56 protein-coding genes and 1 tRNA gene (1 of these 57 running past the window's edge) are annotated in these 54,469 nt (G+C 74.3%); 24 read left to right on the forward strand and 33 right to left on the reverse strand.

What is annotated here, in order from left to right:
* Positions 1-84: 84 nt before the first annotated feature.
* The 3 genes from ACZ5GH_RS16375 to ACZ5GH_RS16385 all read right to left on the reverse strand — a co-directional run bounded on the left by ACZ5GH_RS16375 (position 85) and on the right by ACZ5GH_RS16385 (position 2,432).
* Positions 85-633, reverse strand: coding sequence for a methylated-DNA--[protein]-cysteine S-methyltransferase (locus ACZ5GH_RS16375; protein ID WP_464334573.1), 549 nt, complete (start codon positions 631-633; stop codon positions 85-87).
* A gap of 113 nt (positions 634-746) precedes the next feature.
* Positions 747-980, reverse strand: a complete 234-nt coding sequence (locus ACZ5GH_RS16380) for a hypothetical protein (RefSeq protein WP_387752839.1) — start codon at positions 978-980, stop codon at positions 747-749.
* A gap of 168 nt (positions 981-1,148) precedes the next feature.
* Positions 1,149-2,432 (reverse strand): MFS transporter, encoded by a 1,284-nt coding sequence (locus ACZ5GH_RS16385; RefSeq protein WP_464334574.1) that lies wholly within the window; start codon positions 2,430-2,432, stop codon positions 1,149-1,151.
* 226 nt (positions 2,433-2,658) lie between these two features.
* On the opposite strand from ACZ5GH_RS16385, the gene ACZ5GH_RS16390 reads away from it, so the two are divergent.
* The 6 genes from ACZ5GH_RS16390 to ACZ5GH_RS16415 all read left to right on the forward strand — a co-directional run bounded on the left by ACZ5GH_RS16390 (position 2,659) and on the right by ACZ5GH_RS16415 (position 8,027).
* On the forward strand, positions 2,659-3,450 hold the full coding sequence (locus ACZ5GH_RS16390) for a hypothetical protein (RefSeq protein WP_464334575.1): 792 nt from the start codon (positions 2,659-2,661) through the stop codon (positions 3,448-3,450).
* Between the two features lie 285 nt (positions 3,451-3,735).
* On the forward strand, positions 3,736-4,188 hold the full coding sequence (locus ACZ5GH_RS16395; protein ID WP_387752831.1) for a hypothetical protein: 453 nt from the start codon (positions 3,736-3,738) through the stop codon (positions 4,186-4,188).
* Positions 4,189-4,270: 82 nt separating this feature from the next.
* The gene (locus ACZ5GH_RS16400) at positions 4,271-5,002 is read left to right on the forward strand and encodes a class F sortase (RefSeq protein WP_464334576.1); all 732 of its coding nucleotides are present in this window, start codon (positions 4,271-4,273) and stop codon (positions 5,000-5,002) included.
* Between the two features lie 147 nt (positions 5,003-5,149).
* Entirely contained in the window at positions 5,150-6,019 is an 870-nt protein-coding gene (locus ACZ5GH_RS16405; protein WP_464334577.1) for a hypothetical protein, read from the forward strand.
* Positions 6,016-6,825, forward strand: a complete 810-nt coding sequence (locus tag ACZ5GH_RS16410; RefSeq protein ID WP_464334578.1) for a response regulator — start codon at positions 6,016-6,018, stop codon at positions 6,823-6,825. The genes ACZ5GH_RS16405 and ACZ5GH_RS16410 overlap by 4 nt, the downstream gene beginning before the upstream one ends.
* Positions 6,822-8,027 carry a sensor histidine kinase gene (locus tag ACZ5GH_RS16415; protein WP_387752821.1) on the forward strand — a complete coding sequence of 402 codons (1,206 nt, stop codon included), beginning with the start codon at positions 6,822-6,824 and terminating at the stop codon, positions 8,025-8,027. The genes ACZ5GH_RS16410 and ACZ5GH_RS16415 overlap by 4 nt, the downstream gene beginning before the upstream one ends.
* A gap of 63 nt (positions 8,028-8,090) precedes the next feature.
* Here ACZ5GH_RS16415 and ACZ5GH_RS16420 read toward each other — a convergent pair.
* Positions 8,091-8,164: transfer RNA gene (locus ACZ5GH_RS16420), tRNA-Thr, on the reverse strand.
* Between the two features lie 281 nt (positions 8,165-8,445).
* Between ACZ5GH_RS16420 and ACZ5GH_RS16425 the strand changes: the two genes are divergently transcribed.
* From ACZ5GH_RS16425 to ACZ5GH_RS16435, 3 genes are all read left to right on the forward strand, one after another.
* Positions 8,446-9,537: an ABC transporter ATP-binding protein gene (locus ACZ5GH_RS16425; protein ID WP_387752818.1), complete on the forward strand. Its 1,092-nt coding sequence runs from the start codon at positions 8,446-8,448 to the stop codon at positions 9,535-9,537.
* 163 nt (positions 9,538-9,700) lie between these two features.
* Positions 9,701-10,156, forward strand: coding sequence for a hypothetical protein (locus tag ACZ5GH_RS16430; RefSeq protein ID WP_387752815.1), 456 nt, complete (start codon positions 9,701-9,703; stop codon positions 10,154-10,156).
* A 161-nt stretch (positions 10,157-10,317) separates the two neighbouring features.
* Complete coding sequence (locus ACZ5GH_RS16435) at positions 10,318-11,121, forward strand: nucleotidyltransferase family protein (protein ID WP_387752812.1); 804 nt, start codon at positions 10,318-10,320, stop codon at positions 11,119-11,121.
* A gap of 93 nt (positions 11,122-11,214) precedes the next feature.
* On the opposite strand, the gene ACZ5GH_RS16440 is transcribed toward ACZ5GH_RS16435, so the two are convergent.
* The 7 genes from ACZ5GH_RS16440 to ACZ5GH_RS16470 form a co-directional block, all read right to left on the reverse strand.
* Positions 11,215-12,891, reverse strand: coding sequence for a DoxX family membrane protein (locus ACZ5GH_RS16440; RefSeq protein ID WP_464334579.1), 1,677 nt, complete (start codon positions 12,889-12,891; stop codon positions 11,215-11,217).
* A gap of 225 nt (positions 12,892-13,116) precedes the next feature.
* A complete protein-coding gene (gene rlmB / locus ACZ5GH_RS16445; RefSeq protein ID WP_387752807.1) occupies positions 13,117-14,109 on the reverse strand; it encodes a 23S rRNA (guanosine(2251)-2'-O)-methyltransferase RlmB in 993 nt (330 codons plus the stop codon).
* 137 nt (positions 14,110-14,246) lie between these two features.
* A complete protein-coding gene (gene cysS, locus ACZ5GH_RS16450) occupies positions 14,247-15,641 on the reverse strand; it encodes a cysteine--tRNA ligase (protein WP_387752804.1) in 1,395 nt (464 codons plus the stop codon).
* A 97-nt stretch (positions 15,642-15,738) separates the two neighbouring features.
* On the reverse strand, positions 15,739-16,131 hold the full coding sequence (locus ACZ5GH_RS16455) for a PPOX class F420-dependent oxidoreductase (RefSeq protein WP_387752802.1): 393 nt from the start codon (positions 16,129-16,131) through the stop codon (positions 15,739-15,741).
* Positions 16,132-16,274: 143 nt separating this feature from the next.
* On the reverse strand, positions 16,275-16,775 hold the full coding sequence (gene ispF / locus ACZ5GH_RS16460) for a 2-C-methyl-D-erythritol 2,4-cyclodiphosphate synthase (RefSeq protein WP_464334580.1): 501 nt from the start codon (positions 16,773-16,775) through the stop codon (positions 16,275-16,277).
* Positions 16,765-17,520: a 2-C-methyl-D-erythritol 4-phosphate cytidylyltransferase gene (gene ispD, locus ACZ5GH_RS16465; RefSeq protein ID WP_387753189.1), complete on the reverse strand. Its 756-nt coding sequence runs from the start codon at positions 17,518-17,520 to the stop codon at positions 16,765-16,767. The genes ispF and ispD overlap by 11 nt, the downstream gene beginning before the upstream one ends.
* Before the next feature lie 297 nt (positions 17,521-17,817).
* Positions 17,818-18,300 (reverse strand): CarD family transcriptional regulator, encoded by a 483-nt coding sequence (locus ACZ5GH_RS16470; protein WP_014136563.1) that lies wholly within the window; start codon positions 18,298-18,300, stop codon positions 17,818-17,820.
* 440 nt (positions 18,301-18,740) lie between these two features.
* On the opposite strand from ACZ5GH_RS16470, the gene ACZ5GH_RS16475 reads away from it, so the two are divergent.
* A complete protein-coding gene (locus ACZ5GH_RS16475) occupies positions 18,741-19,382 on the forward strand; it encodes a DUF461 domain-containing protein (RefSeq protein ID WP_387752797.1) in 642 nt (213 codons plus the stop codon).
* Between the two features lie 102 nt (positions 19,383-19,484).
* Here ACZ5GH_RS16475 and phoP read toward each other — a convergent pair whose 3' ends face one another.
* Together phoP and ACZ5GH_RS16485 are read right to left on the reverse strand one after the other, a co-directional pair.
* On the reverse strand, positions 19,485-20,180 hold the full coding sequence (gene phoP / locus ACZ5GH_RS16480) for a two-component system response regulator PhoP (protein WP_031069385.1): 696 nt from the start codon (positions 20,178-20,180) through the stop codon (positions 19,485-19,487).
* Between the two features lie 2 nt (positions 20,181-20,182).
* Positions 20,183-21,592 (reverse strand): sensor histidine kinase, encoded by a 1,410-nt coding sequence (locus ACZ5GH_RS16485; RefSeq protein ID WP_387752795.1) that lies wholly within the window; start codon positions 21,590-21,592, stop codon positions 20,183-20,185.
* 306 nt (positions 21,593-21,898) lie between these two features.
* On the opposite strand from ACZ5GH_RS16485, the gene phoU reads away from it, so the two are divergent.
* Together phoU and ACZ5GH_RS16495 are read left to right on the forward strand one after the other, a co-directional pair.
* Entirely contained in the window at positions 21,899-22,588 is a 690-nt protein-coding gene (phoU, locus tag ACZ5GH_RS16490; RefSeq protein ID WP_464334581.1) for a phosphate signaling complex protein PhoU, read from the forward strand.
* A gap of 184 nt (positions 22,589-22,772) precedes the next feature.
* Entirely contained in the window at positions 22,773-22,952 is a 180-nt protein-coding gene (locus tag ACZ5GH_RS16495; RefSeq protein ID WP_387752789.1) for a hypothetical protein, read from the forward strand.
* 74 nt (positions 22,953-23,026) lie between these two features.
* On the opposite strand, the gene ACZ5GH_RS16500 is transcribed toward ACZ5GH_RS16495, so the two are convergent.
* From ACZ5GH_RS16500 to ACZ5GH_RS16510, 3 genes are all read right to left on the reverse strand, one after another.
* Positions 23,027-23,623 carry a lytic polysaccharide monooxygenase auxiliary activity family 9 protein gene (locus ACZ5GH_RS16500; protein WP_387752786.1) on the reverse strand — a complete coding sequence of 199 codons (597 nt, stop codon included), beginning with the start codon at positions 23,621-23,623 and terminating at the stop codon, positions 23,027-23,029.
* A 410-nt stretch (positions 23,624-24,033) separates the two neighbouring features.
* A complete protein-coding gene (locus tag ACZ5GH_RS16505) occupies positions 24,034-25,269 on the reverse strand; it encodes an XRE family transcriptional regulator (RefSeq protein ID WP_464334582.1) in 1,236 nt (411 codons plus the stop codon).
* Positions 25,270-25,416: 147 nt separating this feature from the next.
* A complete protein-coding gene (locus tag ACZ5GH_RS16510) occupies positions 25,417-25,794 on the reverse strand; it encodes a GntR family transcriptional regulator (RefSeq protein ID WP_464334583.1) in 378 nt (125 codons plus the stop codon).
* Positions 25,795-25,965: 171 nt separating this feature from the next.
* Here ACZ5GH_RS16510 and ACZ5GH_RS16515 point away from each other — a divergent pair, with 171 nt between their 5' ends.
* From ACZ5GH_RS16515 to ACZ5GH_RS16530, 4 genes are all read left to right on the forward strand, one after another.
* Complete coding sequence (locus ACZ5GH_RS16515; protein WP_464334584.1) at positions 25,966-26,391, forward strand: hypothetical protein; 426 nt, start codon at positions 25,966-25,968, stop codon at positions 26,389-26,391.
* Positions 26,392-26,861: 470 nt separating this feature from the next.
* Positions 26,862-27,170 carry a helix-turn-helix domain-containing protein gene (locus ACZ5GH_RS16520; RefSeq protein WP_464334585.1) on the forward strand — a complete coding sequence of 103 codons (309 nt, stop codon included), beginning with the start codon at positions 26,862-26,864 and terminating at the stop codon, positions 27,168-27,170.
* Between the two features lie 1,202 nt (positions 27,171-28,372).
* On the forward strand, positions 28,373-28,603 hold the full coding sequence (locus ACZ5GH_RS16525; protein WP_464334586.1) for a helix-turn-helix domain-containing protein: 231 nt from the start codon (positions 28,373-28,375) through the stop codon (positions 28,601-28,603).
* Between the two features lie 208 nt (positions 28,604-28,811).
* Positions 28,812-30,050, forward strand: coding sequence for a tyrosine-type recombinase/integrase (locus tag ACZ5GH_RS16530; protein WP_464334587.1), 1,239 nt, complete (start codon positions 28,812-28,814; stop codon positions 30,048-30,050).
* An 81-nt stretch (positions 30,051-30,131) separates the two neighbouring features.
* Here ACZ5GH_RS16530 and ACZ5GH_RS16535 read toward each other — a convergent pair whose 3' ends face one another.
* On the reverse strand, positions 30,132-30,890 hold the full coding sequence (locus ACZ5GH_RS16535) for a phosphoglyceromutase (protein WP_387752783.1): 759 nt from the start codon (positions 30,888-30,890) through the stop codon (positions 30,132-30,134).
* A gap of 175 nt (positions 30,891-31,065) precedes the next feature.
* On the opposite strand from ACZ5GH_RS16535, the gene ACZ5GH_RS16540 reads away from it, so the two are divergent.
* Positions 31,066-32,367 (forward strand): MDR family MFS transporter, encoded by a 1,302-nt coding sequence (locus ACZ5GH_RS16540; protein WP_464334588.1) that lies wholly within the window; start codon positions 31,066-31,068, stop codon positions 32,365-32,367.
* A gap of 9 nt (positions 32,368-32,376) precedes the next feature.
* On the opposite strand, the gene ACZ5GH_RS16545 is transcribed toward ACZ5GH_RS16540, so the two are convergent.
* Together ACZ5GH_RS16545 and mshA are read right to left on the reverse strand one after the other, a co-directional pair.
* Positions 32,377-32,940, reverse strand: coding sequence for a type III secretion system chaperone family protein (locus ACZ5GH_RS16545; RefSeq protein ID WP_387752779.1), 564 nt, complete (start codon positions 32,938-32,940; stop codon positions 32,377-32,379).
* A gap of 54 nt (positions 32,941-32,994) precedes the next feature.
* The gene (gene mshA / locus ACZ5GH_RS16550; protein ID WP_464336837.1) at positions 32,995-34,365 is read right to left on the reverse strand and encodes a D-inositol-3-phosphate glycosyltransferase; all 1,371 of its coding nucleotides are present in this window, start codon (positions 34,363-34,365) and stop codon (positions 32,995-32,997) included.
* A 214-nt stretch (positions 34,366-34,579) separates the two neighbouring features.
* Here mshA and ACZ5GH_RS16555 point away from each other — a divergent pair, with 214 nt between their 5' ends.
* On the forward strand, positions 34,580-35,413 hold the full coding sequence (locus ACZ5GH_RS16555; protein ID WP_464334589.1) for a methyltransferase domain-containing protein: 834 nt from the start codon (positions 34,580-34,582) through the stop codon (positions 35,411-35,413).
* Positions 35,414-35,604: 191 nt separating this feature from the next.
* Here the strand turns inward: ACZ5GH_RS16555 and ACZ5GH_RS16560 are convergent, their stop codons facing one another.
* A complete protein-coding gene (locus tag ACZ5GH_RS16560; protein WP_387753184.1) occupies positions 35,605-36,165 on the reverse strand; it encodes an O-acetyl-ADP-ribose deacetylase in 561 nt (186 codons plus the stop codon).
* Positions 36,166-36,402: 237 nt separating this feature from the next.
* On the opposite strand from ACZ5GH_RS16560, the gene ACZ5GH_RS16565 reads away from it, so the two are divergent.
* On the forward strand, positions 36,403-37,899 hold the full coding sequence (locus ACZ5GH_RS16565; protein ID WP_387752774.1) for a PP2C family protein-serine/threonine phosphatase: 1,497 nt from the start codon (positions 36,403-36,405) through the stop codon (positions 37,897-37,899).
* Positions 37,900-38,046: 147 nt separating this feature from the next.
* Here the strand turns inward: ACZ5GH_RS16565 and ACZ5GH_RS16570 are convergent, their stop codons facing one another.
* The 8 genes from ACZ5GH_RS16570 to ACZ5GH_RS16605 all read right to left on the reverse strand — a co-directional run bounded on the left by ACZ5GH_RS16570 (position 38,047) and on the right by ACZ5GH_RS16605 (position 46,000).
* Positions 38,047-38,397: a DUF2516 family protein gene (locus ACZ5GH_RS16570; RefSeq protein ID WP_387752772.1), complete on the reverse strand. Its 351-nt coding sequence runs from the start codon at positions 38,395-38,397 to the stop codon at positions 38,047-38,049.
* A 117-nt stretch (positions 38,398-38,514) separates the two neighbouring features.
* Complete coding sequence (locus tag ACZ5GH_RS16575) at positions 38,515-39,030, reverse strand: hypothetical protein (RefSeq protein ID WP_387752769.1); 516 nt, start codon at positions 39,028-39,030, stop codon at positions 38,515-38,517.
* A gap of 2 nt (positions 39,031-39,032) precedes the next feature.
* Positions 39,033-39,440, reverse strand: coding sequence for a helix-turn-helix domain-containing protein (locus ACZ5GH_RS16580; RefSeq protein ID WP_387752766.1), 408 nt, complete (start codon positions 39,438-39,440; stop codon positions 39,033-39,035).
* A gap of 141 nt (positions 39,441-39,581) precedes the next feature.
* The gene (locus ACZ5GH_RS16585) at positions 39,582-40,385 is read right to left on the reverse strand and encodes an alpha/beta fold hydrolase (protein WP_464334590.1); all 804 of its coding nucleotides are present in this window, start codon (positions 40,383-40,385) and stop codon (positions 39,582-39,584) included.
* Positions 40,386-40,483: 98 nt separating this feature from the next.
* On the reverse strand, positions 40,484-41,581 hold the full coding sequence (locus tag ACZ5GH_RS16590) for a DNA polymerase III subunit beta family protein (RefSeq protein WP_464334591.1): 1,098 nt from the start codon (positions 41,579-41,581) through the stop codon (positions 40,484-40,486).
* 34 nt (positions 41,582-41,615) lie between these two features.
* On the reverse strand, positions 41,616-42,620 hold the full coding sequence (locus tag ACZ5GH_RS16595) for an RNA polymerase sigma-70 factor (protein ID WP_464334592.1): 1,005 nt from the start codon (positions 42,618-42,620) through the stop codon (positions 41,616-41,618).
* Between the two features lie 33 nt (positions 42,621-42,653).
* Positions 42,654-42,854, reverse strand: coding sequence for a hypothetical protein (locus ACZ5GH_RS16600; protein ID WP_387752758.1), 201 nt, complete (start codon positions 42,852-42,854; stop codon positions 42,654-42,656).
* Complete coding sequence (locus ACZ5GH_RS16605; protein ID WP_464334593.1) at positions 42,851-46,000, reverse strand: SNF2-related protein; 3,150 nt, start codon at positions 45,998-46,000, stop codon at positions 42,851-42,853. The genes ACZ5GH_RS16600 and ACZ5GH_RS16605 overlap by 4 nt, the downstream gene beginning before the upstream one ends.
* Positions 46,001-46,204: 204 nt before the next feature.
* Between ACZ5GH_RS16605 and ACZ5GH_RS16610 the strand changes: the two genes are divergently transcribed.
* Entirely contained in the window at positions 46,205-46,819 is a 615-nt protein-coding gene (locus tag ACZ5GH_RS16610) for a YceI family protein (RefSeq protein ID WP_464334594.1), read from the forward strand.
* A gap of 79 nt (positions 46,820-46,898) precedes the next feature.
* Here ACZ5GH_RS16610 and ACZ5GH_RS16615 read toward each other — a convergent pair whose 3' ends face one another.
* Positions 46,899-47,873 (reverse strand): LysR family transcriptional regulator, encoded by a 975-nt coding sequence (locus ACZ5GH_RS16615; protein ID WP_387752751.1) that lies wholly within the window; start codon positions 47,871-47,873, stop codon positions 46,899-46,901.
* Positions 47,874-47,987: 114 nt separating this feature from the next.
* On the opposite strand from ACZ5GH_RS16615, the gene ACZ5GH_RS16620 reads away from it, so the two are divergent.
* Positions 47,988-49,373 carry an MFS transporter gene (locus ACZ5GH_RS16620; RefSeq protein ID WP_464334595.1) on the forward strand — a complete coding sequence of 462 codons (1,386 nt, stop codon included), beginning with the start codon at positions 47,988-47,990 and terminating at the stop codon, positions 49,371-49,373.
* Positions 49,374-49,382: 9 nt separating this feature from the next.
* A complete protein-coding gene (locus ACZ5GH_RS16625) occupies positions 49,383-49,862 on the forward strand; it encodes a macro domain-containing protein (RefSeq protein WP_464334596.1) in 480 nt (159 codons plus the stop codon).
* Between the two features lie 91 nt (positions 49,863-49,953).
* Here the strand turns inward: ACZ5GH_RS16625 and ACZ5GH_RS16630 are convergent, their stop codons facing one another.
* Positions 49,954-50,526: an N-acetyltransferase family protein gene (locus ACZ5GH_RS16630; RefSeq protein ID WP_464334597.1), complete on the reverse strand. Its 573-nt coding sequence runs from the start codon at positions 50,524-50,526 to the stop codon at positions 49,954-49,956.
* Between the two features lie 180 nt (positions 50,527-50,706).
* Between ACZ5GH_RS16630 and ACZ5GH_RS16635 the strand changes: the two genes are divergently transcribed.
* A complete protein-coding gene (locus ACZ5GH_RS16635; RefSeq protein WP_401112920.1) occupies positions 50,707-51,525 on the forward strand; it encodes a TetR/AcrR family transcriptional regulator in 819 nt (272 codons plus the stop codon).
* Between the two features lie 79 nt (positions 51,526-51,604).
* Here the strand turns inward: ACZ5GH_RS16635 and ACZ5GH_RS16640 are convergent, their stop codons facing one another.
* Complete coding sequence (locus ACZ5GH_RS16640) at positions 51,605-52,885, reverse strand: GNAT family N-acetyltransferase (RefSeq protein ID WP_464334598.1); 1,281 nt, start codon at positions 52,883-52,885, stop codon at positions 51,605-51,607.
* 40 nt (positions 52,886-52,925) lie between these two features.
* Positions 52,926-53,444, reverse strand: coding sequence for a GNAT family N-acetyltransferase (locus ACZ5GH_RS16645; RefSeq protein ID WP_464334599.1), 519 nt, complete (start codon positions 53,442-53,444; stop codon positions 52,926-52,928).
* A 123-nt stretch (positions 53,445-53,567) separates the two neighbouring features.
* Here ACZ5GH_RS16645 and ACZ5GH_RS16650 point away from each other — a divergent pair, with 123 nt between their 5' ends.
* Positions 53,568-53,891: a hypothetical protein gene (locus tag ACZ5GH_RS16650; protein WP_464334600.1), complete on the forward strand. Its 324-nt coding sequence runs from the start codon at positions 53,568-53,570 to the stop codon at positions 53,889-53,891.
* An 81-nt stretch (positions 53,892-53,972) separates the two neighbouring features.
* Here ACZ5GH_RS16650 and ACZ5GH_RS16655 read toward each other — a convergent pair whose 3' ends face one another.
* On the reverse strand, positions 53,973-54,469 hold the end of the coding sequence (locus ACZ5GH_RS16655; protein ID WP_464334601.1) for a C40 family peptidase. It continues 781 nt past the right edge of the window; only the last 497 of its 1,278 coding nucleotides appear in the window; the start codon falls outside the window, past its right edge; the stop codon is at positions 53,973-53,975.

The raw sequence follows: 54,469 nt of genomic DNA on the forward strand, positions 1-54,469 counted from the left end.
CCCGCGCCACCCTCCGACACGCTCAGCGCGCCTCGCCGGCCGCCGGGCACGGCCGGCCCGTCGCCGTCGGCGGCCCCGCCGTCGCTACAGCGGGCCGTTCCAGTCCAGGGTCGGCTCCAGCACGCCCTCCAGGGTGAGCAGCCAGCGCTTCACCTCGATCCCGACCCGGCCGCCGCCGAAGCCGCCGAGCCCGTCCGCCGCCACCACCCGGTGGCAGGGCACCAGCAGGGGGACGGGGTTGGCCGCCATCATCTGCCCGACCGTGCGGGCGGCCAGGCCGGGCTCCGCGACGTCCTCGAACACCCCGCTGCGGGCGGCCAGTTCGCCGTAGGTGACGGTCCGGCCGTACGGCACCTCGCGCCAGAGGGTCCGCAGCACCGCGCGGTGCGGGCCGGAGCTCAGGCTCCAGTCGATCGGCAGGCCCAACTCGCGGGTGCGGCCCGCCAGGTAGGCGCCGATCCGCTCGGTGACGACGGCGACCTTCGACGCGTCGGTGCACGCCGGCGCCTCGCCCTCGCGCGGCCCGGTGTACCCGGCCGAGGCCACGCCGAGCGGGGTCACCGCGATGTGCATCGGCCCGCTGGGCAGCGGCGTGGGCACGGTCAGCCAGGACATCGACCAGGACTGCGGCACGCTCGGGCCCCCACCCTCCGCCGGACCGGCCGCCGGCCACCCCGGCACCCGGGGGGCGTCCCCGCCCCGCGCGCCATCGTACGGCGGGCGGCCGGCGGCACGGGCGGCTCCGGTCAGAGCTGCCCCTTCAGCGCGCGGGCGTTCGACGCGCACCAGTGCACCAGTTCGGCGCGGACCGGGGCGCGGCCCTCGCACAGCACGGCGAGCTGTTCGTCGTTGATCCGGTTGGGCCCCGGGATCTCCAGCAGGTACGCCAGTTCCGCCAGGACGGTGGCAAGCCGCTCCGCGTCCGCGTGGTCCAGGGTGACCGCGGACTCGTGGTGGCTGATGGTGAGCGAGCCGGGCATGATCGACCTCCTCCGTCACCCCCGCCCTCCACCGTACGACCGGGTCGGCCGCCCCGCCCGCCGCGGAGGCGTACGTGCGCGGGAGGGGCAGCCGGTTGCGCTCCGGGGCCGGCCGGGCGCGGTGCGCGGTGGGCCGGGGGTGCGCCCCGGAGCCGTCCGAGGGGTTGGTCAGCTGTCCGGGCCCTCCTCCCAGCGGCGGTTCCGTACCGCCGGTACGGCCAACACTACGGCCCCGGCCGCCAGTTGCCAGACAGCCCCGATCAGCAACACGGTGTCCGCGCCGAACCGGCCCGCCAGCGGACCGGCCGCCGCCAGCCCGAGCGGGCCGAGGGCGAAGGAGCCCAGCACGCCGAAGGCCGTCATCCGGCCGAGCAGTTCGACCGGCACCCACTTCTGCGTGGTGGTGCTGTAGAGCGTCCCGCAGACCGCCGAACCGACCCCGGCCACCACCGCGCCCGCGGCCACCCAGGGCAGCCCGGCCCCGGCCGCGAGCACCCCGGAGGGCACCGCCCAGGCCAGCGCCGCCACGGACGCCACCGCGAGCGGACGGGCGGGCGCGCGGCCGAGCATCAACAGGCCGCCCAGCACCGCGCCGGCGCCATACCCGCCCATCACCAGGCCCCAGGCCCGGGCGCCGCCGAGGTCCCGCTGCGCGAGCAGCGGGCCGAGCACCAGGAAGGGGGCCCACACCAGCAGGTTGAACAGGCCGGTCTGCACGGTGGTGATCCACAGCCACGGGCGGGCGGCGAACTCCGACCAGCCGGCCCGGACGTCCCGGACCATCGACTCCCCGCCGGCCGCCGCCGGCCGCGCCGGCAGCCGCAGCCCGGCCAGCGCGACCGCGCCGACGCCGTACGTCACCGCGTCGGCCAGCAGCACCGCCGCCGGGCCCCAGGCGGCGGTGACCAGGCCGGCGGTGGCGGGGCCGGCCACGGTGGACACCGAACGGGCCAGCCCCAGCAGGGTGTTGGCGTCCGCCATCAGTTCCTTGCGGCGCACCAGGTCGGGCACGATCGCGCCGAAGGCCGGCATGAACAGCCCCTCGCCGACCCCCCAGACCGCCACCAGCGCGACCATCGCCCAGACCGGCGCGTGCCCGGCCGCCAGCAGCCCGGCGAACAGCGCCTGGACCAGGCCGCGCACCACGTCCGAGCCCAGCATCACCCGGCGGCTGCCGAGCCGGTCCGCGATCACCCCGCCGGCCAGCAGCACCAGCACCACCGGGAGGATCCGGGCCGCCATCACCCACCCCAGGTCGGTGCCGCTTCCCGCGGTCCCGTCTCCCCCGGTGTCGAGCACCGCGAAGGCCACCGCGACCGGCGCCATCGAGGAGCCGACGAGGGAGGTCGTGTACCCGATGAAGAAACGGGTGAAATCGCGCTCGCCCAGCACAGCGAGACGGTCTCCCGGGCGCCTTCGGCGGGCCGGGATCCGGTCTGTGTCCACTGCCATGGGCAGCCAGTCTGGGGTTCGACGGGAGTGCGGTTCAAGGGTTTCCGGGAGAAAACCTGAGTCTTTTCGCATCAATTTCACCGAGGCTGGCGACAACCGCAGTAAATACCCCGTCGAAAGGCCTCTCACCTGCCACTTGCTAGCCGTTTACCGCGAAACGCGGGTAACATCGAGCGCCTTCGAGAATGTCGCCGGAATGCCGTTTACTGCGGAAAGAGGTCGGACCGTGGCAGAGCTCCCCCCGGTCGAGTACGCCGTCGCCGTCGAGCGCTACCTGGCCGCCTCCGGGCTCTCCGACGGCTCCCGCCGGATCTACCGGATCGCGCTGGACACCTGGGCGTGGGCACTCGCCGACCGGCCCGCCCCCACCGGCCACGAACGGCGGCGCGCCCGGCCGCCCGTCCTGCCGCTCGCCCTGCTCGACCATCCCGACGCCGCCGCGCGGCTCCGCGCCGCGGCCGCCCGGCGCGGCGCAGACACCGACCCGCGCACCCTCAACCGGGAACTCTCCACCCTGCGCGCGGCCGTGGCCTGGTGGCGGGCCAGGGGCTGGCTCGACGACGACCCGACCGCCGACCTCCGCCCCCACCGGCTGCCCGAACCCGCCGAACCCGCCCTGGACGCCGAACAGTTGCGCACCCTCTTCGCCCTCCGCGCGCCACTGCGCGAACAGACGCTCTGGCACCTGCTGCACGAGTCCGGCGCCCCGATCGAGACCGTCCTCGCCCTGGACACCGACCACCTCGACCTGCCCCGCCGCCGCACCCGTCACGGATACCCCGCCGTCCACTGGCAGTCCGGCACCGCCCGGCTGCTCCCCCTCCTCATGGCCGGCCGCGCCGCCGGCCCGCTCTTCCTCACCGACCGACGCGCCCCCGCCGGCACCCCCGCCCGCGACCGCTGCCCCCACACCGGCCACGCCCGCCTCTCCTACCGGCGCGCCGCCGAACTCTTCACCGCCCACACCCGGCCGCTCGGCCCGGACTGGACCCTCCGCCGGCTCCGGTCGGCGCGGTAGCCGCGCGGCCATCGGCCGGAGGCGTCAGCGGCTCCGCGCCGCCGTTACGCAGCCGATGGGCGGCCGTGACACGACCGGCCGAGGACCGCGACACGGCCCTCCTACCGTCGTCCACGACGCCACCGGCCGACCCCTTCGAACCGGCCGGGAGAGCGTCCACGACGAGGACGTACGCGTCCGGCGCCGACGACGGACGTCCCGCGACACCAGCACGGCGGACCCCGCGAACCGCACCGCGGAGCGGCGTCCACCACGCACCGACCGATGCAGAGGGAGACACCCCGCATGAGCCGTACCCACCGTTCGCCCGCCCGCCGCGTCCTGGCGGCCTGCGCCCTGACCGGCGCCGCGCTGCTGGCCACCGTCACCGGCGGGCAGGCCTGGGCCGACAGCGCGCCGAAGCCCGCCGCCCCCAGCGTCGCCAGCCCGAACGTCGACGCGGCGGCGAAGACCTCCGCGCCCGCACCGGCCGCCCCGAGGGCCGAGGCCCCGAAGCCCGAGGCCTCGCCCGCCGTGGCCGTTCCCAGGAACGCCGCCTCTCCCGCCCCGGCCGCGCCCGGCGGCGCCCAGCCGGCGCAGGTCCGCGAGGTGCCCAAGGGCGCCGCGCAGGCCGGTGACGGCTCCGCCGCCTCCGACGGCTCCGGCCTGATGCTCGCCGGCGGCGGCACCGTCGCGGCCGTCGGCGCCGCGGGCCTGGGCTTCGCCCTCCTGCGCCGCCGCTCCGGTGCGCGCGGCTGACACCGGTCCCGAGTCCGCCGGGCACCCCGGCGCCGCTTCCCCGTACCCGGCCAGTCGGGGAAGCGGCGCCGGGGCCGCCCCGGTGGCGGGGACCGACAGCCGCCGACGCGCCAAGGGCCGCCGGCGGGGGCGCCGACGCGCCGCCCGGCCCGGCCCGGGCCCGCTGAGCCGTACCGCCTTCGGCACCGCGGGCCTGCTCTGCCTGGTGCTCGGCACCTCGCTCGCCCTGTCCGGACGGGAGACCCCGGTGGTACGGGTCGAGACCTCCGGGCACGGCAGCGGGGGGACCGACGCCCCGGCGGCGGCCCAGGGCGCCGGGGCCACGACCGGCACCGCGCCCGCCGCACCCGCCGCTCCCAAGCCGTACCCGCCCTCGCCGCCGACCCGGCTGCTGGTCCCCTCCGTCGGGGTGGACGCCCCGGTGGCCGAACTCGGCCTGAACCCCGACGGCACCGTCGAGGTGCCGCCGGCCGACCGGGGCGACGAGGTCGGCTGGTACCGCAACGGCCCCACCCCCGGCGAGACCGGCCCCGCCGTGCTCATCGGGCACTACGACACCGCGCACGGCCCGGCGGTCTTCAAGCAGCTGCCGAAGCTCCGGCCCGGCGAGCTGATCCGGATCCGGCGCGCGGACGGCGCCACCGTGGACTTCAAGGTCCGCACCCTGCTCCAGGCCGCCAAGGACCGCTTCCCGACCGAGCAGGTGTACGGTGACACGCCCGCGCCCGCACTGCGGCTGATCACCTGCGGCGGACGGATCGGCTCGGACGGCCACTGGACGGACAACATCATCGTGCTGGCGGACCTGGCCTGACGCCGGATCCGGCGCCGACGCCGCCCCGACGGCGGGGCACGGGCCCCGCCGCGGAACCGCCGGCCGCCGTTCGCGCGACCTACCACCGGGGCGGTGACGGGAGCGACGGCCGAAACGTCGCCGCAGATCAGGAGGACGACACCGACCGTGGCAGCAACCCCGCCATCCCGCCGCCGACCCGGCGCCGTCCCGGTGGCCACCCTGGCCGGCCTGGTCGTCGTCCTCGCCCTCGCCGCCCTGGCCTTCGGCCCCGCCACCCCCGGCGAGCTGCGCGACCAGGGCCCGGCCGAGGCCGTCACCCCGCCGCCGGTGCCCCGGCCGCTCTGGCCGCAGCTGCCCGCCTCCCCGCCGCCGGCCACGCCCGCGGCCGGTGCCACCCAGGAGCCGCCGCAGCCCGTGCCGGACCTGACCGTCCCCGGGCGCGACATCACCGCGGTCGACGTCCGCACCGTCCTCGCCAAGGACCCGCTGGTGGGCCCGGAGGAGCGGCGGGCGCTCGGCACCTGCGCCGACTGCGAGGTCCGCCCCCCCGAGTTCCGCGACGTCACCGGGGACGGGCAGCCCGAGCTGATCTCCGTCGTCGTCACCCCCGGGCGGGTCGTGCTGCACGTCTACACCCTCGTCGGGGACCGCCTGCTGCCCGTCCTCCAGGTGCCGGTCCAGCCGGCGTTCAGCGCCGCGACCATCGGGCCCGACCTCTGGCTGTACGAGCCGACCAGCGCCTACGTCCAGACCAGCAGCCACTACCAGTGGGACGGGGCCAGGCTCGCCCTGAAGGAACGCCGGGACGAGGGCGTCGGCGTGCTGCCGCCCACCGGCCCGCCCACGGGCCCGGCCACCGGCCCGGACACCGGCCGGGCGGCCACCGCCACGCCCGAAGCCAGCCCGGGACCGGTGCGCCGCACCCCCGTCGCGCCGCAGCCCGCGGCCCCGGGGGCCGCCGTCCCGTCCCCGCGCGGCGCCCGGCCGTCCACCGCGCCCTCCGCCCCCGCCGTGCTCCCGGAAGCGAAGCGATGACCACCCCCGCAGGCACCGACCCCACCCGCGCCGGCGCCGCCGGCACCCCCGCCCACCCGCACATCCTCCTGGTCGAGGACGACGAGGTGATCCGCGAGGCCACCCGGATGGCCCTGGAACGCTACGGCTTCCCGGTCACCACGGCGGCCGACGGCCTGGAGGGTCTGGAGGCCTTCCACGCCGTCCGGCCCGACCTGCTCCTGCTCGACGTCATGCTGCCGCTGCTCGACGGGGTCGGCCTCTGCCGCCGGATCCGCGAGGAGAGCCAGCTGCCGATCCTGATGATGTCCGCCCGCACCGATCCGGTGGACGTGGTCTCCGGGCTGGAGGCCGGCGCCGACGACTACGTGGTCAAGCCCTTCGAGAGCGCCGTCCTGGTCGCCCGGATCCGTACCGTGCTGCGCCGCGTCCGGGTCGTCCCGGCGGCCGACACCCCGCCACCGCCGCCACCGCCGGTCGTCCCCGGGACTCCGCAGCCGCCGGAGGCCCCCGCCCCCTCCCCCGCCCCCTCCCCCGCCGTGCGCAGCTTCGACGGCCTCCAGGTGGACACCGACAGCATGGAGGTCCGGGTGGACGGCCGCCTCGTCCCGCTCACCCCCACCGAACTGCGGCTGCTGCTGGAGTTCACCGCCGCGCCCGGGATCGTGCTGGAGCGCTCCACACTGCTCGAACGCGTCTGGGACTACGAGTGGGGCGCCGACACCCGGGTCGTGGACGTCCACGTGCAGCGGCTGCGCGCCAAGATCGGCTCCGGCCGGATCGAGACCGTCCGCGGGTTCGGCTACAAGCTGCGGCGCCCGGCATGACCCTGCGCCGCCAGATCGCCACCGCCGTCGCCGCCATCGCCGTCCTGGTCGCGGTGGCCGTCGGCCTGCTGGTCCACCAGGCGATGATCCGTCAGCACGTCGACCAGGCCCGTGCCTCCGCACTCGCCGTCCTCGACTCCGCCCTGGACGACTACGGCCGCGGCGGCGCCCCGGCCGGCCGGGGCGCCGCCGTGAACGACCCGGCCCTGCCCGAGCGGCTGCGCGCCCTCGCCGCGAGCGGCCGGCACGGCTCGCTGCTCGCCGCCGACGGCAGCGGAGAGTCGATGTGGGCGGCCGGCCCGGTGCAGAACGGGGTGCTGTCCGTCCGGGTGGACTTCGCCCAGGACCGGCGGGCCATCGCGGACCTGGACCGGATCATCCTGCTCACCGTCGTCGCCGCGGTCTTCACCACCGTGCTGGCCGGCGTGCTCGTCGCCGACCGGATCAGCCGCCGGCTGCGCACCGCGGCCACCGCCGCCCGGGGCATCGCGGCCGGCGGGACGGACACCCGGATCGGCGAACTCGTCGACGGCAAGGACGAGGTGGCCGACCTCGCCGCCGCCGTCGACCTGATGTCCCGCACCCTGCACCGGCGGCTGGAGGACGAGCAGCGCTTCACCGCGGACGTCGCCCACGAGTTGCGCACCCCGCTCACCGGGCTGGTCACCGCCGCCGAACTGCTGCCGCCGGGCCGCCCCACCCAGCTCGTGCAGAACCGGGTCCAGGCGCTGCGCGGCCTGGTCGAGGACCTGCTGGAGGTGTCCCGCCTGGACGCGGACGCCGAGTCCCCCGACCTCTCCGCCGTCCCCCTGGAACGCGCGGCCCGCCGCACCGTCACCCTCACCGGCCTGGACGTCACCGTCGACGTCACCGCCGACCGGCGGGTCCGCACCGACCTGCGCCGGCTGGACCGCATCCTCGGCAACCTCCTCCTCAACGCCCACCGCCACGGCGCCGGCCCGGTCCACCTGCACGTCGACGGCCCGCGGATCACCGTCCGCGACCACGGCCCCGGCTACCCCGAGGACCTCCTGCGGCACGGCCCCCAGCGCTTCCGCACCAACGCCCCCGAACGCGGCCGCGGCCACGGCCTCGGCCTCACCATCGCCACCGGCCACGCCCGCGTCATCGGCGCCACCCTGACCTTCGCCAACCACCCCGAGGGCGGCGCCCTCGCCACCCTCACCCTCCCCCCGGACTGACCCCGGCAACGCCGAAGGGCCGACCCGACACCCGTCGGACCGGCCCTTCCCACTGCTGCGCGGAGCCCCCTGTCGGGTTCGAACCGACGACCTACGCTTTACAAGAGCGTCGCTCTGGCCAGCTGAGCTAAGGAGGCACGGTGGCCGTCCGCGAGGGATCACGGCGGCACCGGGGGGCAGTCTACCGGGCCCGGGTGGCGAGGTGGGGGGATATCCGGGGGTTGGTGGGACGGGTGGGCGTGATGGAACCGATGCCGAAATCGGGTGGGGTGGGGGCTGACAAGCGGCGGGAGCGCAGGTAGCGTCGCCGGGAGCCGGTTCGTTCAGTGGTCCAGACCACTGGTGGCCGGCGGAGTACATCGGACCCCTTTACTCGGATCGTCCGGCACGTTCCTGCCGGTGAAGGAGAGCAACGACCATGGCTTCTGTCACGTACGACAAGGCGACCCGCGTCTACCCCGGGGCGGACAAGCCCTCGGTGGACGCGCTGGACCTGGAGATCGCGGACGGCGAGTTCCTCGTGCTGGTCGGCCCCTCGGGCTGCGGCAAGTCGACCAGCCTGCGCATGCTGGCCGGCCTGGAGGACGTCAACACCGGGGCGATCCGGATCGGCGACCGCGACGTCACCCACCTGCCGCCGAAGGACCGGGACATCGCCATGGTGTTCCAGAACTACGCGCTCTACCCGCACATGACCGTCGCCGACAACATGGGCTTCGCGCTCAAGATCGCCGGCGTGAACAAGGCGGAGATCCGCACCAAGGTCGAGGAGGCCGCGAAGATCCTCGACCTCACCGCGCTGCTGGACCGCAAGCCGAAGGCGCTCTCCGGCGGTCAGCGCCAGCGCGTCGCGATGGGCCGCGCGATCGTCCGCCAGCCGCAGGTCTTCCTGATGGACGAGCCGCTGTCGAACCTGGACGCCAAGCTCCGCGTCTCGACCCGCACCCAGATCGCCGGCCTCCAGCGCCGCCTGGGCATCACCACGGTGTACGTCACCCACGACCAGACCGAGGCGCTCACCATGGGCGACCGGGTCGCGGTGCTCAAGGACGGTCTGCTCCAGCAGGTCGACACCCCGCGCACCATGTACGACAAGCCCGCCAACCTCTTCGTGGCCGGCTTCATCGGTTCGCCGGCCATGAACCTGGTCGAGGTGCCGCTGGTGGACGGCGGCGTGAAGTTCGGCGGCTCGGTCGTCAACATCTCCCGCGAGGACCTGGCCGGCGCCGGCACCGACAAGACGGTGACCGTCGGCGTGCGCCCCGAGCACTTCGAGATCGTCCCGTCGGGCGGCATCGAGGGCGTCGCGGTGACCGTCAACGTGGTCGAGGAGCTCGGCTCGGACGGCTTCGTCTACGGCACCACCCAGATCGGCGGCCAGGACCACGACCTGGTCGTGCGCGTGCCCGGCCGCCAGATTCCGGCCCGCGGCGAGACCATCCACGTCGTGCCGATCGCCAACGAGACCCACGTCTTCTCCACCAGCTCCGGCCTGCGCCTGAGCAACTGACGCAGCCTCCGCGCGACACCGGAGCCCGTCGGACCCCCGCGGTCCGGCGGGCTCCGTCCGTACACCCCCCGTCAACCCGGCAAGGGGACAAAACCGGACACCGTGTCACTCGATGGTGTAACGGAGGGCGATCCGGCCCGCACGCACCGCTACTCTCCTGAGGGTGAAGCAGCTAGTGCGCCGTATCGGCCAGACCGTCGCCCTGACCCTGCCGGTCGTCCTGGTGACCACCGGCACCCTCGCCGTGACCCGGGTCCCGTGGGCCCCGCCGACCGGGCTCGACCAGCAGGTCGTGGCGGCCTCCAGCGGCGACGGCGCCGGGATCGGGCGTTCCAACAACGCGGCCGGCGCCGCGGCCAAGGGCTCGGACGGGCTCGCCCCGCAGGAGTCGCTGCGGGTGGCGCTGCTGGACGAGCTGCGCGCGAAGAACCCCTCCGCCGCGCTGGACCTGCTGGAGCGCTCGATGCGCGAGCAGCCGTCGCTGACGCCGTACTGCACCTCGCTGGCCGGTGAGCTGGGCAAGGCGGCGGTGCGCAAGTACCAGGGCGACGTCCAGCGGGCCCGCTCCTTCGCCCGCCCGGTCTGCGACGGGTCGTTCGCGGCCGGCGTCGTCGGCTGAGGAGCCGGAGAGGCCCCGAGCCGGGCCGGGGAAGGCCGGACACGGCTGAGGAAGGCCGGAGATGGTCGGGGAGTCGGGAGTGCCACGGCCCCTGAGCGGGCCGCGGCAACGGAAGCCCCCGAGGCGGCGGACGCCTTCGTCCGCCGCCTTATTGTTCAGGCATGACCGCTGACTCCGGCCCCGCCGCCGACCTCCCGTCCGCCGCCCCGCACCCCCGGCCCCGCCCGCCGCGGCCGACCACGACGCCCGTCACCCAGGCCGTCATCCTGGCCGGCGGTCAGGGCTCCCGGCTGCGCCCCTACACGGACGACCGCCCGAAGCCGCTGGTCGAGATCCCCGGGACGGGCACGCCGATCCTCGGCCACCAGCTGGCCTGGCTGGCCGAGGAGGGCGTCACCGACGCCGTGGTCTCCTGCGGCCACCTCGCCGGCGTGCTGGAGGAGTGGCTGGACAAGGCGGACCTGCCGCTGCGGGTGCGCACGGTGGTCGAGGCGGAGCCGCTCGGACGCGGTGGCGGGCTCAAGTACGCGGCCAAGGCGCTGCCCCGCCCGGACGAGCCCTGGTACGCCACCAACGGCGACATCTGGACCCGCTTCAGCCTGCGCGAGATGGCCGCCTTCCACCACGAGCGGGACGCCGTCGCGACGCTCGCGCTGGCCCGGCCGCGGATCCCCTGGGGCGCGGTGGAGACCGACCAGTTCGGCAACGTGCTGGACTTCATCGAGGCCCCGCCCTCGCCCTTCCTGATCAACGCCGGCCTGTACGTGTTCAGCCCGGAGTTCGCCGGGCTGCTGCCGGACGTGGGCGACCACGAGCGCACCACCTTCCCCCAACTCGCCCGCGGCAAGCGGCTGGCGGGCTACCAGCTGCCGCAGGGCGTGTACTGGCGGGCCATCGACACCGCCAAGGACCTCACCGAGGCCGCCAAGGAGCTCGCCTCCGGCGCGGGCCGGGCACCCCGGTAACCGGCCCACCGGCGACCGGCCCACCGCACGCGGACGCACGTCGGCCGGGTGCTCCCCCACGGAGCACCCGGCCGATCGTCGTCCCCGGGGGCCTCAGGTCGCGGTCGGCGCCCCCGGGTGGGTGGCCCGACCGCCGGACAGGTCGGTCAGCGGCGCGCTGCCCAGCACCCCGCCGAGCAGTCCGCCGGAGGTGGGACTGGACTTGGGCGCCGATCCCGCGCCGCCGGCGGCCGGGGTGCTGCGCGACGCGGGAGCGGTGCCGCCCGAGCCGCCGGACGGCGCGGACGCGGCCGGGGAGGCGCCCGACCCGGCCTCCGCCTTGGCCGAGTGCCCCTTGCCGCTCGGCGTCGGGGTGGCCGGCTTGGCGGACGGCGTGGTGGACGGGGCGGGCGCGCTCGGCGTCGGGGTGGCCGGGCGCGGGGTGGCGGGCGGGGGCGTGGTGGACGTGCCCTTGCCGCCGGGGGCGCCCGACGGGCTGCCGGACGGCCAGACCGGGGTTCCGTAGTCGGTGGCGGGGCGGTCCGGCGCCTGGTGCGCCCGGGCACCGGTGCGGACGGCGGCGCCGAGCATCGAGCCGAGCAGCAGGGTCAGGCCGACCACGACGGTGGTGACGACGGTGCCGCGGCGCAGCACCCGGCGGCGCAGCGCCCCGGGCGCGTCCGCGCCGAACCGGCGCCAGGCCTCCAGGCTGAGCCGCCCGTCCAGCGAGGCGAACGGCGCCCCGGCGATCAGCAGCGGGCTCCACGCCGCGAGGAAGATCAGGTCCGGGGTGTCGTAGACCGGGACGGCCCGCCAGCTGACGGTGAACAGCAGCGCGGCGGAGAGCGCCATCGCCGCGCCGGCGGCGAACCGCTGCCAGAGGCCGAGGACGGTCAGCACGCCGACCACGATCTGGGTGAACGACACCACCAGTCCGGCGCCCACCGGGTGCGCCATGGCGAAGGCCAGCAGCGGTTCGGCGACCTTCCAGGGATGCAGCGAGGAGAGCCAGCGCATCATCGAGCCGCGCTCGCCGCCGTCGAAGTACACCGGGTCGCAGAGCTTGCTGAACCCGGCGTAGACCGAGAGCGAGCCGAGGACGGCGCGCAGCGGCAGCAGCACCAGGCCGAGGTCGACCCGGCGGCCCGGGTACCAGGGCTGCTTGCCCTCGGCGTCGACGGCGGAGACCTCGGGCAGCTCGCCGCTCGGGGTCCAGCCGTGCGGCTCGCCGACCGGGCCGACGCCCGCGTCGGTGGCGGTGCCGGTGCCCTCGCGGGGCTGGCGCGGCAGGGCCCGGGCACCCGCGAGGGACGGGAGCAGCTGGGTGTCCGCGTCGACCAGGCGGACGCCGCCGGCCGGGGTGCCGCCCTGGCGCACCGCCTCCAGCAGCTGGGTGGCCGCGAGGTCCCCGGGGGGTGCCTGGCCGGTCCAGGTGACGGCGGTGACCCGGCCCTTGCGACGCGGTGCGCCGCCGGCGCCGGCCCCGGCCCCGACCCCGGCCAGCACCGGGACGGTGGAGGCCGGCACGACGACCTGCGGGGTGACCAGCGGACGACGGATCAGGCCCTGGTTGGCGTACGGGTCGCCGAACGCGGCGCCGGTGGACAGCAGTCCGGCCGGGGCCTCGATCAGCGGCGCCACCGGGGCGCCGAGCCGGAGCCGGAAGCTCGCCTGGGTGCTGCTGAGCCGCGAAGGGTCCGACTCCACCTTGACGGTGTTGAGGCCGGGGCCCGCGTCTATCCCGGTGCTGCCGTCGCCGAACAGGGGGCGCCGAGGTGTTCTGGTGTCCACGCCCGTCTAACCGGGTGACCGCCGCTTTGGACACTCTCCCGGGTGGATGTCCGGCGCACCATTGAAGTGATCATGAAAAAAGCGATCGGGCCCGGTCGGGCCCGATCGCCTTTCACTCGGATTGCGGGGAATTCAGGAGATCGCCTGCGCTCCGCGTCCCGGCCGTGCTCGGCGCCCGGCCGGTCTCAGGGCACCCGGCAGAGTTCGGCCGTGCCCCTGAGAACCTCAGCGCTTGGCGCGCAGCCGAGCGGCCTCGTACAGCACGATGCCCGCCGCGACACCGGCGTTCAGCGACTCGGTCAGGCCGGACATCGGGATCCGGACCCGCATGTCGCAGGTCTCCGAGACCAGCCGGGACAGGCCCTTGCCCTCGCTGCCCGCGACGATCACCACCGGGCCGGTCAGCAGCTCCAGGTCGCCGATCTCGGCCTCGCCGTCGGCGGCCAGGCCGACCACCATCAGGCCGGCCTTCTGGTAGGCCTCCAGGGTGCGGGTCAGGTTGGTGGCCCGGGCGACGGGCAGCCGGGCCGCGGCGCCGGAGGAGGTCTTCCAGGCACCGGCGGTCATGCCGGCCGCGCGGCGCTCGGGGATGACCACGCCGTGCGCGCCGAAGGCGGCGGCGGAGCGGACCACGGCACCCAGGTTGCGCGAGTCGGTCACGCCGTCCAGCGCGATGATCAGCGCGTCCTGGCCGGCGTCGGAGGCCTCCTCCAGGAGGTCCTCGGGGTGCGCGTACTCGTACGGCGGCACCTGGAGCACCAGGCCCTGGTGGTTCATCCCGCCGGTCATCTGGTCCAGCTGGGCCCGGGGGGCCTCCATCAGCGGGATGCCGCGGTCGTTGGCGGCCTGGAAGGCGTCGCGGACGCGGTCGTCGGTGTCGATGAACTGCTGGACGTACAGCGCGTTGGCCGGCACGTCGCCCTGCAGGGCCTCGACCACCGAGTTGCGGCCGAAGACCAGCTCGGCACTGCCCGCGCCGCCGCGGCCGCCACGACCGCCGCCGCCGGCCCGGCGCATGCCGGCGCGGGCCTTGGCGTCCCGCTCGCGCTTGAGCGCGGCGTTGGCGGCGCGCTGCTTGGGGTGGCCCTTGCGCTCGGCGCCGGGCGGGGTCGGGCCCTTGCCCTGGAGGGCCTTCCGGCTGTGCCCGCCGGTACCGACAGACGCGCCCTTCTTCGATCCGGGGTTGCGGCGGTTCCTGCGCTGGCTGTTGCCGGCCATGGCTGTACTTCCTGTCTGTCCGGCATGCCCCGGCCGTCCCGGTCTGCCCGGTGGCGGCCGACGGCATGCGCTACGTCATGCGGGAGGGCCGCACCGGTCCGGTACGGCCCACCCATCACCCCGATCGTCGGATGGGGCTACTGGCTGTTGATCGTCCAGCGCGGGCCGGACGGGGTGTCCTCGATCGCCAGCCCGGCCAGGCCGAGCTGGTCGCGGATGGCATCCGCGGTGGCGAAGTCCTTGCGCTCGCGCGCCGCCTGCCGCTGGTCCAGGACCAGGCGGACCAGCGAGTCGACCACGCCGTGGAGGTCCTCGCCGCGCTCCGTCCCGGCCCAGTGCGGGTCGAGCGGGTCGAGTCCCAGTACACCGAGCATCGCACGGACCTCGGCCAGTCGCGCCACCACGCTCTCCTTGTCGTCCGCGTTCAGGGCGCTGTTGCCCTGGCGGACGGCGGTGTGCACGACGGCCAGCGCCTGCGGCACACCGAAGTCGTCGTCCATCGCCTCGGCGAAGGCCGGCGGCACCTCGGGCGCCGCGTCGACCGAGCCGCAGCGCTCGACGGCGCGCTGGACGAAGCCCTCGATCCGGCCGAAGCCGGCCTCGGCCTCGCGCAGCGACTCCTCGCTGTACTCGATCATGGAGCGGTAGTGCGGGGCGGCCAGGTAGTAGCGGAGCACGATCGGCCGCCACGCCCGGACCATCTCGGAGACCAGCACCGAGTTGCCCAGCGACTTGCTCATCTTCTCGCCGGCCATGGTGACCCAGGCGTTGTGCACCCAGAAGTTGGCGAAGTCGTCGCCGTAGGCCTTGGACTGGGCGATCTCGTTCTCGTGGTGCGGGAAGATCAGGTCCAGCCCGCCGCCGTGGATGTCGAAGGCCGTGCCCAGGTACTTGTGGGCCATCGCCGAGCACTCCAGGTGCCAGCCCGGACGGCCGCGGCCCCACGGGGTCTCCCAGCTCGGCTCGCCCGGCTTGGCGGCCTTCCACATCGCGAAGTCGCGCTGGTCCCGCTTGCCGGTCTCGCCCTCGCCCTCCGGCTGGCGCAGGTCGTCCAGCTTCTGGTTGGAGAGCGCCAGGTAGTCGGGGTACGAGCGCACGTCGAAGTAGACGTTGCCGTCGGCCGCGTAGGCGTGGCCCTCGGCGATGAGCCCCCGCATCATCTCGATCATCTCGGGGATGTGCCCGGTGGCCCGCGGTTCGACGGTCGGCCGCAGGCAGCCGAGGGCGTCGTAGCCGTCGTTGAAGGCGCGCTCGTTCTCGTAGGCGATCTGCCACCACGGCGTGCCGAGCTCGCGCTCCTTGGCGATGATCTTGTCGTCGATGTCGGTGACGTTGCGGGCGAAGGTCACCTGGTAGCCGCGGTAGGCGAACCACCGCTGCATGAGGTCGAAGTTGAGGTACGACCGGATGTGCCCGATGTGTGGCGCCGACTGGACGGTAGCGCCGCACAGGTAGATCGAGACACAACCCGGTACAAGCGGGACGAAGTCGCGTACCTGGCGGGTGCTGGTGTCGTACAGACGAATGCTCACAGCGTCAAGCGTAGTGGGCACCGGGGGGTGCCCCGCCACATTCCCCGGGACAACGGGGGCGCGGTCCCGGGGAAACGGTGCGGCGCGGGCGGGTGGATCAGATGTTGCCGACCACCTTGCGCGGGGAGATCCGCACGACCACCCGGACGTCCTCCGGCCCGTCCCAGCCGTAGTCCTTGCCCATGTACTTGTGGGACAGCTCGTCGATCAGCTCCCGCCCGCCCTCGGTGGTCAGCGTGGCCTCGCCGCGCGCCTCGAAGTACTCGTACGGGTTGTCCTTCGAGTTGATGACCAGCGACACCCGGGGGTCCCTGACCAGGTTGAGGTGCTTGCGGCGGCCCTGGACGGTGGAGAACAGGATGTCGTCGCCGTCCCGCTTGACCCAGACCACCGAAGCCTGCGGGCTCCCGTCGGGCTGGATCGTGGAGACCACGGCGAAGCTCTTGCTGTCGAGCAGATCCTTGACCTTGTCGGCGAGTTCGACACCCATCGGAAACCTCTTCTCGTCGCGGCGCGCGGCCCGAGCGGAAGCCCCGCACGGGCCCGAGTCGAACACTAGCGACTCGGGCCCCGGGGACACCCGGTGAACACCCGTCAGGCGCGGGATCTTCCGGCCCGCTCACCGCGTACGGCTCAACGCCGCTCGTACACCAGCGCGGTGGCGATCGCGGCCAGGCCCTCGGCCCGGCCGGTCAGCCCCAGCCCGTCGGTGGTGGTGCCGGAGACGGACACCGGGGCGCCGGCCGCCCCGGACAGCGCGGCCTGCGCCTCGGCCCGGCGCTTGCCGATCTTCGGCCGCACGCCGATCACCTGGACCGCGACGTTGCCGATCTCGAAGCCGGCCTCGCGGACCAGCCGGGCCGCCTCCCCGAGCAGCTTCACCCCGGACGCGCCGGCCCACTCCGGGCGGTCGGTGCCGAAGTGGGCGCCCAGGTCGCCGATCCCGGCGGCCGAGAACAGCGCGTCGCAGGCGGCGTGCGCGGCGACGTCGGCGTCCGAGTGGCCGGAGAGCCCGGCCTCGGCGTCCGGCCACTCCAGCCCGGCCACCCAGAGCGGGCGGCCGGCCTCGAAGGCGTGCACGTCGGTGCCGATCCCGATCCGGGGGATCACGGGGGTCTGCGGGTCAGTAGGCATCGGCGGCCCTCCGGCGGGCGAGTACGGCCTCGGCGAGCACGAGGTCCAGTGGACGGGTGACCTTGAACGCCTCCTCGTGGCCGGGCACCACGACGACCCGGCCGCCGTAGCGCTCGACCAGGCCCGCGTCGTCGGTGACCGGCGGCGCGTCGGCGGTGCCCGCACCCTCCTCGGCCAGCGCCTTGGCGTGCACCTCGACCAGGGCGGCTCGGTCGAAGCCCTGCGGGGTCTGCACCGCGCGCAGGGTGGCGCGCTCGGGCGTGTCGAGCACCGGCTCGGGGCCGCCCGGGTTCGGCTCGACCCGCTTCACCGTGTCGGCCAGCGGCACCGCCGGCACCACGGCCCGCGCCCCGGCCCGGACGGCGGCCGCGACGGCGTCCACCACCTCGACCGGGACCAGCGGACGGGCCGCGTCGTGCACCAGCACGATCCCGACCTCGTCCGGGATGGCGGCCAGGCCGAGCCGGACCGACTCCTGGCGGGTCGCCCCGCCGGCCACCACCCGGATGTCCTTGCCGTCCAGCCCGTGGCTGTCCAGCAGGGCGACCACCTCGGCCACCCCGTCGGCGGGTGCGGCGACCACGACCAGGCCGACCGCCCGGCTGCGGGCCAGGGCCCGGACGGCGTGCACCAGGAGCGGCACGCCCCCCAGTTCCCGCAGGGCCTTCGGGGCTCCGGGCCCCAGCCGCTCACCGCGTCCGGCGGCGGGCACCACTGCTGCTGCGACTGCTCCTGACGCGTTCAGGTTTCACTCCTTCGGCGAAGTGGGTATGGCCATGGCGTGCCCGGCGGGCGCACCGGGCCCCTTCCGAAGAACCACGGTCCACCGCCCGCCGCACGGCTCCGCGAACTCCGCACGACAGCGGGTGCAGAAACGGTCTTGTCGGCCTCGGTCGGCCGGAGCGGGTGGCGTGGTCCGGACATGCCTCAGCGCCCGACGTGCCACTGCACCACTCCCGGACGGTCCGTCCGAGGAGTGGCGCGCCGGCACCGGGCGCTGTGAGCGTTGGGCGGCAGCCCGACCGCACTGCGGTGGCGTGCGCTACGAGGCGAGGACCTCGTCGAGCAGCGTCTCCGCCTTGTCCTCGTTGGTGTTCTCCGCCAGCGCGAGCTCGCTGACGAGGATCTGGCGCGCCTTCGCGAGCATCCGCTTCTCGCCGGCCGAGAGGCCGCGCTCGCGCTCGCGGCGCCAGAGGTCGCGGACGACCTCGGCGACCTTGATGACATCGCCGGAGGCGAGCTTCTCCAGGTTCGCCTTGTAGCGACGGGACCAGTTGGTCGGCTCTTCCGTGTACGGTGCCCGCAGCACCTCGAAGACCCGGTCCAGACCCTCCTGGCCGACTACATCGCGCACACCGACGAACTCCGCGTTCTCGGCGGGCACGCGGAGCGTCAGGTCTCCCTGCTGCACCTTGAGCACCAGGTAGGTCTTGTCCACACCTTTGATCTGGCGAGTTTCGATGGCCTCGATCAGCGCGGCCCCGTGATGGGGGTAGACCACCGTGTCGCCAACCTTGAACGTCATGTGACAGGACCCCTTCCGTGGCTTTCCAGAATAACACGCTTCTCGGCCCACCCGAAGGGCGTTTTCGCAGGTCAGGGCCGGTCTCGGGGCTTGACAAGGACCCCCATGACGTGCTGCGACCGGTGTTCGAGAGGGGCTTCCCGCAGGTCGGAGGCGGTTCCGGGGTTCGGCGAAACCCTTGCGCAACACCCCCGCAACCATGATTGGATCTTGAGCTTTCACCCCTTTCCGGGTCGCGACGCAATCGTTATTCGATCTTGGTCGAACCTTGTCCGTCGAGTGACCCGGACGTGCCGGACGCGGCGCCGGAGGTACCGCCGGACGGCCCTCGGCGGCCCCCGGGAGTGCGACACGGGGACCACCCCGTGAGGAGCGCATAAGCGAGGTCGATAATCTGAGACCTGACCGACCGACACGTGACCTAGGGAGAAGCCGCCGCCGTGAGCCGCAGCCTTCGACGCGGCAGCATCGCCGCCATCGCCGCCATCGCCATCGCCTCGCTGTCCTCCTGCGCCGCCGGCAACACGCCGGACACCCTGCAGATCAGGCCCGACAACGCCGCGGCGACCCTCGGCACGAACATCCGGCTGAACAACATCGTGGTCGTCACCGAGGAGGGCGCCGCGGGCGACCACACCGGTGCCGCCAACGTGGTCGTGAACATCGCGAACTCCGCGGACACCGCGACCGAGCTCCAGTCCGTCACCGTCGGCGGTGCCGCCGCGACCTTCAAGGACGCCGCCGGCGCCCCGCTGTCCGGCGTCGTCGTCCCGGCCGGCGGGTCGGTGGTGATCGGCGGCCAGGACAACCCGTCCGCCTACGTCGCCTCGGCGACCGTCCACGTCGGCGGCTTCGTCCCGACCGTCTTCACCTTCAAGGACGGCCGGAAGGTCGAGGCCCAGGCCGGCGTCAGCCCGGACTCGGGCGAGCACGGCCGCGGCCTCTACAAGGGCTTCGGGCCGACCTCGTCCCCGACCGCCACCCCCTCCAAGTCCGCCACCCCGGGGGCCACCGCCCCGGCCACCGGCGCCGCCACCCCCACCGGCACGGCCACCACTCCGGCCGCCCCGCCCGCGCACTGACGCCCCGCCCCGCCGCCGGCGGGCCCGCCCGGGCCCGCCGGAGCGACGCGAAGGCCCCCTCCGGCTGCTGCCGGCGGGGGCCTTCCGCGTGGTCGGGGCGGTTTACGGCTCGAACTTGTAGCCCAGGCCGCGGACCGTGACGAGGTAGCGCGGCGCGCCCGGGTCCGGCTCGATCTTGGCCCGCAGGCGCTTCACGTGGACGTCCAGGGTCTTGGTGTCGCCGACGTAGTCCGCGCCCCACACCCGGTCGATCAGCTGCATCCGGGTGAGCACCCGGCCCGCGTTGCGCAGCAGCATCTCCAGCAGGTCGAACTCCTTGAGCGGCAGGTCGACCTTGGCGCCGTCCACGGTCACCACGTGGCGGTCCACGTCCATCCGGACCGGGCCCGCCTCCAGGGCGCCCGGGCCGCCGCCGTTGTCGCCCGCGCCGCCGTCCTCGCCGCGGCGGCGCAGCACCGCGCGGATCCGCGCGACCAGCTCGCGGGTGGAGTACGGCTTGGTGACGTAGTCGTCAGCGCCTATCTCCAGGCCGACGACCTTGTCGATCTCGCTGTCCTTGGCGGTCACCATGATCACCGGGACGTTGGAGCGCACCCGGAGCTGGCGGCAGACCTCGGTGCCGGGCAGGCCCGGCAGCATCAGGTCGAGCAGGACGAGGTCGGCGCCGTTGCGTTCGAACTGCTCCAGGGCGTCCGGGCCGGTGGCGGCGACGGCCACCTCGAAGCCCTCCTTGCGGAGCATGTACGAGAGGGCGTCGCTGAACGACTCCTCGTCCTCTACCACCAGTACTCGGGTCACGATCAGGCCTCCGGGGCAAGCTGCGGGGTTGTGTCTGACAGGTGTTGTTCCCGCTCCCCGGCGGGGAGCGGACGGGCCGTACGGTCCGTGGTGAGGGTTCGGGGTGCGGCGGCGGGTCCGGCGGGGTCGCCGTCCGGCCCGTGGTCCGGACCGTGGTCGGGCCCGTCGTCGAATCCGTCGTCGGGCCCGTCCTCCGCGGGTTCCTGCCCGGCGGGCAGGCGCACGGTGAAGGTCGAACCCTGGCCCTCGACGCTCCACACCGAGACGGTGCCGCCGTGCGAGGCCGCGACGTGCTTGACGATGGACAGGCCCAGGCCGGTGCCGCCGGTCGCCCGGGAGCGGGCGGGGTCGACGCGGTAGAACCGCTCGAAGACCCGCTCGCGGTCCTTCTCGGAGATGCCGATGCCCTGGTCGGTGACCGAGATCTCGATGAGCTCGCCGTCCGCCTCCCCGAGCGCCGCGGCGCTGGAGATCCGGCGGGTGGCGATGGCCACCCGGGTGCGGGGCGGGCTGTAGTTGACGGCGTTCTCGACCAGGTTGCCGAGCGCGGCGGCGAGCTGGCCGCGGTTGCCGTGCAGGTAGAGGCCGGCGATGCCGCCCGCCGCGATCAGGATCTGCTTGGCGGCGGCCTGCTGGCGGCAGCGGTCGATCGCCTCGGCGATCAGCTCGTCCACCGCGACCGGCTCCGGATCGACCATCAGCCGGTCGTCCTGGACCCGGGACAGGTCGATGATCTCCTGGACCAGGCTGGCCAGCCGGGCCGCCTCGACCTGCATCCGGCCGGCGAAGCGCTGCACCGCCTCCGGGTCGTCGGACGCGTCGACGACCGCCTCGGACAGCAGCGACAGGGCGCCGACCGGGGTCTTGAGCTCATGGCTGACGTTGGCCACGAAGTCCCGGCGGACGGCCTCCACCCGGCGCCGCTCGGTCTGGTCCTCGACCAGCACCAGCACCAGGCGGGAGCCCAGCGGGGCCACCCGGACGGAGACCGCGAGCGGCTCCGCCGCGCGGGCCGCGCCCGGCCGGGGCACCTCCAGCTCGACCTGGCGGATCTCGCCGTCCCGGCGGGTGGAGCGGGCCAGCGCGAGCATCTGGTCCACGGCGACCGCGCCGCCGCGCACCAGGCCCATCGCGTACGCCGCCGAGCTGGCCTTGACCACCTCGTCGCCCTCGCCCAGCACGATCGCGCAGGAGCGGAGCACGGAGAGCACGGTGTCGACCCCGGGCGGCAGCGGCGGCTCGGGGTTGCCGGTGCCGAGCGACTGGTGCCGGCCGGGGTTCCTGCCGCCGGTTCCGCCGTACCTGCCCTTGGCCTGCTCGCGCTCGCTCCAGCGGAAGGCGATGGAGGCGGTGAGGCCGACGCCGAGCCCGGCTATGGCACAGGCAGCGGCGGCGGCCACGTTCACGTCCATGTGGCCAGCGTAAGCGCACGGCCAGGGCACTCCCCAAGCGTTGGATCAAGGCATCGACCACGCGTTGCCGAGAATTCACCTTCAGGAAGCCGCCGATTCACCGTGGCGGCCGTGCACCGTCGCCCTGACGGCCGAAAGTTGGCCAGGCAGCCCGTGTGGGAGAGATCGGTGCGCCGAACAGCGGCCACCGGCTCGGGTGTGCGCGTACGATGCGCGCCACCAGCAGCGGTCACCCGGACACCGGAACGACGGTCGGACGGGCTGACCGGTCGGCACCGCCACCGACACAGCTACTGAGGAGAGAACATGCGCGACGCGTACCACGAGGAACTCGATGCGATCGGCGACAGCCTGGTCGAGATGGCCCGGCTGGTCGGCTCTGCCCTGGGCCGCGCCACCACCGCCCTCCTCGACGCGGACCTGGCGCTGGCGGAGAGCGTGATCGCCGCCGACGCGAAGATCAACGATCTGCACCACGAGCTGGAGAACCGGGCCATCGACCTGCTGGCCCGCCAGCAGCCGGTCGCCACGGACCTGCGCATCGTCGTCACCTCGCTGCGGATGAGCGCCGACCTGGAGCGCTGCGGCGACCTGGCGCGGCACGTCGCCAAGGTCGCGCGGATGCGCTACCCCGACACCGCCGTGCCGCGCGACCTGCACTCCACCGTCCTGGAGATGGGCCAGCTCGCCCAGCGCCTGGTGGCCAAGGCCGGTCTGGTCATCGCCACCAAGGACGTCGACAAGGCGCTGGAGATGGAGCAGGACGACGACGCGATCGACACCCTGCACCGCGAGCTGCTGTCGCACCTGATCGACGAGCGCTGGCGCCACGGCATCGAGACCGCCGTCGACATCACCCTGGTCGGCCGCTACTACGAGCGCTTCGCGGACCACGCGGTGTCGGTCGCCAAGCGCGTGGTGTACCTGGTGACGGGCGAGCACGTGGCCGAGTTCGTGGCCGCCGGCGAGGCCGCCGAGGCCTCGCCGGTCGACTGACCGCCGCGGGCCGGACCGCCGGTCCGGCCCGCCCCGAGGGGTGGGTAAACCTGTGACGAGGGTGGTGCGGGCGCACGGACTCCGTGCGCCCCACCACTGCGCGCCCGTTGACGCTCCCTCCGTCCGGCGGCTTCACTCGACAGTGGGGGCACAGGACTGTGCCCGTCACTAGGAGGGAAGCTCGATGAAGGCCAACCCGACCCGACCGGCGACCGCCCACGACACCGTCGAGCCGCCCGCCCCGAAGTTCCTCCCCGTCGTCGCGGCCGGCTGCGGCTGCGGCCCCGGCTGCGGCTGCGGCTGCCAGTCCGGCGCGCCCTGCCAGTGCGGCGGCGCGGACGGCGGCTGCTGCGGCGGCCACTGAGCGGGCCGTCGTCCGCCGGGTTCCCGAGGTGCACGGCCGGCCGCGGCCGTGCACCTCGCGCGTTGCCGCCGGTGTCAGAACCGGACGTCGGAGCAGGAGTAGAAGGCGTTCGGGGTGTCGGAGATCGTCCAGACCGCGACGACCACCTGATGACCGGTCCGGCCGCTCGGCATGGTCGCGGTGTGGCTGAGCGTGCTCGGCACCTGCTTGCCGCCGTACGGGACGGTCAGGAAGGGCGTCAGCTCCAGGTTGGCCCGGGTGACCGGCTGGCTGGCGTCGTAGCCCGGCTTGGTCAGGTAGTACCGGAAGTCGGTGGTCGCGTGCCGGGCGGTGAACGTCCAGGTGAAGGTGAGCGGCCGGCCCGCCGTCACCGGCGTGGTCGGCCAGGCGCCCCCGTGCGGGTCGTCCAACTCGGCGAAGCGCGAGTTGCCGCCGGCACAGATGGTGCCGTCCGAGGGGCCGAGGGCCGGGAAGCCCTTGCCGCCCTCGACGCTCTGCGGCTCCCACTGGATGGCGCCGCAGTCCCACGGCACCGCGTCCACGTGGCTGTCGCAGAGCGCGGCCCGGCTGGGCGGGGTCGAGATCCAGCCGTGGGACGAGGCCGGGAAGGCGAGGGTCAACGGGATCGCCAGCGCGGCGACGGCCGCCCCGACGATGTGGCGTGTGCGCATGGTGCTCCTCCGTGGGGGTGGATGGAGTGTGCGCCGGGGGCGCAGACGCGCGCGTGGGGGCGCGGCGGCCCGGACGGGAGTTCCTGGCATGCCTGCGCCGGTCCGGTGCCCTCACGGTAGGAGTCGCCGACTGGACCGTCAATGGTCTGAACCATTTTCCGTCTACCCAACTCCCCTGCCTGGCAAGCGGGTTGACCCGGAACCGGCCGGAAACGAACGAAGGCCCCACCCCCGGTCCAACCCGGCGGCGGGGCCTCTGCGCTCCTGGGCCTACTTCTTGCCCTGGGTCTGGCCTGTCGTTTTTTCAGGCCTGGCCAATGGGCTCTGACGTGGGCCTGAGTCGTCGACAGTTGTCATCATTGGTCGGCATTGAGGATCCTTAGACGGCCCAGGCACGGCCCGAATCACACCTACACGCCGACCCCTGCCAGGGCGTTCAGGTGGTCCAGGTACGCGTGCGTCTCGGGGGCATCGCTGTACTCCCTGCCGACCAGGGCTGCCAGCTCGCGGCTAACTGCCAGAATGGACGGCAACGACTGGCGCTCCCCCCGAAGCGCCCACTCGCCGTAGTTCACCGCACCTTCGAGATCCCCCTCTCGGGCCGCAACGACGCCGAGCGTCAGCCGGGCTTCGGCGATCCTCATGGGGGACCGCTCGGTGCCGTCGTAGTCGGTACTGGCCCGGATCACCTCCTCGGCCAGGGCCCGCGCCAACTTGTTCTCCCCGAGTAGCCGATAGCAGTCCATGGCGTAGAAGTCGTACTTCGCTGGGTCCACCACGAAATGGTTGTCCAGGTTCTCGGGGTAAGGCAGCCCCTCCAGCAGCCGCCGACCACGGTCCAACGCGACTTCGGCCTGCCTGCGGTCACCCAGCCGCGCCCACGCCTTCGCTTCCTGGGCGGCCAGTTGCACGGCGACACCCTGGCGGGCAGCCACTTCGGTGCCCGCGTTCGCCGCCGCCAGCACGCCGCGATAGTCCCCGGCAGTGACAGAGAACCAGGCCCGCATCTCGTGCGCCCACCCCTGGATCCCGCCGTGCTCGGCTTCGGCCCCAAGGGACAGCGCCGCCCGTCGGGTGGATTCGGCCGCACGGCGGTCGCCCATGTCGTACTCGACGCAGCCCACCAGCAGCGCAAGCCATCCCGCCTGCGCCAACACCTCTCGGTGCTGAGCCAGCGTCAGCCGCTGGGACTGCAGCGCCGCTACCCGCTTGAGCCACTGCCGACCTTCGATTGCCAGCTGATCCGGCGGAAGCTGGGCGTACTCGGAGCAGAGTCGGTCGGTCGTGATCCGGAGCGCGTCCAAGGTGGCGTTGTCCACGTCCGACGCTTGCAGTCGGCTGATGATGTCCAGCGTCTCCATGCCGCTGGCCACGACGATTTCGGCATTGCCATCCCGCCTGCCGCCCACCGGGAACAGCGCGTGCGTCACGGTGCCAAACGTGGCGGCAATGATCGGCTGATAGAAGTCGCTTGGCGTGACCTCGCCCGACTCCCAGCGCTTCCACTGCCGGAGCAAGCTCGCGTTGGCCGGCAACTCCTCGGAAGCGTGAGCCCGAAGCGCCTTGATCGCGTCCGTCTGCGACCACTCCCGCGCTTCCCGCTCCGCCGTCATGCGTCGCGCCCATGCGGGCCTGTCCAAGCTCATGGTGCCCTCCCTCTGGGGTGGTGCCTGCACTGAGTCTTGCACTGGAAAAGCCCTGGACAGCAGGGGGTGACAGGGCAGTGACACCAGACCTGTCACCGGTGACCCCCTGCGGGTGTCACTGGTTGCGCAGTCGCCGCTATCCGATGGTTAGTCAGGAACGGGCGGCGCAACTACACGCCGCTCAAGCTCTTCAATCCGGGCCGCCAACTGCTCCACCTGGGAGGTGAGATGCTCCACCCGAGCACGGACATCATCGTCGGCCAGCGCCGCTCCGTCGCCAATGGCCGACAGGTCAACGTCGCTGCGAACGAAGGTCCCTCGCCCAGGGCTGGACACGATGAGCCCTTCCTCCCGCAGCACGCGGAGCCCGGACTGCACGGTCATATCGGCAATGCCGAACCGCTCCGCCAGCTTCTTCACCGAGGGCAGTTTGGCCCCTGGCTGATACTCCCCCGAGGCGATCTCGGTCCGGAGAGTGTCGGCTACCTGTACATACGGCGGTCTCTCGTCCTGCACCAGAGTCATGCCGCCAGGCTACCTCCCCAAGCGTGCCAATACACCTAGGTCGATGGCTTGACATACTAGGTTGACCTAGAGCACTCTAGGTCTTGCAAGAACGCCCCAGCAAAATGCGGGGAGCGGCGCCCATCCGCCAAGACAAGTCGCCGCTCCACGCCCCACGAAGGGAGTTCCATCATGCACGCTTCGCTCACCACTCAGCCGTCCCTGTCCGTCGACGCAGTGGAGGAGAACGTCTCGCTGTTCGGCGAGACGGAGCAGGGCCAGGACGAGCCGCGTCTGTCGGTGCGGGTGTCGCTGTCGCTGCGGTTCTTCGACATGGTGGGCCTGCTGGGCTTCCACCCGGGGCTGATGCTCACCACCTCGGACCTCCAGCGCTCCGACGCGCTGGCCGAAGCCCTGCGGTTCGCGATCGTGGACGCCGACGCCTCTCAGATCGAGGGGTACGCGGAGCTGGCCCGCACCGCGCTGTCGAGCCCGCGCCAGCCGGTCTACGCCTACACCAAGCTCGTCGCCGAAGCCGTCACCCGCACGTTCGGCATCACCGCCCCGCAGCCGCCCGCCGCCCCGGTGGTGAACACCCGACTGTTCGCCGCCGCCTGACGCCGCCCGGGGTGAGCGCTCACCGACGCTCACGAGCGCTCACGACCCGCTCACCCCGACGACCGGCGGCGCCCGCTTCAGCCCCGGTCGGCCGACTTTCAGGGGCACCCGCGAGGCGGTGAACACCCGACTGTTCACCGGCGCTCACGGAACCGTTCCCGGCGCTACCGCCGACCATTCCCGCGGTCACGGGAAGCGCTACCCGCCCTTTACCCCCAAGCATCGGTCGCCCACTGACCAGCGGGAACAACCCGACCGACGCCCGACCCGTTCACCGGTGAACCTCCCGGCCGTTCACCGGTGAACACCCCGACTTCCAGCCCGACTCCCGCGCCCCCGGACCGCCGCCGCCCCGACCTGAAACGGGCCCCACCGCGAATGGTGAACACGGCGCCGTGAGCACCGGTGAGCGTCGGCAGGCACTCGACCCAACCCCACCCCGTCCCATCCCCCGACTGAGGAGACCCCGCATGAACACCACGCCCACGCCCACGCCGACCACCGACCCGGCCCCGCTCGCGGACCCGACCGACTACCTGACCGTGCCCCAGGTCGCCTACGCGCTGAAGCTGTCCCAGGAGACCGTCTGGCGCATGGCACGCAGCGGCCGTCTGGACGCCTACCGGGTCGGCAACGGCCGGGGACAGGTCCGCATCCCCCGCAACGCCTTCCGCGCCTACCTGGCCGCCACCGGACTGCCCGCCGGCCTGTCCGCCGTCGCCGCCTCCGCCCCGGCCAGCAGCCGCGAGCGCTCCCCCTGGACCAAGCCCCGCACCTGACCCACCCCCTCCGCCACTTGGGAGCGGCCGTCGCGTCCAGCCCCGGCGCCCCGGCGCCGCCGGACAAGCAAGAAGAGCACCGGGCCGCCCGAGCACGGGTGCTCCTCTTGCTGTTCGGCGAAGCCGCTTGAAGGTCGTGCCGCGCAGCGGCTCCTTCATCACTCCCTGAGGCGAGCGCCAACTACAAGAACAGCCCCATCTTTTTTCCTAAGTAGGGAAGCTCTGCGTCACCGCGTCACCGGGAGCCAGAAAACGGCCTCTGACCTGCGGGAAAGGGCGTGACGCAGAGGACGGCCGCTGCGTCACCGCTGCGTCACAGCGTCACCCAACGGCACCCGCCTGCGTCACCCACCGGGCCCGGGCCGCACGACACCGCCCTAACTACAAGATCAACCCCTCTTTTTTTTCCTAAGTAGGAAACGCTGCGACATGTACGTCATGCGAGCCGAAAAACGGCCCCTGACCTGCGACAACGACCATGACGCAGAGGACGGCCGCTGCGTCATGCTGCGACATGTACGTCATGCCATGACGCAGCCCATGACGCACCGATGACGCAGACCCCGACCGCTGCGTCATGCAAAGCCGCAGGTCACAGGCCCGCATGACGCTGATGTCGCAATGACGCAGAAATCCCCACCTCGGACAACTTCCGGCCCCTGAGGAGCCGCGTGCGTCATGCGGTGACGCAGCCCGTGACGCAGCGGTGACGCAGACCCCGGCCGCCGCGTCACCCAAAGCCCCAGGTCAGGGGCCCGGGTGTCGCAGGTGACGCGGTGACGCAGAAATCCGCACCTCGGACAAACACGCCCGGCCCTGAGAAGCCCGGACCCCTGCCCATCACGCCCCGACCGGTCCTGAGCCGGGCGCCAGACCTAGCGTCGGCCCTCGCTAGACCTAGCGAGACCGCTAGCGAGCAAACCGGCCCCGACCAGCCACCTAGCGGCCAACAGCACCCCGCCGCGTCAGCCCGAAAACGCCCCAACACGCCCCCGGCACCCCCCCGCCGGTCGCTAGACGCCAGGCAACCCCTGGGCACCCCCTCCGGCCGTCGCCAGCCGCTCTGACACCCCCTGACGGCTGACACCCGCTGACACCCATTCCCCTAGGCAAACGCGGGTGTCAGGAGCCCTGACACCGGCCCCTGACACCGCCTGACACCCACCCCTGACACCCGCCGCAATCGCCCCGAGGAGAGGCCTGTGACCGACCGCAGCACCCGTGCCGACACTCGACCCGCCGTAGTCGCCCTCCCCGCCCGCTTCCTCACCCCCGAGGACATCGCCGCGATGTTCGGCGTCCCGCTGGAGACCGTCTATCAGTGGCGCCGCAAGCGCACCGGCCCGCCCGCCTTCCGCGCCGGCCGACACCTCCGCTACCACCCCGACGCCGTCGCCCAATGGGTCACCGACCAGACCCGAGACGCCGCCTGAACCACCAGGGAGCCGCCAGGGAATCAGGGAGAACTCCCTCCCCGCCTCCCTGGCGACCACATAGCCCCTGATCAGCGGCAACGCCACCTCAGGGAGGCAGGGAGGCGCCCCGACGTCCCGCCGAACACCCGGATCCAGCACCCATCACCGCCCCGGGCGCCTCCCTCCCTGCCCCACCACACCCCCCTTCGAACCCGAGGAGCGGCCCATGGCCGGACACATCCAAGACCGCTGGTACAAGACCGAGACCGGCCCCGACGGCAAGCCCCGCCGCGTCCGCACCGACCGCTACGGCACGGGCAAGCGCTACCGGGCCCGCTACGTCGCCCCGGACGGCACCGAGAAGAGCAAGAGCTTCCCCGACCGCCAGAAGCGGCTGGCGGAGGAGTGGCTGGCCCGGATCGAGGCGGACATGTCGCGCGGGCAGTACCTCGACCCGACGACGGCGAAGACCACGTTCCAGGAGTTCGCCGAGCACTGGCTGAGGAGTCAGACCAGCGATCCGAACACGCAGGCCTCGATGCAGTCCCAGCTCCGGAGGCACGCCTTCCCGCGGATCGGGGCCCGGCCGCTCGCGTCGTTCCAGCCGAGCCACATCCGGGAGTTCGTGGCCGAGCTGGAGACCTCCGGCATGTCCGGCTCGTACGCCCGGGTCATCTTCTCCAACGTCCGGGCCGTGCTGAGCGCGGCCGTGGACGACGGGTTCCTGCTCCGGAACCCGTGCGCCGCGCAGACCGTGCGTCCGCCGGTCGTCGGCTCCCGGCGGGTCGTCCCGTGGGAGCCGGAACGGGTGTTCGCCGTCCGGGCGGGCATGACGGAGCGGTACCGGGCCACGGTCGACGTGGGCGCCGGCTGCGGGCTGCGGCAGGGCGAGATCCTGGGCTTGGCCGTGGACGCGCTGGACTTCGACGCCAGCACGATGCACGTCACCCAGCAGCTCAAGCTGAGCCGGAGCAAGCCGGTCTTCGCGCCGCCGAAGGGCGGGACGCTGCGGAGCGTGCCGCTCCCCCGGCCGGTGGCCGACACGCTCAGGGCCCACATGGAGCGGTTCCCGCCGGTGGAGGTCACGCTGCCGTGGATGCGGGTCGGCGGGCCGCCGGTCACGAAGCGACTGATCTTCACCAGCCTGTCCGAGTCGATCGTCTGGCGCGGTGTGCTGAACGAGGACCACTGGAAGCCCGCGCTGGCCGCCGCCGGGGTCATCCCGAAGCCGGGCAAGGGCGAGTCCTACGCGTCCGCCCGGGAGCACGGAATGCACGCGCTCCGGCACTTCTTCGCGTCGGTGCTGCTGGACGCCGGAGAGAGCATCAAGGCGGTGAGCGAGTACCTGGGCCACGCCGACCCGGGGCTGACGCTGCGGGTCTACGCCCACCTCATGCCGGACAGCCGGCACCGGGCACGGAAGGCGATCGAAGGGGTCTTCGCACCCCAAGATCACGAAGGCTGACGGCCCACAGACGGCCCGGGAATGACAACGGCCCCTCACCAGCGCCAAACGCACAGGTGAGGGGCCGTTTCGGCAAGCGGCTTACTTCTTGCCCTGGTTCTTGACGGCCTCGATGGCGGCCGCGGCGGCGTCCGGGTCGAGGTAGCGGCCGCCCTGGACGACGGGCTTGAAGTCGGCGTCCAGCTCGTACACCAGCGGGATGCCGGTCGGGATGTTCAGGCCGGCGATGGCCTCGTCGGAGATGCCGTCGAGGTGCTTGACCAGCGCGCGCAGGCTGTTGCCGTGGGCGGTGACCAGGACGGTCTTGCCGGCGGCGAGGTCCGGGACGATGGCGTCGTACCAGTACGGGAGCATCCGCTCGACGACGTCCTTCAGGCACTCGGTGCGCGGACGCAGCTCGCTCGGGATGTCGGCGTAGCGGGCGTCGCCGGCCTGCGAGTACTCGGCGTCGTCGGCCAGCACCGGCGGCGGGGTGTCGTACGAGCGGCGCCACAGCTGGAACTGCTCCTCGCCGAACTCGGCCAGGGTCTGGGCCTTGTCCTTGCCCTGGAGCGCGCCGTAGTGGCGCTCGTTCAGCCGCCAGCTGCGGCTGACCGGGATCCAGTGCCGGTCGGCCTTGTCCAGGGCGATCTGCGAGGTGCGGATGGCGCGGCGCAGCAGCGAGGTGTGCAGCACGTCGGGGAGCAGACCCTCGGCGGCCAGGAGCTCGCCACCGCGGGCGGCCTCCTTCTCGCCCTTCTCGTTGAGGTCGACATCGACCCAACCGGTGAACAGGTTCTTCTGGTTCCACTGGCTCTCGCCGTGGCGGAGCAGGATGAGTCGGTACGTCGTGTCAGCCATGGCCCCCAGCTTAGTGGGGGCGGGAAAACCCCTGGTGGGGACCTTCGACCTCTGGGTAATGTGTGCCGCGCGCATCTGCCACTTACATGCGTCGGCTGACCGGGCCTGCCGTACCGCTCAGCGGACGCCTGCCCTCGGGAGCCCCCACATGCTCGTCACCGCCCGGTTCCGAAGAATGGTCCAGGAAACGGCGGGCGGGCTGCCGCGCCAGTTCTGGTGGCTCTGGGTCTCCACCCTGGTCAACCGGCTCGGCGCCTTCGTGGTCACCTTCCTGGCGCTCTACCTCACCAGCAGCCGCGGGTACTCGGCAACCTACGCGGGCCTGGTCGCCGCCCTGTTCGGCCTCGGCTCGGCGGTCTCCTCGATCATCGCCGGGGTGCTCACCGACCGGGTCGGACGCCGTCCGACCCTGCTCGCCGCCCAGCTCGGCACCGCCCTGTTCACCGCCGTGCTCGGCTTCACGGACGGGCAGGTGGCGATCGCCGTGGTGGCCTTCCTGGTGGGGTTCTGCAACAACGCCACCCGGCCCGCCATCTCGGCGATCATCGCGGACATCGTCCCGGCCGCCGACCGGGTCCGCGCCTACTCGCTGAACTTCTGGGCGATCAACCTGGGCTTCGGCCTCTCCTCGGCCGTCGCCGGTCTGATCGCCACCCACGGGTACCTGACGCTCTTCCTGCTGGACGCCCTGTCCACCGTGCTCTGCGCGGTGGTGATCTTCATCAGGATCCCGGAGACCAGGCCCGACGCCCCGGCGGGCGCGAAGGCCGACGGGCCGGCGGTCGGTCTCGGCACCGTGTTCCGGGACAGCCGCTTCATGGCCGTGGTCGGCCTCACCCTGCTGCTCGCCCTGGTGCTGCAGCAGGGAGCCACCACCCTCGCGGTCGACATGGGCCGCCGGGGGATCACGTCCACCGAGTACGGCCTGGTCATCGGCCTGAACGGGCTGCTGATCGTGCTGCTGCAGATCCCGCTCACCCGGTGGGTCGAGAACCGCAGCCGCTCGGCCATGCTGGCGGCGGCCGCGCTGTTCATCGGCTGGGGGTTCGGGGTGACGGCCCTGGCCGGATCGTCCGCGTGGTTCTACGCCTTCACCGTGACGGTCTGGACGATCGGGGAGATCCTCTACACCCCGACCCTGATGGGTCTGATCGCCGAGCTGTCGCCGACCCACGCCCGCGGGCGCTACCAGGGCGTCTACTCGCTGTCCTGGTCGCTCGCCTCGTTCCTCGGTCCGGCCGTGGGCGGCGTGCTGCTGGAGCGGGCCGGCAGCGTGGTGCTGTGGGGCGCGTGCGGGGTCTGCGGCACGGTCGCCGCGGTCGGCTACGTGCTGCTGGGCGGGCGGACCGGCGCCGCGAAGGGCACCGGGACCGACGAGGTCGTGGCGGTTCCGGCGCCCGCGGCGGAGGCCCTTGCGAAGCCGAAACCCGTCGCGGAGCCGGTCGCACGGCCCGCGAAGGCTCCGACGGGCGCCTGACCGGACGGGTCAGCCGGCGTCCGGGGTGCCCGGGGCCTCCCGGCTGTCCTGGGCACCCGCAGGCGGGGCCTGCGGCGCGGCCAGGTGGGCGAAGGCGGCCAGGTTGCGGGTGGACTCCCCGCGCTTGGTCCGCCACTCCCACTCGCGCCGGATCGCCGTGGCGAAGCCCAGCTCGAGCAGGGTGTTGAACGGCTCGTCCGCGTTCTCCAGCACCGTCCCGAGCAGCCGGTCCACCGACTGCGGGGTGAGCGCCTCCAGCGGCAGCCGGCCGGCCAGGTAGACGTCGCCGAGCGCGTCGACCGCGTACCCGACGCCGTACATCCGGGTGTTGCGCTCCAGCAGCCAGCGGTAGACGGCCTCGTGGTTCTCGTCCGGACGGCGGATCACGAAGGCGTTCACCGACAGGGTGTGGTCGCCGACCCGCAGGGCGCAGGCGGTGCTCAGCTTCCGGGTGCCCGGGAGGGCCGCCACCAGCGTGAACGGGTCGGCGGCGGCCGGCTCCCAGGCCACCCCGGCGTCGTCCAGGGCGGTGCGCAGGAGGGTCAGGGCCTCGTCCTTGGTGCGGATTGCCATGGAGGTGACGTTACTCGCCGGTACCGGGCGGGCGCAGCCCGAGCCGCCCGGCGCTCAGGCCAGTCGGCGGCGGGCCGCGGCCGGCCGGCCGGCCGGGCGGGCCATGCTGCCGGCGTACACCTCGGCGGTGGTCGCCGCGGCGGTGTCCCAGCCGAAGCGGGCCGCGTGCCTGGCCGCCGCCTCACCGCGCCGGGCGACCAGGGCCCGGTCGGTGACGTACGGCTCCAGCGCGTACGACCAGTCCACCGGGTCGTGGCCCTGCACCAGGGTGCCGGTCTCGCCGTCCCGCACCGCGACCGGCAGGCCGCCGACCGCGGCCGCCACCACCGGGGTGCCGCAGGCCTGAGCCTCCAGCGCGACCAGCCCGAAGGACTCGCTGTACGAGGGCGTCACCAGCGCCGTCGCCGCCCGGTACCAGTCCGCGAGCTGCGGCTGGCCGACCGGCGGGTGGAACCGCACCACGTCGCAGATGCCCAGCTGGGCGGCGAGCTTGTGCAGGCTCTCCGGCCGGGCCAGCCCGGTGCCGGACGGCCCGCCGACCACCGGCACCACCAGGTTCTCGCGCAGCTCGGGGCGGCGGTCCAGCAGTGCGGCGACCGCCCGCAGCAGCACGTCCGGGGCCTTCAGCGGCTGGATCCGGCCGGCGAACAGCAGCACCGCGGCGTCCTGCGGCAGGCCCAGCCGGGCGCGCGCGGCGGCGGGCGCCGACGGGGCGCCGGGGCGGAAGACGTCCAGGTTGACCCCGGGGTGGACGACGGCCAGCTGGTCCGGCCGGGCGGCGTAGTGCAGCGCCAGCTCGGCGGCCTCCTCGGTGGTGTTGGCGATCAGCCGGTCGGCCGCCTCCACCACCTGGGTCTCCCCGATCACCCGGGCCGCGGGCTCGGGCGTGTCGCCCTCGGCCAGCGCGGCGTTCTTGACCTTCGCCATGGTGTGCATGGTGTGCACCAGCGGCACCCCCCAGCGCTGCGCGGCCAGCCAGCCGACCTGCCCGGAGAGCCAGTAGTGCGAGTGCACCAGGTCGTAGTGGCCGGGGCGGTGGCCCGCCTCCGTCCGCAGCACCGCGTGGGTGAAGGCGCACAGCTGGGCCGGCAGGTCCTCCTTCACCAGGCCCTCGTACGGCCCGGCGGTGACGTGGCGCACCAGCACGCCCGGGGCCAGCTCGACCGTCGGCGCGTCGTCCGAGCTGATCGACCGGGTGAACACCTCGACCTCGATGTTGAGGTCGGCCAGGCGCTTGGCCAGCTCGACGATGTACACGTTCATCCCGCCGGCGTCCCCGGTGCCGGGCTGGTGCAGCGGCGAGGTGTGGACGCTCAGCATCGCGATCCGGCGCGGGCGACGGCGGCCGGGGACGAGCGACTGGAGCCGGCCGCGCGCGGGGGCGGCGGGCTGGACACGGCGTACCGAACGGACGGGGTGCTGGATCACCTGGCTGAAGCCTCCTCTGTGCGGCCCGTCGAGGCGGTCCGTCCGGGCCGCCCGTTGTCCGGTGTGCGCTGCCCCGTCCGGGCACACATCACCACCAGTGTGCCAACCACACGGACCGTGTCCGGCATTCCCGCCCCGGCCCCCGGCCCGAGCGGCCGCCATCGCCCCAGGTCAGCGCGGTGCCGCCGAAGGTCCGACTACCCTTCTGGGCATGGCTGCCTCCTTCGACCCCGCTCCCGCCGCGCCCGCCCGCGGACGGACCGGGCGCCCGGTGGGGACGGTCACCCGGGGCACCACCAACACCAACCGGCTGCGCCGGATGGACCGCTGGATCGCCCACGCCCTCGGCCGTGCGCTGCGCGCCGCCGAGCGCCCGCCGGTCGCGGTGGACCTCGGCTACGGCGCCGCGCCGTGGACCGCCGTCGAGCTGGCCGGGCGGCTGCGCACGGTGCGGCCGGACGTCCGGGTGGTCGGGATCGAGATCGAGCCGGAGCGGGTCGCCGCCGCGCTGCCGTACGCCGAGCCGCCGCTGCTCACCTTCCGGCGCGGCGGCTTCGAGGTGCCGCTGGACGGCGGTGCGCCGGCCCAGCTGATCCGGGCGGCCAACGTGCTGCGGCAGTACGACGAGTCGGCGGTGGCCGGGGTGTGGGAGCGGCTGTGCGCGCGACTCGCCCCGGACGGGCTGCTGGTCGAGGGCACCTGCGACGAGATCGGGCGGCGGCACGTCTGGGTCGCGCTCGGCCCGGAGGGGCCCCGGACGGTGACCTTCGCGGCCCGGCTGGGCGGCCTGGGCCAGCCCTCCGACCTGGCCGAGCGGCTGCCGAAGGCACTGATCCACCACAACGTGCCGGGTCGGCCGGTGCACCGCTTCCTGACCGACTTCGACCGGGCCTGGGCGGCGGCCGCGCCGTACGGGGCGTTCGGGGCGCGGCAGCGCTGGGTGGCGGCCTGCACGGCGCTCGCGGGCAGCTGGCCGCTGGTGGACGCGCGCGGCCGGTGGTGGCAGGGCGAGGTCACGGTGCCCTGGTCGGCGCTCGCCCCGTAGCGGGCAGGGGAGCGCGCGGGGGCCGGTGCGCGCCGGAGCTGGTGAGCGACCCGATACATTCACTCGAACGAGTTATCGAATATCTATGGCGTGTTGACGCCCCGGCACGCCACGATGGACCGACCGAGCGGCGGCACCCCACACCGCCCGGCCCGCACCACGACCCCGCACACCACGACCCCGCCGCGCCGTCAGCCGTCCCGCTCGGACAGCTCCCGCCAGGCCCGTTCGAACACCTCGTACATCTCCGACCCGAACAGCACGAACCGCACCTCCGTCAGCTCCGCGCCCGCCTCCGCGTCACCGCCGCCCAGCACCTCGGCGACGGTGCCCAGCGCGATCCGGGCCGCGTCCGCCGGCGGCCAGCCGTAGATCCCGGCCGACACCGCCGGGAAGGCCACCGTGCGCGCGCCGAGCTCCGCCGCGGTGCGCAGCGACTCGCGATAGCAGGAGGCCAGCAGCTCCGCCCGCTCCTCGTACTCCTCCGCCCGGTACACCGGCCCGACGGTGTGCACCACCCACCGGGCCGGCAGCCGTCCGGCGGCCGTCGCCACCGCCCGGCCGGTGGGCAGCCCCTTGCCCCAGTGCGAGGCGCGCAGTCGGCGGCACTCCTCCAGGATCCGCGGCCCGCCCTTGCGGTGGATCGCGCCGTCCACCCCGCCGCCGCCCAGCAGGGACGAGTTGGCGGCGTTCACCACCGCGTCCACCGCCTGTTCCGTGATGTCACCCTTCACCAGGGTGATCCGTGCCACCATCTCCCGTTCCTCCCCCGGGCCGCCCGGCAGCCGCCGGGACGGGAGCCGAGTCGTCGTCCGAGTCCAGACACCACACCGCCACCGGCGTGGCAATAACCACAACGGCGCCGGTCGGCCAGAGAAATCCCCGGAGATCACGTTATGGTCGCGAGAAGTTCCCCGACGCGCGGTGCCAGGCGGGCACCGCGGACGGACGTCGACCGTTACGCAGTCGGGGAAAGGGAGGAACGATCGATGCCCGCAACGGGAGACGGGCGGGCACCTGGTGCCGCGGACCTGCCGGGCGCCCACGACGGCGCCCGCGTCGGCCATGCCCGCAGCCACGCCACGACCGGACCGGCCACGGCGACTCCCCCGATACCCCACCCCCGCTCGCGGGCCGCGCACGCCTCCCACCCGTCCCACGTCCCCGACCCGGCCGGCCCTCCGGCGGCGGACGGGCCGGCCGACGACGGGCCGCTGCGGCTGCTGGTCATCGAGGACGACGCCTCGGACGCCCAGCTGATCAAGGCCGCGGTGGCCGACAGCGGCGCCTCGATCGAGATCCACTGGGCCCGCGGCCTGGACCAGGCCACCGAACTGCTCTCCCCGCCCGCCCCCTGGGCCCGGCGCGGGCGCTCCCGCACCCCCGAGTTCGGCTGCGTGCTGCTCGACCTCGCCGCGCCCGCCGACCTGCCACACCCCTCCGACGCCTCGGACGGGCTGGAGGGCCTGCACGAGCTGCTCCGCCGCGCCCCGCACACCCCGGTCGTGGTGCTCACCGACGCTGCCGGGGCCGAACTCGGCGCGGCCGCCGTCGCGGCCGGCGCCCAGGACTTCCTGCTCAAGCACGAGACGGACGGCCCGCTGCTCGCCCGCGCCCTGCGCTACGCCGTCGAGCGCAAGCGCGCCGACGAGTCCCAGCGGCGCCTGGTCGAGGCCGAGTTGCGCGGCCAGGAGAACGCCCGTCTCCAGCGCCACCTGCTGCCCACCCCGCTGCTCGACGGCGCCGGGCTCTCCTTCACCCGGCGCTACCGCCCCGGCCGCCGGCGCGCGCTGCTCGGCGGCGACTTCTACGACGCCGTACGCACCGACGACGGCGCCGTCCACGTGGTGATCGGCGACGTCTGCGGCCACGGCCCGGACGAGGCCGCGCTCGGCGTGGCGCTCCGGATAGCGTGGCGCACCCTGGTCTTCGCCGGCCTCACCGGCGAGGCCCTGCTCACCACCCTCCAGCACGTGCTGGAGCACGAGCGGCGCAGCGACGAGATCTTCGCGACGCTCTGCATGCTCGTCATCGAGCCCGGCGGCACCGGCAGCGACCTCGACTCGCTCGGCGCCGGCGAGCGGGCCCGGCTCTACCTCGCCGGGCACCCGGCGCCGCTGCTGCTCGGCCGGGACCACGAGCCGGTCAGCCTGCCCGCCGACCTCGCCGGGCCCGCGCTCGGCCTGCTGCCGTGCCACGACGGGCAGGCCGCCTGGCCCGCCCACGAGGTCGAACTGCGGCCCGGCTGGCGGCTGTTGCTCTACACCGACGGGCTGATCGAGGGCCGGGTCGGGGCCGGGTCCCGCCGGCTGGGCCAGGACGGGCTCGCGGACCTGGTCGGCGACCACCAGGCCGCCGGACTGACCAGGGGGCGGCTGGTCGACAGCGCCATCGCCGAGGTCGAGGAGCTGAACGGCGGCGCGCTGACCGACGACGTCGCGGTGCTGCTGCTGGAGCGCAACCCGGTGCAGCTGATCCTCGGCTGACGGCCCGCCAGGCGAGTGGTCCGGCAGCCGGCGGTCCGGCGGCCGGGCGGTCCGGTAGCCGGACGGTCGGTCAAGCGGCGGCGGAGCAGACGACGGCCCGGGCGGGTGAACTCCCCGTCCGGGCCGTCGCGTTGTCCGCTGCCGCGCCTACCAGGGGCCGTACGGCCCGGTGTTGCTCCGGCCTCCCTGCCCGCCGCCGCCGGTCAGCGCCCGGATCGCCGGGCGGACGTCCACCACGTAGACGATCGAGGCGACCAGGCCGGCCAGCGTGCCGATGCCGGTGAAGAAGTTCACCCCGAACAGGAGGTCCCAGCCGAAGGAGACCGCCAGGATCGCCACCCAGAAGCCCTTGGTCTTCTTGTCGGCCGCCCGGTAGGCGTCCTCCCGGCGGGTGGCCGCGTCGACCAGGGCGAACAGCTTGTAGGCGAGGATGGCGACGGTCGCCCACCAGACCGGGTTCAGGTAGGAAAAGGCCAGAATCTGAAACACTCCGACCATTTCGATCTCCTCTGCTCTCGACTCCGGCGCTGCGACCGCCGTCCATCCTGGCACGACGACCGTCCGCGACGGGGTCAACGTCCCACGGTCACCTGTCGTGCCCCACGGGGCGCGAGGTCACTCCGCGGCGTCGGCGGCGTTCTTGCGGGCCCGGGCGGACTTCTTCGGCGCGGGCTCGGCGGCGCCGTCCGTCACCGGCTCGGCCTCGATCCGCTCCACCACCACCTCGGGCCGCCCGGGCTCCTCCGGCGCGGCCGGGCGGGCCTTGTCCACCACGACCTTGCCGCGCTCGGCCAGCTCGTCGTACGTCTCCCTGGCCTTCACCGCCAGCTCGACCGCACGGGCCACCTGCTGCAGCGCGAAGCCCTGGGCCCGCTCCTGCAGCGCCTTGAAGTCGGTCGGCAGGGTGGTGACGGTCTCGGCGACCTTGGCCTGCGCCCCGGTCAGCAGCGACTGCGCCTCGTGGAGCGTGGCCGTGGCCTTCTCCTGCGCGCCCTTGCGGTCCGCCGCCAGCGCCTCGACCCGGCCCGGCACTTCGCGCAGCTTCTCGTACGCGAGGTCCCCGGCGCCGGCCAGGGCGTACAGCGGGGTCGGGTCGCTGAGGGTCTTCTTGATCTCGTCGGTGATGGGCATGGTTACCGGTCCTCCCGGTGGGTGTTCTGGGTGGCTGGGCCGTCGGTCGGCGCGGTGGGGGCCGACGCGGCGTTCTCCTTGAGGAAGGCGTCGTAGACCGCGAGCAGCGCCTGCTTCTGCTGCTCGTTGATCAGCGGATCGGCCAGGATCGAGGCCCGCAGTTCCAGGCCCTCTCCCCGCCGCTCCTCCAGGATCCCGGCCTGGACGTACAGCGTCTCCGCCGAGATCCGCAGCGCCTTGGCGATCTGCTGGAGGATCTCCGCGCTCGGCTTGCGCAGCCCGCGCTCGATCTGGCTGAGGTACGGGTTGGACACGCCGGCGGCCTCCGCCAGCTGGCGCAGCGAGTACTGGGCGTTGCGGCGCTGCTCGCGGATGTACTCGCCCAGCGAGCCGACGTTCAGTGAGGCCATGCGGACAGCCTGCAACACCCCGCTTGCAAATGCAAGCAGGGTGCTAGCGGCAGCAAACGCGCCGGGCGCGAGGCGGCCCGGGCGGCAGGCGGGAAGACGGGGACGGCGGCGGGAGGCGGGCGCGGGCGGGCCGGTCGCCGGTCAGGCCAGGTGGGCGAGGAGGAGTGCGGTGAGCCGTTCGGGGGTGCGCAGCGGGAGGTAGTGGTCGGCGTCCGGGACGAGGTGGCCGCGGGCGCCGGGGATCTCGGCGGAGAGCCGCTCGGCGATCGCCGCGATCTCCGGGTGGTCGCGGTCGCCGTGGACGACCAGGGTGGGGGCGGTGACGGTGCCGAGGAGCGGCTCGGCCGCCCGGGCCGGGGCGCCCGCGAGGTGGTGCTCACTGACGATCCGACGGGCCGCGTTCTCCTGGACCATCGCCGCGATCAGCTCGCCGCCCGGCGCGCCGGGGCCCATCGCGGCCCAGACCGAGAGCTCCAGCTCGGCCAGCGCGGCCGCGTCGCCGCGCCGCCGGGCCTCGGCGTAGGCCGTGGTCTCCGGGGACGGCGGCCAGTCGTGGCCGCTGACCGAGGCGCCGACCAGGCCGAGCGCGGTGACCCGGCCGGGGTGGGCGAGGGCGAAGTCCAGCGCGGTCTCCCCGCCCATGCTCAGGCCGACCAGGGCTGCGCTGCGCAGACCGGCGTGGTCCAGCACGGCGCCCAGGTCCGCGACGTCGTCGAAGGCCCGCTCCGGCGAGCTGGAGCGGCCGAGGCCGCGGGCGTCGTAGCGGATCACGTCGTGGTGCCGGGAGAGCGCCGGGGCGACGGCGTCCCACAGCCGGGAGTCCATGCCGGCGCCGTGCAGCAGCACCACCGGGCTGCCGGTGCCGCGGCGCTCCGCCCACAGCCGGCCGCCGCCGGGGGCGGGGACGTGGAGTTCGGAGGCGGGGGGATCGGGGTGCGGGCTCATGCGGTGATCCTTCCAGAGCACTTCCGGAGTCCCTCCGGAGTCCTTCCGGATTCCCGCCGGCTGACCGGCTGACCGGCGGGGCCGGCCGGCCCCGCCGGTCAGCCGGACTCGGGCAGCCGGATCGGCATCAGGACGGAGAAGGTGCCCGCCCGCCCGGGGTTGCGGACGGCCAGCGGGGCGATCGGGCCGCCGAGTTCGAGGAGCAGCTGCCCGGGCCGCCCGGCGTCGAGGGCGTCGAGCAGGAAGTCCCGGTTGACGGCCAGCCGGTAGCCCTCGGGGGCCGGGTCGTCGGCGACCGCCAGCCGGCCGTCCCCGCCCAGGGTCAGGACGGTGACCTCGCAGTCGGCGCCGCCCGGGCCGGAGGGCAGGGTCCGGGTGGCGCCGCTCTCCACGGCGGCGCGCAGGTCGGCGGCGGACAGGGTGATCCGGTGCTCGGGCTCCAGCCGGGCGACGGCCCGGTGGTCGGGATAGTCGAAGTCGAGAGCGGCGCCCTCGATCCGGTGCTCCCCGGCCTCGGCCCGGACCAACCCGCCGCCGAGGGTGAGCGCCACCTCGGCCGCCCCCGCGCCGAGCAGCGCGCGCAGCGCGTCCACCAGCGCGACGGGGACGACCGTGCCGGCCACCGGCCCCTCGGGCGAGTCGCCCGTGGCGGGCACCTCGGCGAAGGCCATCCGGTAGCGGTCGGTGGCGACCAGGCGCAGCACCGGACCGTCCGGTTCGAAGAGCACGCCGGCGAGCGAGGGCAGCTCCGGGTCCCCGCAGACCGCGAAGCGGACCGCGTCCAGGGCGGCCGCGAGGCCGTCGGCCGGGACGGTGAACCGGAGTCCGGCGGGGGTGGTGGTCATCGGCTGCTCCCTCTGGTCGATCATCGCGTGGATCAGGGAGAGCTCGCGGCGGGCGTCGGCGAGGCCGTCCTCCAGCCGGCGCAGGTGCGCGTCGAGCACCTGCCGGGCCTCGCCGCCGCCGGGTCGGGCGCCGAGCACGGCGCGGATGCCGGCCAGCGGCAGGCCGACCCGGCGCAGCCGGGCCAGCAGCCGGGCGTCGGCGAGCTGGCCGGGCCGGTACCAGCGGTAGCCGGTCTGCGGATCGACCCAGGCGGGCGTGAGCACCTCGGCGCCGTCGTAGTAGCGCAGGGTGCCGACGCCCAGTCCGCTGGCGCGGGCCAGTTCGCCGATGCTGTGCAGCTCGCTCTCCATGCCGGTGACTCTGCGGGCTCGACCTGGTCGAGGGTCAAGCCGGGCCGGGCCGGCCGGGGCCGTCACCGGGGGCGGGAGCGGGGCCGAGGCCGGCCAGGTGGGCCAGCTTGTGCGGGTTGCGGACGCCGCGGATCTCCGAGATCCGCACGGCGCCGTCGGGCTGCTCGGCGAACTCGAACACCGAGACGGAGTCGACCGCTCCGTCCACGGTGACCAGCACGCCGGGCTCGCCGTTGACCAGGACCGGACGGGCGCCGGCCCCCTCGCCGAGCCGCTGGAGCACGCCGAGGATGAAGCGGGCGACGTTCTCGGCGCCGGTGACCGGGCGCAGCGCCGCCCGGATCACCCCGCCGCCGTCCGTCCAGCTGACGACGTCGGGGGCGAGCAGGTCCAGCATCCGGTTGAGGTCGCCGCCGACGCAGGCCGCCAGGAACTCGTCGGTGGCCCGGCGGCGCAGCTCGGGCGGGGCGTCGTAGCGCGGCCGGCGGGCGCGCACGTGCGCGCGGGCCCGGCTGCCGACCTGGCGGCAGGCCGCCTCGGTGCGGTCCAGGGCCCCGGCGATCTCCTGGTAGGAGAAGCCGAAGGCCTCCTTGAGCACGAACACCGCCCGCTCCAGCGGGGACAGGCTCTCCAGCACCACCAGCAGGGCGACCGAGACGGTCTCGGCCCGCTCGACGCCGTCGGTCGCGTCCGGCTCGGTGACCAGCGGCTCGGGCAGCCAGGGGCCGACGTAGGACTCGCGGCGGACGGCGGCCGAGTCCAGCTTGTTGAGCGCGAGGTTGGTGACCGTACGGGCCAGGAAGCCGCCGGGGCTGGCGACCGGGCCGGTGACGCCGCTCCAGCGCAGCCAGGTGTCCTGGACCAGGTCCTCGGCGTCGGCGACGCTGCCGAGCATCCGGTAGGCGATGCCGAAGACCATCCGCCGGTGCTGCTCGAAGGCCGCCAGCCGGGGGTCGGCGGGCCGGGCTCCGCCGGCCGGGCCGGGGTCTCCCGTCGGCCCGGCCACGCGGGCCGGCCCGGTGTCGTGGGTGTCGGTCACCCGCGCGACGCTACCGCACGGTAGCCGCCGCGCTCAGCCCCGGAAGGCCTCGTAGGCGGGGGCGAGCAGGACGGCGAGGTCGCGGCCGTGCACGGTGATGCCGGAGCGGCCGAGGCGGCGCAGCGAGGGTTCGTCGGGGCCGTCCTCCTCCTCGGCGGGGACGGGACGCAGGGTGAAGTCGCCGCGCCAGTAGGCGGCGACGTTGACCGCGGGCGGTCGGGGGTCGTCGGTCACGCGTCCTCCTCGGCCACGGCGTCCTCCCGGGTGAGGGCGACCAGTTCGCGCAGTGCCTCGGCCGAGAGGTCGGTGAGCCAGTGCTCGCCCTCCCCCACCACCGCCTCGGCCAACGACCTCTTGGCGGCGAGGAGTTCGTCGATCCGCTCCTCGACGGTGCCGACGCAGACCAGTCGGCGGACCTGGACGTCCCGGCGCTGGCCGATCCGGAAGGCGCGGTCGGTGGCCTGCGCCTCGACCGCCGGGTTCCACCAGCGGTCCAGGTGGATCACCTGGTTGGCGGCGGTCAGGTTGAGGCCCGTGCCGCCGGCCCGCAGCGAGAGCAGGAACACCCGTGGCCCGTCCGGGGACTGGAAGCGCTCGACCAGCTCCTCGCGGCGCGCCCGGGACACCCCGCCGTGCAGGTGGAGCACCTCCTCGCCGAGCCGGCGCGCCAGGTACGGGCGGAGCATCGTGCCGAACTCGGCGTACTGGGTGAAGACCAGCGTGCGGTCGCCCTCGGCCAGCGCCTCCTCCAGCAGTTCGGCCAGCCGGGCGACCTTGCCCGAGCGGCCGCCCACCGCCGAGCCGTCGTGCAGCAGTTGGGCCGGGTGGTTGCAGACCTGCTTGAGCTTGCCGATCGCGGCCAGCACCGTGCCGCGCCGCTCCACGCCCCGGATGCCCTCGACCCGCCGCAGCAGGTCGGCGACCACGGCCTGGTAGAGGCCGGCCTGCTCGGCGGTGAGGTTGCACCAGACGGTCATCTCCTGCTTGGCGGGCAGCTCGGCCGCCACCGCCGGGTCGGACTTGACCCGGCGCAGCACGAACGGGGCGGTGCGGCGCCGGAGTTCGGCGGTGCGCTCGGGGCTGCGGTGCAGTTCGACCGGGATCGCGTAGCGCTCCTTGAAGCGCTCGGCGGGGCCGAGCAGGCCGGGGTTGGCGAAGTCCAGGACGGCGTGCAGTTCGGCGAGCCGGTTCTCCACCGGGGTGCCGGTCAGCGCGATCCGGTGCCGGGTGACGGGCAGCGCGCGGATCGCCCGGGACTGCGCGGTGCCGGTGTTCTTGATGTGCTGGGCCTCGTCGGCGACCACCCGGCGCCAGCGGATCGCGCGCAGGGCGGCGAGGTCGCGCTGGACCAGCCCGTAGGTGGTGATGACCAGGTCCACGCCCCGTACGGCCTCGGCCAGTCGCTCGGCGCCGAGGCGGTCGGCGCCGTGGTGGACGTACCGCCGCAGGCCGGGGGCGAAGCGCTCGGCCTCGCGCTGCCAGTTGCCGACCAGGGACATCGGGCAGACCAGCAGGGTGGGGGCGGCGGCGCCCTCGGGCCGCTCGGCGGCCTTCTCGGAGGCGAGCAGGGCGAGGGTCTGGACGGTCTTGCCGAGACCCATGTCGTCCGCCAGCACGGCGCCGAGGCCGAGCCCGGACATGGTCCACAGCCAGGCCAGTCCGCGCTCCTGGTACGGGCGCAGCACGGCCCGGAAGTCCGGCGGCAGCTCCGGCGCGGGGGCGGCGCCGGCCCGCCCGGCGAGCAGTTCGCCGAGCGGGCCGTCCGCGCGCACCGAGGTGACCGGCAGCCCGGCGACCGTCGCGTCCGGGTCGAGGGCGAGCCGCAGCAGCTCGGGGGCGGCGAGCACGCCGTCGCGCCGGTCGGCGAGGAAGGCGAGCGCGGCGGCGATCTGGGCCGGATCGGCCTCCAGCCAGGTGCCGCGCACCCGGACCAACCCCTGTTTGGCGGCGGCGAGTTCGGCCAGTTCCCGCTCGCTGAGCGGGTCCCCGTCCGGGCCGAGCGCGGCCTGCCAGCGGAACGCGACGACGGCGTCCCGGTCCACCTGGCCGCTGACCGCGAGCGAGCCGGGCGCGGGCCGGGTGGTGGCGCGCAGGGCGAGCCCGAGCCGGGGGCGGCGGCGCCACCAGGCGGGAAGCAGCACCCCGAAGCCGCCCTCGGCGAGGGCGGGCGCGGCGGTGCGCAGGAAGTCCAGCGCGCCGGCCCGGTCGAGCGGCAGGGCGGACGGACGGGCGCGGTGGCGCAGCCCGTCCAGGGCGGGCCAGCGGTGGGCGGCGCGGGCGAGTTCGGCGACCAGGACGTCGACCGGGTCGGCCGTCCTGCGGGCCAGCGCGGCGTGGGCGGCGCCGCCCTCGTGCAGGTCGGCGGCGCGGACCAGCAGGGAGGGCTCGTCCACGGCCTGGAGCAGGAACTCCAGCTGCCAGGCGTCGTCGGAGGGGCGGCCCTCGGGGTCGTCCTGGTCGGGGCCGAGCGGCTCGACCAGGCGGAAGCAGAGCCGCACCGCCGGGTCGACTGGCTCGGCGGCGGCGTACCAGGCGCCGAGCCGGCGGCGCAGTTCGGCGACCTCCCCGGGCGGGGCGCCGTCGAACCCCCCGTCGGGGGTGGCGAGGGCGTGCAGCCAGCGTTCGGCGACGGCCCCGGCCGCGCCGGGCGGTGGGAAGGGCGTGTCCGCCAGTGCGGCGCGGGCCTCGGCGTCCACCAGGGCGCCCAGGGCGGCACCCAGCAGCGCGTCGCCGCCGCCGGGCCCGTGCGGCCACTCCCCCAGCAGGACGGGCGGGCAGCCCGCCGCCAGGGCGGCGGCCTCGCGGCGGCCGGCCGGGGCGAGGTCGGGCCGCCACCGGGCCCGCGGGCGGCCGTCGGCGGCCCCGACCGGCAGCGGCAGCACCCGGCCGCGGCCGACCGTCCGCCAGGCGAGGTCGTGCACGCCGGTGAGCCAGCGCAGCGAGGGGCCGTGGACCACCTCGACCCGGCCGGCACCGGGCAGGTCGGTGCCGGTGACGGCCCAGACCGGGTCGAAGACCTCGCCGAGCAGCTGGGCGGCGGCCGCGGTGTCGAAGAGCAGCGCCGGCACCCGCCAGGGGGTGAGGACGGCGCCGCCGCGCGGCGGGGTGACCGGCAGGTCGGGAGAGGGGGCGGGGACGGTGCCGACGGTGGGCAGCAGCAGGGTGGCCCAGCGCTCGGGGGCCTGCCCGGCGAGCCAGCCGAGGCCCGGGCCGATGCCGCCGAGCACGGCGGCCAGCTCGCCGGCCGGGCAGGCGTAGGGGTGGGCGCGCGGGGCGGGCCGGCCGGGGGGCGGCTCGGTGGCGCCGGGGTGGGCGCGGGCGTCCTCGGCCCAGAGCGCCAGCTGCCCGTCCGCCCGCCAGAGCGCGTGCAGGACGAACATCGGAGGCCTTCCGGGCGGGGTGGAACCGTTCCTCGCAGGGGTGGAACCGTTCCTCGCAGCCTAACCGGGAGGGCCGACAGGGCCGGTCCGTTGAGCCGTCCGGGGGAAGCCGCCCCCGCATGGTTGAAAGTTGAACGAAATTGTCCTACGCTGGAGCCAACAAGTTGAAGCCTAAACAACTGGCTTCGAACCAAGGAGGAAGCCATGGGCCTGTTCAACCGCACCAAGACCGTCACCGCCCTCGCCGCGACCACCGTCCGGACCCCGGCCGGCCCGGACCTCGCCCACCTGACCGGCGACTGGACGATCGACAGCACGCACAGCGAGATCGGCTTCTCGGTCCGCCACGCGATGGTCACCAACGTCAAGGGCCGCTTCACCGAGTACGACGGCAGGCTGCACCTGGACGGGTCCCACCCCGGCAACTCCTCGGCCGAGCTGGTGATCAAGGTCGGCAGCGTCGACACCAACCAGGCCCAGCGCGACGAGCACCTGCGCACCGGCGACTTCTTCGCCGTCGAGACCCACCCGGAGATCCACTTCCGCAGCACCTCCGCGCAGCTGCTCGGCGGCGACTCGTACCGGATGACCGGCGACCTCACCATCAAGGGCACCACCCGCCCGGTCGTGCTGGACCTGGAGTACACCGGCAGCGCCACCGACGCGTACGGCGCCGAGCGGGTCGGCTTCGAGGGCAAGGCCGTCGTCGACCGCACCGAGTTCGGGCTGACCTACAACGCGGCCCTGGAGACCGGCGGCGTCCTGATCGGTGAGAAGGTCAAGCTCAGCTTCGACATCTCCGCCGTCAAGGCGGCCTGAGCCGACCTCCCCCCTGAGCACCGCCCCTGCCCTTCCCCCCGGGGCAGGGGCGGTTTCCTTCCCTCCCCCGGCGGGGCGGCTACGGCAGCAGCGCGGCGTCCGCCTCGGGCAGCCAGCTGCCCGCCGGGCGGCGCAGCCAGCCCTCCGCCGCGCCGAGCGCGCTCGCCGCGGCGGCCAGCGCTCGCAGCCCCGGGTGACGCTCGCCGGGCCGGTGCACCAGGCTGACCAGGCTCAGCGGCACCGGCTCCACCAGCGGGACGTGAACCGTCCCCGGGATCCGCGGGCCGCCGACGGTGGTCAGCATCGGATCGCCGTGCCGGACGAGGTAGCGGGCGGTCTCGTCCACGCCCACCGGCGGCACGTAGGGCGCGGCCGCCGTCAGGCCGTGCTCGCGCAGCAGCCGGGTGCCCAGGTCGGTCCACTCGGTGGTGGCCGGATTGCCCGCGCAGACGTCCACCGGGTGCCCGGCCAGCTCGGCCACCCGCAGCACCGGGCGGTCGGCCAGCGGGTGGGTGTCCGCCATCATCACCGAGACCCGCTCCAACCGCACCGGCAGCTGGACGAGCCGGCCGCGCACCGGGGCCGGCAGCCCGGCGAAGCGGCCGAAGGAGGCGTCCAGCCGGTGGGCCAGCAGTTCGGCGGCGGCCGCGGCCAGTCCGCCGTGGAAGCGGGCCAGCAGTTCGCCCTCCGGCCAGGCGGCGCGGGCCCGTTCGAGCACCCGGTCGGCGGTGAGGTCCGGGCCGGTGACGTCGCTGTTGAGGTCGAGCAGCAGCGGCCGGGCGGCGGCCCCGGTCAGCGCCCCGGCGAGGATCTCGTCGTGCAGGGCGAGGAAGCGGCGCGCCCGGGGCAGCAACCGCTCCCCGGCCGGGGTGAGTTCGACGCTGCGGGTGGTGCGGGTGAACAGCGCCTCGCCGAGCAGCCCCTCCAGCGCCCGGACGTCCCGGCTGAGCGCCTGCTGGGCGATGTGCAGCCGCTCGGCGGCCCGGCCGAAGTGCAGGGTCTCGGCGGTCGCGACGAAGCCGCGGAGCAGACGGGGGTGCAGGTCACGGGGCATGGGCGGAAGATTAACAACAGCGTGTTGTGAGTACGGCGGAACAGGTGTTGGACGGCCGCCCGCCGCCGGCGCCAGGCTGGGTGCACACCCCTTCCCCCTGCTCACAGGAGCCCGATGCCCCCGCGCGCCCTCCTCACCTCCTACCGGCGGCTGTTCGCGGCCCCCGGCGCCGCCGCCTTCACCCTGGCCGGGCTGCTCGGCCGGCTGGCGCTGTCGATGAACGGCGTCGCACTGGTGGTGCTGCTCTCCGAGCGGCGCGGCTCCTACGGGCTGGCCGGCGCGGTCTCGGCGGCCGGGCTGGTCGCCGGCGCCGTCGGGATGCCGCTGATCGGACGGCTGGTGGACCGTTACGGGCAGGCGCGGGTGACGGTACCGGCCGCGCTGTACAACGCCGTTCCGCTGACCGGACTGCTGCTCTGCGTCCGGCTCGGCGCACCCGACTGGACGCTCCCGCTCTGCTCCGCGGCCTGCTCGGCGGCCCCCAACCTCGGCGGCATGGCCCGCTCCCGCTGGGCCCACCTGTACCGGGACGACCCGGCCGCCCGGCACCTGGCCAACTCCTTCGAACAGGCGCTGGACGAACTCTGCTTCATGGCCGGGCCGGTGCTCGCGATGCTGCTCTGCACCACGCTCGCGCCGGAGGCCGGGCTGATCACCGCCGGCACCCTCGGCACCGCCGGCGCCCTGCTGTTCGCCGCCCAGCGGCGCACCGAACCCCCGCTGCCCGCCGCCCCGGCGCAGGGGCGGGAGGCGGCCGGCCGGCGGCACGGCTCCCCGCTGCGGGTGCCCGGACTGCGGGTGCTGGTGCTGACCTTCCTGGCGACCGGCATGGTCTTCGGCGCCACCGAGATCACCACCGTGGCGTACGCCGACGCGCTCGGCCACAAGGCCTCGGCCGGCCTGCTGCTGGCCCTGGTCGCGGCCGGTTCCTGCGTGGCGGGGCTGCTGTTCGGGCTGCTGACCCCGCGCCGGGCACCGGGTGCGCGCTTCCTGCTCGGCGCCACGGCGATGGCCGCGGTGCTGCTGCTGCCGCTCGCCGCCGGGCTGGGCGGGGCCGGGCTGGGGCTGCTGGGGGTGACGCTGTTCGCGGCCGGCACCGCCACCGCTCCGACCATGGTGACCGGGATGACGCTGGTCCAGGAACTGCTGCCGCAGCGGCAGTTCAACGAGGGGATGGCGATGGCGGTGTCCGGCATCGTGGTCGGCATCTCGGCCGGGGCGGCGCTCGCCGGGACGGTCGCCGAGCAGGCCGCGCCGGGCACCGGCTACGCCCTGCCCGCCGTGGCCGCCGGGGCCGCGCTGCTGATCGCGCTGGCGGGGCGGCGGCACCTGACGGTGCGCAAGGCGCCGGCCGCGGACGGCGCGGCGGGCACGGCGGCGGGCGAGGCGGTCGAGGGCGGCCAGGGCACGGCGCTGGACGGCGGCCGGAGCGGGGCGGCGGACGGGGGCCGGAGCGGGGCGGCGGAAAATGCCGAGCCGATTGTCAGTGGCACCCTCTAACGTCGAGGCATGGGGGAAATCACCTACGTCCGAGGCGATGCCACCACGCCCCAGGGCAAGGGCGTGAAGGTGATCGCGCACGTCTGCAACGACCTCGGCGGCTGGGGCAAGGGCTTCGTGCTCGCGCTCTCCAGACGCTGGCCCGAGCCCGAGGCGGCGTACCGACGCTGGCACCGGGAGCGGGCGAAGAACGGCTTCGGCCTGGGCGCCGTCCAGTTGGTGCCGGTCGGTCCGTACCTCTGGGTGGCCAACCTGGTCGGCCAGCGCGGCATCCGGACGGGGCGCTCCACCGGAGTGCCGGTGCGCTACGAGGCGATCGACACCGGGCTGGCCGCGCTCGGCGGCCACGCGCTCCGGCTCGGCGCCTCCGTCCACATGCCGCGGATCGGCTGCGGCCTGGCGGGCGGGCGGTGGGAGCGGGTCGAACCGCTGGTCACCGCCCGGCTGACGGCCCGGGGCGTCCCGGTGACCGTCTACGACTTCGACTGACCGGAACGATCCGGCGGTCCCTCCACCGATCCCTTTCCACCGACCGTCTCCATCGGTCCGTTCCCACCGATCGACTCCCCCGGTCCGTTTCCTACCGGTCCGTCGGCTCCGGCCGACCGGCCCCGACCGCCACGCGAGCGGCCGGCCAGGCGTACACGTACTCGGGCAGCAGGAATCCGCCGGGGAACTCGCCCTCCTGCTCCCGCACCCGCTCGGCGCCCTCGCGCTCGTAGAAGGCGATCGCGCGGGTGTTGTCCCGCAGCACCTCCAGGAAGAGTCCGGCCCCGGGGTGCCGCTCGGCCACCCGGGCGCGGGCCGCGGTCAGCAGCTCGCGGCCGATGCCGCCACCGTTCAGGCCGGGGCGCACGTGCAGGTTGTCGATCAGCACCGCGCCGTCCGGCTGCGGGACGAGGTAGATGAACCCGACCGTCGCACCGGCCCGTTCGGCCACCAGGAGCTCCGGGGTGTTCTCCGGCTCCCCGTAGTCGGCGTCCAGGCGGAGTCTCCACAGCTCGCGCCGCTGGGCGACCATTCCGTCGCCCAACCCCTCCTCCGGGACGATCCCCCGGTAGGCGGTGCGCCAGCTCAGGGCGTGCAGTTCGGCGACGGAATCGGCGTCCTGCGGTCCGCCGCGCCGGATGAGGGTCTGACCTGAACTGATCATGTGACCAGCCTCCCACAGAGAAGGAGTTGAACATGTTCAACCGATACGACTACAGTTCTGCTGGGTTTTTGAACGCGTTCGAAATGAGGGGGGTCGTCGTGGTACCGGATGCGGAGGGGGCATCCGGTACCACGAGCACCGACACCGGGTGGAACGTCGTCTCCGGCTAGGCTCGTGCTCGTGGACGACCTGGCAGCGACGAACCGAACGGACGGCGAGAACGGCACGGCCGGGGCTCCGGCCGTGCCCGGACCGGAGGGCGGGCCCGGGCCGGAGACCGGGCCCCTGCCCGGCGGCCGGGCACAGCCGAAGACCGACAAGAGTGAGGCGACCCGGGCGCTGATCCTGGAGACGGCCATGCGGCTGTTCCAGGAGCGGGGCTACGAGAAGACCACCATGCGCGCGATCGCCACCGAGGCCGGTGTCTCGGTGGGCAACGCGTACTACTACTTCTCGGCGAAGGAATTCCTGATCCAGGGGTTCTACGACCGGATGACCTACGAGCACGCGGCCGACGCCAAGCGCCGCATGGCCCACACCCGGGACTTCTCCGAGCGGTTGCAGATCGCGCTGGCCTCCTGGCTCGACACGGCCGCGCCGTACCACGAGTTCTCCGCGCAGTTCTTCCGCACCGCCGCCGACCCGACCAGCTCGCTGAGCCCGTTCTCCAACGAGTCCCACCCGGCCCGGGCGACCGCCGTGGAGCTGTTCCGCGAGGTGCTCCAGGGCTCCGAGCTGGCGCCCAAGCTGGATGCCGAACTGGTCGAGCTGCTGCCGGACGTGCTCTGGCTGCACCTGATGATCGTGGTGCTCTACTGGGTCTTCGACCGCACCCCGGACACCGAGCGGACCAGGGAGTTCGTCCGCCGCTCGACGCCGCTCGCGGCCCGGGTGATCAACCTGTCCCGCTACCGGGTCTTCCGGCCGATCGTCCGTGACGCCAAGGGCCTGATCCAGGACTTCATCCTCCCCACCATCGGCAAGACGGCGGTCAAGTAGCACCCGGACGAGCAGCACCCGACGACGGAGGAGGCCGGCCCGCGACGAGCGCGGGCCGGCCTCCTCCACGTGGACGGCCTCAGAACTCGGTCGGCGACCAGGCCCGCACCGGGGTGCGCAGCAGCAGGTCGGCGGCGAACGCCGCGCCCGGGCGCAGCTCGGTGACCAGCGCGGCCGAGGCCAGCCTCGACGCCGTCTCGGCGCCCAGGTAGAGCGAGCCCAACTCCGAGGCGCCGAGCGCGAGGTCGGCGTCGTCCGTGGTGCGGGCGCACCGACCGGTGCCGTCCTCGGACACCTCCAGCGCCCAACGGCCCGAGGCGTAGCCCAGCTTGTCGTCGACCTCCAGCACCACCCGGCCCGGGGCGCCGTACGTCCTGGCGGCGAACGCCGACTCGACGTCCAGCACCCGCAGCCACATCAGGTCCGCGTTGTCCTCGTGCGGGGTGGCCGCGCGCGGGTCCTGGAGGAGCAGCGGCAGCGGGTCGTCGGGGCCGAGGTTGGGCACCTCGACCCGGGCCACCCAGTCGACCGAGAGCACCAGGCGCCACAGCTCGACGGAGGTGGGCAGGTCGTGGGCGAGGAACTCCTCCACGGTGAGCTTGCAGTCGGGGTAGGCGCCGTCCCACTTGTCGCCGATCCGGTAGACCACCAGACCGGTGACAGCGCCGTCGGCGTCCCGGTGGACGGCGGCGAACGGCTCCTTGAACTCGTTGCCCGGCGTACGGACCTCCCCGACGGTGCGCTCCCACCAGAGCGCGTCGCGGTCGATCGCGCCCGGCTGGGTGTGCCGCCAGCGCTCGTACAGCGCGGCCCCCAGCTCGCGCAGCTCCGGCATGGTCACGAAGTCGATCCGGCCGCCGGGGACGCCCGGCAGCCCGTCGCGCAGCCCCCGGGTGCGGCGCAGCTCGATGTTCCAGCCGCCGCCACGGGTGGCCGGGCCGAAGCCGAACCGGCCGTAGATGTTGTACTCGGCGGCCATCAGGATGGCGACCGCGCTGCCGCGGTCGGCCGCCGCCGCGAGGTCCCGGCGCATCATCGCGCTGAGCAGGCCCCGGCGGCGGTGGGTGGCGCTCACCGTGACGTTGGTGATCGCGTCGGCCGGGACGACGGCCCCGCCCGGAACGGTCAGCTCCGCGTCGAAGCTGCGGAAGGTCGCGATCTGGCGGTCGCCGTCGAGGCCGGCCAGCATCCGGCCCGGCACCCACTGCCGACGGCGCAGGTCCGCCGCACTGCCCAGGTCAGGGCGCAGGAAGCCGAGGTCGAGCGCGCGGCCCCAGGCCTCCACCTCGTCCTCGGAGACCGCCCGGACCTGGAGCCCGTTCACGGTGTCGACGGTCGTGTGATCGATGCTGCTGCCCATGGGGCCACCGTACGGCGGCCCTCCGGGTGGCGGCATCCGATTATTCCGTGCCCGACCCGACGTGCTCGCCCGGCACCACCACCCAGTGGTTGGCGCGCAGGACGCGGCCCGCGAAGTCGATGTCCCGCTCGCCGAGCAGCCGGAAGCCGAGCGCCCGGCAGATCCCGTTGGACGGCCCGTTGGTGACCCCCGGGTTGGCGTGGATCTCGCCCCAGTGACCGTTCGCGGCGGCGTCCAGCACCTGGCGGACGGCCGCCTTGGCGAGGCCGCGGCCCTGGTGCTCGGGCAGCACCATCCAGCCGATCTCGGAGACCGTCACGCCGTCCTCCTCGTCCGACCAGAGCGTGACGGTGCCCACCGCCTCGTCGTTCTCGGCGCCGTCCGGCACGATCATCCTGACCCAGGGGCCGTCGGCGGCCGTCAGGGCGAGGTCCTTGCGCAGCCGCTCCTCCACCGCCTCCCGGGGCAGCGGGCCGCCCAGCTCGGCCATCATCACCGGGTCGCAGCGCATCCGGACGTACGCCTCGACGTCCTCCGCCCGAACATCCCGCAGTCGCATGACGCCTCCTCAGTGCCGGTCCGGGCGGCCACGTTAACGCGGCCCACCGACAGTGGCGCCCGGGCAGCCCGGGCTGGCATCCTCGTGCCGGTTCAGGCACAGACGATCTGCTTCGGGGGAACCATGGAGGACCGGTACGTCCGCGAGCTGGAGAAGTACGAGGGCCGGGCGCTGGCGGCGAAGCTCGTCGGCGGGCTGACGGTCGCGGGCTGGCTCTGGGCGCTCTGGCTGGTCTTCCTCCCGGGCGACGGGCTGTGCGGCTCCCCGGCCTCCTACGAGCCGACCGGCTTCCACATGGCGGAGGCCTGCGACTCCGAGATGATCGGCCGGATCGGCAGCGCGTTCGCCGTCCTCCTGGTGTCGCTCCCGCTCGCCGCGCTCTGGGCCTGGACCGTGGTGCGGCTGCGCGACAGCCGCCGGGAGGCGGCCGCGCTGTCCGGCCGGTAGCCGGTGCCGCCCGCCGGGCCCCGGCGAGGGCGGGCCGTCGGACGTCGGGCCCGGCGAGAGCGGGCGGGCGGCGGGTGCCGGCTACGGCCTGGCGTAGAAGTCCGGGGTGCCCATGATCCAGAGGCTGGCCTGCTTGACCGGCATGCCGGCCCGCGGGGCCTCGATCATCTGGTCGTCGCCGACGTAGAGCCCGACGTGGTGGATGTCGGCGGCGCGGCCGGTGGTGCTCCAGAAGACGAGGTCGCCCAGCCGCAGTTGGCGGTAGCCGATCGGGGTGCTCCGGGCGTACTGGTCGGCGGCGAAGTGGTTGAGCTGCCGGCCCCCCTCGCGCCAGGCCATCATGGTCAGCCCGGAGCAGTCGTAGCCGCCCGGGCCCTCGCCGCCCCAGACGTAGGGCAGGCCGATCCTGGACCTGGCGAAGGCGACGGCGGCGGCCGCGCCCTCGGCCGACCACGGGCGGACGGGGGGCGGCGCGGCCTGGGCCTTCGCGGCTCTCTCCGCCGCGGCGGCGGCCCGGGCGGCGGCCTCGGCCTCGCGGGCGGCGATCGCCTCCAGCGCCTCGCGGCGTCGGCGCTCCA

Source organism: Kitasatospora sp. Xyl93, from assembly GCF_055383135.1.

What these genes read in the sequence shown, in the direction of transcription:
- ACZ5GH_RS16570 (WP_387752772.1), bottom strand. Translation starts at nt 38,397, where the DNA reads ATGGTCGGAGTGTTTCAGATTCTGGCCTTTTCCTACCTGAACCCGGTC.
- ACZ5GH_RS16505 (WP_464334582.1), bottom strand. Translation starts at nt 25,269, where the DNA reads ATGAGCTTGGACAGGCCCGCATGGGCGCGACGCATGACGGCGGAGCGG.
- phoU (WP_464334581.1), top strand. Translation starts at nt 21,899, where the DNA reads ATGCGCGACGCGTACCACGAGGAACTCGATGCGATCGGCGACAGCCTG.
- ACZ5GH_RS16610 (WP_464334594.1), top strand. Translation starts at nt 46,205, where the DNA reads ATGGGCCTGTTCAACCGCACCAAGACCGTCACCGCCCTCGCCGCGACC.
- ACZ5GH_RS16385 (WP_464334574.1), bottom strand. Translation starts at nt 2,432, where the DNA reads ATGGCAGTGGACACAGACCGGATCCCGGCCCGCCGAAGGCGCCCGGGA.
- ACZ5GH_RS16620 (WP_464334595.1), top strand. Translation starts at nt 47,988, where the DNA reads ATGCCCCCGCGCGCCCTCCTCACCTCCTACCGGCGGCTGTTCGCGGCC.
- ACZ5GH_RS16520 (WP_464334585.1), top strand. Translation starts at nt 26,862, where the DNA reads ATGAACACCACGCCCACGCCCACGCCGACCACCGACCCGGCCCCGCTC.
- ACZ5GH_RS16535 (WP_387752783.1), bottom strand. Translation starts at nt 30,890, where the DNA reads ATGGCTGACACGACGTACCGACTCATCCTGCTCCGCCACGGCGAGAGC.
- ACZ5GH_RS16425 (WP_387752818.1), top strand. Translation starts at nt 8,446, where the DNA reads ATGGCTTCTGTCACGTACGACAAGGCGACCCGCGTCTACCCCGGGGCG.
- ACZ5GH_RS16625 (WP_464334596.1), top strand. Translation starts at nt 49,383, where the DNA reads ATGGGGGAAATCACCTACGTCCGAGGCGATGCCACCACGCCCCAGGGC.
- ACZ5GH_RS16485 (WP_387752795.1), bottom strand. Translation starts at nt 21,592, where the DNA reads ATGGACGTGAACGTGGCCGCCGCCGCTGCCTGTGCCATAGCCGGGCTC.
- ACZ5GH_RS16415 (WP_387752821.1), top strand. Translation starts at nt 6,822, where the DNA reads ATGACCCTGCGCCGCCAGATCGCCACCGCCGTCGCCGCCATCGCCGTC.
- ACZ5GH_RS16640 (WP_464334598.1), bottom strand. Translation starts at nt 52,885, where the DNA reads ATGGGCAGCAGCATCGATCACACGACCGTCGACACCGTGAACGGGCTC.
- ACZ5GH_RS16545 (WP_387752779.1), bottom strand. Translation starts at nt 32,940, where the DNA reads ATGGCAATCCGCACCAAGGACGAGGCCCTGACCCTCCTGCGCACCGCC.
- ACZ5GH_RS16590 (WP_464334591.1), bottom strand. Translation starts at nt 41,581, where the DNA reads ATGGAGAGCGAGCTGCACAGCATCGGCGAACTGGCCCGCGCCAGCGGA.
- ACZ5GH_RS16380 (WP_387752839.1), bottom strand. Translation starts at nt 980, where the DNA reads ATGCCCGGCTCGCTCACCATCAGCCACCACGAGTCCGCGGTCACCCTG.
- ACZ5GH_RS16565 (WP_387752774.1), top strand. Translation starts at nt 36,403, where the DNA reads ATGCCCGCAACGGGAGACGGGCGGGCACCTGGTGCCGCGGACCTGCCG.
- ACZ5GH_RS16650 (WP_464334600.1), top strand. Translation starts at nt 53,568, where the DNA reads ATGGAGGACCGGTACGTCCGCGAGCTGGAGAAGTACGAGGGCCGGGCG.
- ACZ5GH_RS16510 (WP_464334583.1), bottom strand. Translation starts at nt 25,794, where the DNA reads ATGACTCTGGTGCAGGACGAGAGACCGCCGTATGTACAGGTAGCCGAC.
- ACZ5GH_RS16495 (WP_387752789.1), top strand. Translation starts at nt 22,773, where the DNA reads ATGAAGGCCAACCCGACCCGACCGGCGACCGCCCACGACACCGTCGAG.
- ACZ5GH_RS16580 (WP_387752766.1), bottom strand. Translation starts at nt 39,440, where the DNA reads ATGGCCTCACTGAACGTCGGCTCGCTGGGCGAGTACATCCGCGAGCAG.
- ACZ5GH_RS16585 (WP_464334590.1), bottom strand. Translation starts at nt 40,385, where the DNA reads ATGAGCCCGCACCCCGATCCCCCCGCCTCCGAACTCCACGTCCCCGCC.
- ACZ5GH_RS16515 (WP_464334584.1), top strand. Translation starts at nt 25,966, where the DNA reads ATGCACGCTTCGCTCACCACTCAGCCGTCCCTGTCCGTCGACGCAGTG.
- ACZ5GH_RS16470 (WP_014136563.1), bottom strand. Translation starts at nt 18,300, where the DNA reads ATGACGTTCAAGGTTGGCGACACGGTGGTCTACCCCCATCACGGGGCC.
- ACZ5GH_RS16500 (WP_387752786.1), bottom strand. Translation starts at nt 23,623, where the DNA reads ATGCGCACACGCCACATCGTCGGGGCGGCCGTCGCCGCGCTGGCGATC.
- ACZ5GH_RS16615 (WP_387752751.1), bottom strand. Translation starts at nt 47,873, where the DNA reads ATGCCCCGTGACCTGCACCCCCGTCTGCTCCGCGGCTTCGTCGCGACC.
- ACZ5GH_RS16540 (WP_464334588.1), top strand. Translation starts at nt 31,066, where the DNA reads ATGGTCCAGGAAACGGCGGGCGGGCTGCCGCGCCAGTTCTGGTGGCTC.
- ACZ5GH_RS16435 (WP_387752812.1), top strand. Translation starts at nt 10,318, where the DNA reads ATGACCGCTGACTCCGGCCCCGCCGCCGACCTCCCGTCCGCCGCCCCG.
- ACZ5GH_RS16455 (WP_387752802.1), bottom strand. Translation starts at nt 16,131, where the DNA reads ATGGGTGTCGAACTCGCCGACAAGGTCAAGGATCTGCTCGACAGCAAG.
- ACZ5GH_RS16555 (WP_464334589.1), top strand. Translation starts at nt 34,580, where the DNA reads ATGGCTGCCTCCTTCGACCCCGCTCCCGCCGCGCCCGCCCGCGGACGG.
- ispF (WP_464334580.1), bottom strand. Translation starts at nt 16,775, where the DNA reads ATGCCTACTGACCCGCAGACCCCCGTGATCCCCCGGATCGGGATCGGC.
- ACZ5GH_RS16575 (WP_387752769.1), bottom strand. Translation starts at nt 39,030, where the DNA reads ATGCCCATCACCGACGAGATCAAGAAGACCCTCAGCGACCCGACCCCG.
- rlmB (WP_387752807.1), bottom strand. Translation starts at nt 14,109, where the DNA reads ATGGCCGGCAACAGCCAGCGCAGGAACCGCCGCAACCCCGGATCGAAG.
- ACZ5GH_RS16645 (WP_464334599.1), bottom strand. Translation starts at nt 53,444, where the DNA reads ATGCGACTGCGGGATGTTCGGGCGGAGGACGTCGAGGCGTACGTCCGG.
- ACZ5GH_RS16530 (WP_464334587.1), top strand. Translation starts at nt 28,812, where the DNA reads ATGGCCGGACACATCCAAGACCGCTGGTACAAGACCGAGACCGGCCCC.
- ACZ5GH_RS16630 (WP_464334597.1), bottom strand. Translation starts at nt 50,526, where the DNA reads ATGATCAGTTCAGGTCAGACCCTCATCCGGCGCGGCGGACCGCAGGAC.
- ACZ5GH_RS16605 (WP_464334593.1), bottom strand. Translation starts at nt 46,000, where the DNA reads ATGTTCGTCCTGCACGCGCTCTGGCGGGCGGACGGGCAGCTGGCGCTC.
- ACZ5GH_RS16395 (WP_387752831.1), top strand. Translation starts at nt 3,736, where the DNA reads ATGAGCCGTACCCACCGTTCGCCCGCCCGCCGCGTCCTGGCGGCCTGC.
- ACZ5GH_RS16410 (WP_464334578.1), top strand. Translation starts at nt 6,016, where the DNA reads ATGACCACCCCCGCAGGCACCGACCCCACCCGCGCCGGCGCCGCCGGC.